The 57,671-nt window shown below is 34.3% G+C and carries 41 protein-coding genes (2 of these 41 cut by a window edge); 14 read left to right on the top strand and 27 right to left on the bottom strand.

Annotated elements, in window-relative coordinates:
- A protein-coding gene (locus Q0893_RS17760; RefSeq protein WP_298904156.1) for a DUF6268 family outer membrane beta-barrel protein crosses the window boundary here: on the top strand, positions 1–412 show its 3' portion. Its footprint begins 410 nt before the window's first position; only the last 412 of its 822 coding nucleotides appear in the window; its start codon lies off the left edge, out of view; the stop codon is at positions 410–412.
- Between the two features lie 3 nt (positions 413–415).
- Positions 416–1,579: a sigma-54 dependent transcriptional regulator gene (locus Q0893_RS17755; RefSeq protein ID WP_298904157.1), complete on the top strand. Its 1,164-nt coding sequence runs from the start codon at positions 416–418 to the stop codon at positions 1,577–1,579.
- Between the two features lie 3 nt (positions 1,580–1,582).
- Here Q0893_RS17755 and Q0893_RS17750 read toward each other — a convergent pair whose 3' ends face one another.
- Complete coding sequence (locus tag Q0893_RS17750; RefSeq protein ID WP_299278229.1) at positions 1,583–2,794, bottom strand: hypothetical protein; 1,212 nt, start codon at positions 2,792–2,794, stop codon at positions 1,583–1,585.
- Between the two features lie 56 nt (positions 2,795–2,850).
- Here Q0893_RS17750 and Q0893_RS17745 point away from each other — a divergent pair, with 56 nt between their 5' ends.
- The 6 genes from Q0893_RS17745 to Q0893_RS17720 all read left to right on the top strand — a co-directional run bounded on the left by Q0893_RS17745 (position 2,851) and on the right by Q0893_RS17720 (position 10,155).
- Positions 2,851–3,729 (top strand): PPK2 family polyphosphate kinase, encoded by an 879-nt coding sequence (locus Q0893_RS17745; protein ID WP_298904160.1) that lies wholly within the window; start codon positions 2,851–2,853, stop codon positions 3,727–3,729.
- 73 nt (positions 3,730–3,802) lie between these two features.
- Entirely contained in the window at positions 3,803–5,206 is a 1,404-nt protein-coding gene (locus tag Q0893_RS17740) for a M20/M25/M40 family metallo-hydrolase (protein WP_299278225.1), read from the top strand.
- Between the two features lie 42 nt (positions 5,207–5,248).
- Positions 5,249–5,833, top strand: a complete 585-nt coding sequence (locus tag Q0893_RS17735) for a hypothetical protein (protein ID WP_299278222.1) — start codon at positions 5,249–5,251, stop codon at positions 5,831–5,833.
- A complete protein-coding gene (locus Q0893_RS17730) occupies positions 5,833–6,219 on the top strand; it encodes a glyoxalase superfamily protein (protein WP_298904167.1) in 387 nt (128 codons plus the stop codon). The genes Q0893_RS17735 and Q0893_RS17730 overlap by 1 nt, the downstream gene beginning before the upstream one ends.
- Positions 6,216–7,751: a carboxypeptidase-like regulatory domain-containing protein gene (locus tag Q0893_RS17725; RefSeq protein ID WP_299278218.1), complete on the top strand. Its 1,536-nt coding sequence runs from the start codon at positions 6,216–6,218 to the stop codon at positions 7,749–7,751. The genes Q0893_RS17730 and Q0893_RS17725 overlap by 4 nt, the downstream gene beginning before the upstream one ends.
- A 4-nt stretch (positions 7,752–7,755) precedes the next feature.
- Positions 7,756–10,155 (top strand): hypothetical protein, encoded by a 2,400-nt coding sequence (locus Q0893_RS17720; RefSeq protein WP_299278215.1) that lies wholly within the window; start codon positions 7,756–7,758, stop codon positions 10,153–10,155.
- Positions 10,156–10,198: 43 nt separating this feature from the next.
- On the opposite strand, the gene lysA is transcribed toward Q0893_RS17720, so the two are convergent.
- A complete protein-coding gene (gene lysA, locus Q0893_RS17715; protein WP_299278212.1) occupies positions 10,199–11,404 on the bottom strand; it encodes a diaminopimelate decarboxylase in 1,206 nt (401 codons plus the stop codon).
- Between the two features lie 119 nt (positions 11,405–11,523).
- On the opposite strand from lysA, the gene Q0893_RS17710 reads away from it, so the two are divergent.
- From Q0893_RS17710 to Q0893_RS17690, 5 genes are all read left to right on the top strand, one after another.
- Complete coding sequence (locus Q0893_RS17710; protein ID WP_299278209.1) at positions 11,524–12,180, top strand: hypothetical protein; 657 nt, start codon at positions 11,524–11,526, stop codon at positions 12,178–12,180.
- A gap of 139 nt (positions 12,181–12,319) precedes the next feature.
- Positions 12,320–13,510, top strand: a complete 1,191-nt coding sequence (gene sucC, locus Q0893_RS17705) for an ADP-forming succinate--CoA ligase subunit beta (RefSeq protein WP_298904176.1) — start codon at positions 12,320–12,322, stop codon at positions 13,508–13,510.
- A gap of 215 nt (positions 13,511–13,725) precedes the next feature.
- Complete coding sequence (locus Q0893_RS17700) at positions 13,726–14,511, top strand: hypothetical protein (protein WP_298904178.1); 786 nt, start codon at positions 13,726–13,728, stop codon at positions 14,509–14,511.
- Positions 14,512–14,646: 135 nt separating this feature from the next.
- Positions 14,647–15,483 (top strand): hypothetical protein, encoded by an 837-nt coding sequence (locus Q0893_RS17695; RefSeq protein WP_299278205.1) that lies wholly within the window; start codon positions 14,647–14,649, stop codon positions 15,481–15,483.
- A 163-nt stretch (positions 15,484–15,646) separates the two neighbouring features.
- Positions 15,647–16,030: a hypothetical protein gene (locus tag Q0893_RS17690; RefSeq protein ID WP_298904181.1), complete on the top strand. Its 384-nt coding sequence runs from the start codon at positions 15,647–15,649 to the stop codon at positions 16,028–16,030.
- A gap of 207 nt (positions 16,031–16,237) precedes the next feature.
- Here the strand turns inward: Q0893_RS17690 and Q0893_RS17685 are convergent, their stop codons facing one another.
- The 4 genes from Q0893_RS17685 to Q0893_RS17670 all read right to left on the bottom strand — a co-directional run bounded on the left by Q0893_RS17685 (position 16,238) and on the right by Q0893_RS17670 (position 18,590).
- On the bottom strand, positions 16,238–16,657 hold the full coding sequence (locus Q0893_RS17685) for a hypothetical protein (protein ID WP_299278201.1): 420 nt from the start codon (positions 16,655–16,657) through the stop codon (positions 16,238–16,240).
- Between the two features lie 90 nt (positions 16,658–16,747).
- Entirely contained in the window at positions 16,748–17,449 is a 702-nt protein-coding gene (locus tag Q0893_RS17680) for a phosphoadenylyl-sulfate reductase (protein ID WP_298904185.1), read from the bottom strand.
- An 81-nt stretch (positions 17,450–17,530) separates the two neighbouring features.
- Positions 17,531–17,773 (bottom strand): DUF1456 family protein, encoded by a 243-nt coding sequence (locus Q0893_RS17675; protein WP_298904187.1) that lies wholly within the window; start codon positions 17,771–17,773, stop codon positions 17,531–17,533.
- A gap of 7 nt (positions 17,774–17,780) precedes the next feature.
- A complete protein-coding gene (locus Q0893_RS17670) occupies positions 17,781–18,590 on the bottom strand; it encodes an alpha/beta hydrolase-fold protein (protein ID WP_299278198.1) in 810 nt (269 codons plus the stop codon).
- Between the two features lie 270 nt (positions 18,591–18,860).
- Here Q0893_RS17670 and Q0893_RS17665 point away from each other — a divergent pair, with 270 nt between their 5' ends.
- Positions 18,861–19,262: a TerB family tellurite resistance protein gene (locus tag Q0893_RS17665; RefSeq protein WP_298904328.1), complete on the top strand. Its 402-nt coding sequence runs from the start codon at positions 18,861–18,863 to the stop codon at positions 19,260–19,262.
- Here Q0893_RS17665 and uvrB read toward each other — a convergent pair.
- From uvrB to Q0893_RS17560, 21 genes are all read right to left on the bottom strand, one after another.
- Positions 19,259–21,265 (bottom strand): excinuclease ABC subunit UvrB, encoded by a 2,007-nt coding sequence (gene uvrB / locus Q0893_RS17660; RefSeq protein WP_298904191.1) that lies wholly within the window; start codon positions 21,263–21,265, stop codon positions 19,259–19,261. The genes Q0893_RS17665 and uvrB overlap by 4 nt on opposite strands.
- Before the next feature lie 79 nt (positions 21,266–21,344).
- The gene (locus tag Q0893_RS17655; RefSeq protein ID WP_299278196.1) at positions 21,345–21,989 is read right to left on the bottom strand and encodes a hypothetical protein; all 645 of its coding nucleotides are present in this window, start codon (positions 21,987–21,989) and stop codon (positions 21,345–21,347) included.
- 7 nt (positions 21,990–21,996) lie between these two features.
- Entirely contained in the window at positions 21,997–23,364 is a 1,368-nt protein-coding gene (locus tag Q0893_RS17650; protein WP_299278192.1) for an amidohydrolase family protein, read from the bottom strand.
- Positions 23,365–23,396: 32 nt separating this feature from the next.
- Positions 23,397–24,740, bottom strand: coding sequence for a serine hydrolase (locus Q0893_RS17645; RefSeq protein ID WP_299278189.1), 1,344 nt, complete (start codon positions 24,738–24,740; stop codon positions 23,397–23,399).
- Between the two features lie 46 nt (positions 24,741–24,786).
- Positions 24,787–26,970, bottom strand: coding sequence for an FG-GAP repeat protein (locus tag Q0893_RS17640; RefSeq protein ID WP_299278187.1), 2,184 nt, complete (start codon positions 26,968–26,970; stop codon positions 24,787–24,789).
- Between the two features lie 6 nt (positions 26,971–26,976).
- Entirely contained in the window at positions 26,977–28,869 is a 1,893-nt protein-coding gene (locus tag Q0893_RS17635; RefSeq protein ID WP_298904200.1) for a tail fiber domain-containing protein, read from the bottom strand.
- 11 nt (positions 28,870–28,880) lie between these two features.
- A complete protein-coding gene (locus Q0893_RS17630; protein ID WP_299278183.1) occupies positions 28,881–29,291 on the bottom strand; it encodes a lipocalin family protein in 411 nt (136 codons plus the stop codon).
- 16 nt (positions 29,292–29,307) lie between these two features.
- Entirely contained in the window at positions 29,308–30,102 is a 795-nt protein-coding gene (locus Q0893_RS17625; protein WP_298904204.1) for a T9SS type A sorting domain-containing protein, read from the bottom strand.
- Between the two features lie 5 nt (positions 30,103–30,107).
- Positions 30,108–31,088, bottom strand: coding sequence for a hemagglutinin protein (locus tag Q0893_RS17620; protein WP_298904206.1), 981 nt, complete (start codon positions 31,086–31,088; stop codon positions 30,108–30,110).
- 32 nt (positions 31,089–31,120) lie between these two features.
- Positions 31,121–32,344, bottom strand: coding sequence for a hypothetical protein (locus Q0893_RS17615; RefSeq protein ID WP_298904208.1), 1,224 nt, complete (start codon positions 32,342–32,344; stop codon positions 31,121–31,123).
- 359 nt (positions 32,345–32,703) lie between these two features.
- Positions 32,704–36,582 (bottom strand): hybrid sensor histidine kinase/response regulator transcription factor, encoded by a 3,879-nt coding sequence (locus tag Q0893_RS17610; protein ID WP_298904210.1) that lies wholly within the window; start codon positions 36,580–36,582, stop codon positions 32,704–32,706.
- Positions 36,583–36,658: 76 nt separating this feature from the next.
- On the bottom strand, positions 36,659–38,986 hold the full coding sequence (locus Q0893_RS17605; protein ID WP_299278177.1) for a choice-of-anchor L domain-containing protein: 2,328 nt from the start codon (positions 38,984–38,986) through the stop codon (positions 36,659–36,661).
- A gap of 73 nt (positions 38,987–39,059) precedes the next feature.
- Positions 39,060–43,901, bottom strand: a complete 4,842-nt coding sequence (locus Q0893_RS17600) for a T9SS type B sorting domain-containing protein (protein WP_299278174.1) — start codon at positions 43,899–43,901, stop codon at positions 39,060–39,062.
- A 187-nt stretch (positions 43,902–44,088) separates the two neighbouring features.
- A complete protein-coding gene (locus Q0893_RS17595; RefSeq protein ID WP_298904216.1) occupies positions 44,089–44,391 on the bottom strand; it encodes a hypothetical protein in 303 nt (100 codons plus the stop codon).
- A gap of 436 nt (positions 44,392–44,827) precedes the next feature.
- Positions 44,828–46,669, bottom strand: coding sequence for a gliding motility-associated C-terminal domain-containing protein (locus Q0893_RS17590; RefSeq protein WP_299278169.1), 1,842 nt, complete (start codon positions 46,667–46,669; stop codon positions 44,828–44,830).
- Between the two features lie 39 nt (positions 46,670–46,708).
- Positions 46,709–49,147, bottom strand: a complete 2,439-nt coding sequence (locus Q0893_RS17585) for a T9SS type B sorting domain-containing protein (RefSeq protein WP_299278166.1) — start codon at positions 49,145–49,147, stop codon at positions 46,709–46,711.
- Between the two features lie 7 nt (positions 49,148–49,154).
- Positions 49,155–51,977 (bottom strand): T9SS type B sorting domain-containing protein, encoded by a 2,823-nt coding sequence (locus Q0893_RS17580; protein WP_299278163.1) that lies wholly within the window; start codon positions 51,975–51,977, stop codon positions 49,155–49,157.
- A 13-nt stretch (positions 51,978–51,990) separates the two neighbouring features.
- Positions 51,991–55,431 carry a T9SS type B sorting domain-containing protein gene (locus Q0893_RS17575; RefSeq protein WP_299278160.1) on the bottom strand — a complete coding sequence of 1,147 codons (3,441 nt, stop codon included), beginning with the start codon at positions 55,429–55,431 and terminating at the stop codon, positions 51,991–51,993.
- A gap of 129 nt (positions 55,432–55,560) precedes the next feature.
- On the bottom strand, positions 55,561–56,385 hold the full coding sequence (locus tag Q0893_RS17570; protein ID WP_298904226.1) for an ABC transporter permease subunit: 825 nt from the start codon (positions 56,383–56,385) through the stop codon (positions 55,561–55,563).
- A 55-nt stretch (positions 56,386–56,440) separates the two neighbouring features.
- Positions 56,441–57,337, bottom strand: a complete 897-nt coding sequence (locus Q0893_RS17565; protein ID WP_299278157.1) for an ABC transporter ATP-binding protein — start codon at positions 57,335–57,337, stop codon at positions 56,441–56,443.
- Between the two features lie 113 nt (positions 57,338–57,450).
- Positions 57,451–57,671, bottom strand: partial view of a HupE/UreJ family protein gene (locus Q0893_RS17560; RefSeq protein WP_298904232.1) — the 3' end only. The gene runs 358 nt beyond the window's last position; only the last 221 of its 579 coding nucleotides appear in the window; its start codon lies off the right edge, out of view — the gene reads right to left on this strand; its stop codon occupies positions 57,451–57,453.

Here is a 57,671-nt window from a genome sequence, read left to right as displayed (position 1 = left end):
ACTAACTTATAATACAACAACTGGAGTTCCATTTCCATTACCTTTTGTAAGTTACTATAGAAGAGTTAATGAAAATTGGTCGTTCTCGGCGGGCGTTCCAAAATCAAATATTAAGTACTTTTTTAATGAAAAAAGTATGCTTCAAACATTTGTGAGTTTAGATGGTTATTTTGCCCATTTACAGCGCCCACTTACAATAAATGGCAGGCAAATTGATAATATCTCTTTGTCTATCGCAGTTGGAGGTATTGGCTATGAGTATTTTTTCACGAAACATCTTGTTGCTTATGCTTATACTGGGTATACTTTTAGATTAAATAATGTATTACGTGATACAAATAGAAATGAAGTTTTTAAATTAGATGACGTAAACGCGTTTTATTTAAGAACCGGAATAAAATTTAAGATATAAAAAATGGCAAAGATTTTAGTAATAGAAGATGAAGCAGCAATTAGAAGAGTACTAGTAAAAATACTCTCGGAAGAAAACGATACCTACGAAGTAGATGAGGCAGAAGATGGCTTAGTAGGTATAGAGAAAATAAAGAAAGATGACTACGATCTTGTACTTTGTGATATTAAAATGCCGAAAATGGATGGGGTAGAAGTGCTGGAGGCCGTTAAGAAAATAAAGCCAGAAACTCCAATGGTTATGATTTCTGGTCATGGAGATCTTGATACAGCGGTAAATACTATGCGTTTAGGTGCATTTGATTATATTTCGAAGCCACCAGATTTAAATAGATTACTAAATACCGTGCGCATTGCTTTAGATAGAAAGGAACTTGTTGTTGAAAATAAAATGCTCAAAAAGAAAGTGAGCAAAAAATATGAAATGATAGGTGACAGTGATGCCATTTCACATATCAAAGAAATGATAGAAAAAGTATCTGCTACAGATGCAAGAGTGCTAATTACAGGACCTAACGGAACAGGTAAAGAACTTGTAGCGCATTGGTTACACCAAAAAAGCGAAAGATCTAAAGGGCCGTTAATTGAAGTTAACTGCGCTGCGATTCCATCAGAATTAATAGAAAGCGAACTTTTTGGTCATGTTAAAGGCGCTTTTACAAGTGCAGTAAAAGATAGGGCAGGAAAGTTTGAAGCAGCTAATGGAGGTACTATTTTCTTAGATGAAATTGGAGATATGAGTTTGTCGGCTCAAGCTAAGGTCTTAAGAGCACTTCAAGAAAATAAAATTCAACGTGTAGGTAACGATAAAGATATTAAAGTAGATGTTCGAGTTGTTGCTGCTACCAATAAAGACCTGAAAACTGAAATTTCCGAAGGTAGATTTAGAGAAGATTTATACCACAGGTTAGCCGTTATTTTAATTAAAGTGCCAGCGCTAAATGATAGACGGGAGGATATTCCGTTGCTCGTTAATCATTTTTCTTCTAAAATTTCCGAAGAACAAGGAACAGCAAAAAAGGAGTTTTCAGATAAGGCTATAAAACGTCTTCAAGAGTACGACTGGACAGGTAATATTCGTGAATTGCGAAATGTTGTAGAACGCTTAATTATTCTAGGAGAGAAAGAAGTAAGCGAAAACGACGTGAAATTATTTGCTAGTAAATAATAGTTATAGCTCGAATATTATATTAATACCGGCTTGAATGTCGGGATTATTATTCACAGTAAGGTCTTGTTGTAAATAAAACGTCATAGATCCTTTCTTTTGAAATGTATACATTAACGTCCAATAGTTGTTGTTTTTATAAAGGTTTTCTGTTCCCATATTCCACGATTTAAATGAGGTGCCGTTTTTTGTAGGTATCAAATAATCAAATTCATCGGTCTTATATAAACTAGTTTGAATGTAAAAATCAAGACCAAATGCATGTCTTGTTTTTCCTTTTGAAAAAAAGTTATACTCAATAATAGTTTCAATGTTGGCTAGATAATCATTTGATGCAAACTCTACATTGCTAGACTTTAAATCAAATAAATTAAGTCTGTTAATACCAAGATTGAAACCAATATTAAAAAGACCTACTTGTTTGTAAGCATATTGCTTCATAGCGTTGATGCCAATACCAAAATCAATAGAACTATTATATTGAGACGTATTTAAGCCAACGTGAGTTGCGATATTAAAATATAAATGGCGCTCTTCATTTTTAAGGAATTCAGGATAAAATAAATGCGTAAACTCAAACCCGTTTAGAAAAACATCTCCACGTTTAATATTGACCTGATTATCGTTTCTGTCTTTAAATAGTAATGATGCTTTATTTTTTGGATATAAACCTCTGTCAAATGGATCGTCTCCTCCAGCAATATTATCGTGAAAATATTCAATAAAATTATCGTTTGTAACTAAGGAAAAAGGTGCTTTTCCACCTGACAATAAAAAAAGACGCATACCAATTTTTAGTTCGCTGGTAGTATTTAATTTGAATCTGATATTAGGCCTAAAACCTTTAATAACACCATCACTAGCAACCTTTAACGATTTGGCGTCTAACGTATCTACATCGACTGCAAATTCTCTTACATGCCAAGGGAATTGACTGATAAAATCTCTATCTGAAGTTTGATTTGGTATATAGGCTACTACAGGAGGAGACCAAACATTTCCGCTTTCAACTGATAAGTTGATTTTTGTCGACTCAGTTGGTGCAAAGTTGAAATTTCCTTGAATTCTAGAAAGGAAAATACCACTTGGATGTGTAGAAACAACACTAGGCTTGAATATATTCGCAGTTTTATGGTATAAAGAGTCATGACCTTGACTAAATACAGTTAAAGTCGAGAAAAAAATAAGCAATATGACAATGAGACGATTATTCAAAATAATTTAAGTACTGTTAAAGTTTATTTTTATATTTAAAACTAAATTTGATTAAAATGAAAAAAATAGTGATAAATGATTTTAAAGTGTCTAAGTCATTGACTTTAAGTCAAATATCGACAAATTTTGATTTAGAAGCCAATAAAAATGAAATTGAAAAGGAATTAGAAGACGTTAGAGAAAATCTTGGTGATTTTCAAAATACAATTTATGCTCATGGTAAATATGCTGTTTTAGTTTGTATTCAAGGCATGGATACAGCAGGAAAGGATAGCATGATTAGAGAGGTGTTTAAAGATTTTAATACACGTGGTATTGTTGTACATAGTTTTAAAGTTCCTACCGAAATAGAGCGTAAACATGATTATTTATGGAGACATTATATCGCTTTACCTGCTCGTGGGAAGTTTGGTGTTTTTAATAGAACACATTACGAAAACGTTCTGGTTACAAGAGTGCATCCAAATTATATTCTAGGAGAATTTTTACCAGATGTAAATTCAATTGAAGATGTAAATGATGCGTTTTGGGACAAGCGATTTAAGCAAATTAATGACTTTGAAAAACACATTGCAGACAACGGAACCATTATTTTTAAGTTTTTCCTTCATATTTCAAAAGAGGAGCAAAAAAACAGGTTGTTGAGACGTTTGCATAAAAAAGAAAAAAACTGGAAATTCTCGCCTGGCGATTTAAAGGAACGAAAACTTTGGGATGACTATCAAGATTGTTATCAAGATGCTATTAATAGAACGTCTAAACCTCATGCACCTTGGTATGTAATACCTTCTGACGACAAGCCAACAGCACGTTATATTGTAGCTAAAATTATGTATGATACACTTATTCAATACAAGGATATCGTAGAGCCAGAACTGGAAGACGAGTTTAAAACTAATCTAGGTTTATACATTAAAGAGCTTGAGAATGAATAGTTTTTTATGATTTCTTTTTTAATCGTCATTGTTTAAAATAGTATATTTAGGCTTCAAAGTAAATTACCATCATATGAAGCGATTTTGTACTATCCTTTTACTTGCTATTACATTTCAAATTTCGGCACAAACCGATGCCGAAAATCTAAAAAAAGTGTACTCTAATTCCTTAACCAATGGCATGAGCTATCAATGGCTAGATCATTTGTCTAATCAAATTGGTGGACGCCTTTCAGGGTCTTTAAATGCAGAGAAAGCAGTTCAATACACGAAAGAAGAACTTGAGAAACTAGGATTAGATAAAGTATGGTTGCAACCAGTAATGGTACCACGTTGGGTAAGAGGCGCACCCGAATTTGCTTATATTGAAACGTCTCCTGGTGTAACTACCAGCGTTAATATTTGTGCTCTTGGAGGCTCAGTAGCAACGCCTACAGGAGGGCTTAAAGCTAAAGTAATTGAAGTTAATACCTATAAAGACTTAGCGGCTTTAGGAGAAAAAAATATTAAAGGAAAAATTGTATTTATCAATAGACCAATGCAGGCAGATCTCATTAATACCTTTGAGGCTTATGGTGGATGTTCTGTTGAACGTTATGCAGGAGCTGCAGAAGCGGCAAAATATGGTGCTGTTGGTACTATAGTACGCTCACTTAATTTAAGATTAGACGATTACCCTCACACAGGTAGTATGAGTTATGGCGATTTGCCTGTTGGACAAAGAATCCCATCGGCCGCAATAAGTACAAACGATGCCGAATTATTAAGTGGTATGTTAGCACTTAATAAGGATATCAATTTCTTTTTTAGTCAGAATTGTAAACAATTGTCTGATGTACAATCTTACAATGTTATTGGAGAAATAACAGGAAGCGAATTTCCAAATGAAATCATTGTAGTTGGTGGTCATTTAGATTCATGGGATTTGGGAGATGGATCGCACGATGATGGTGCTGGTGTTGTACAATCTATGGATGTTTTACGTCTTTTGAAAGAAAGCGGAATTAAACCAAAGCGTACCATTCGGGCTGTGTTGTTTATGAACGAAGAAAACGGATTACGCGGTGGAAAAAAATACGCCGAGGTAGCCAAACAAAAGAATGAAAATCATGTGTTTGCATTAGAAAGCGACTCTGGAGGGTTTACACCAAGAGGATTTAGTTTTCAATGTAGTGAGGCTATGTTGGCAAAAGTACAAAGCTGGAGACCTTTATTTAAACCGTATTTAATTCATTTTTTCGAAGAAGGCTATAGTGGTGCAGATATTGGACCGCTAAAGAACGATGGTATCGTTTTAGCTGGTTTACGCCCTGATTCTCAGCGCTATTTTGATCATCACCATGCCAGTAATGATACGTTTGAACATGTGAATAAACGTGAATTAGAGCTTGGTGCTGCATCAATGACTGCTTTAGTTTATCTTATAGATAAATATGGTACTCAAACGATTTCTAACGAAGAAAAACTAAGAGACTAACATCTCGTATACCAATTTATATTTCAACTAAACCCATTTAAAATGAAAAACACGATTGTCATTATCGCACTTGTTATTAGTGCAATGTGTTACGCACAAGATACTTCAGAAGAAAAACTACCATATTATGAAGTTCCAGAATATTCAAAAGAGTTTACAGCTGGTACCATGGCAGCAAGGATGGTAGATGGATTGGGGTTTAGGTTTTATTGGGCAAGTGAAGGTCTTACCGAAAAGGATTTAAATTATAGACCAAGTAAAGACGTGCGTTCTTCAGAAGACACTATAGATCATATTTTAGATTTATCATATATTATTGTGAATTCTACATTAAAACAACCAAATAGTCGAGTTGATAAATCGAAGATGACTTATGAAGAAAAGCGTAAGCAAGCATTAATGAATTTGAAAACAGCAGCAGATATTTTAAGAGGAAGCGACGATATATCTCAATATAAAATCATTTTCGGTGAGAATGAAATCCCGTTTTGGAATCAAGTTAATGGACCAATTGCTGATGCTATATGGCATTGCGGGCAGTTGGCTTCATTTAGAAGAATCACCGGGAATCCAATCAACCCTAATGTAAATCATTTTACAGGTAAAGTCAAAGAAGCTAAAGATTAATGGAAAAAGCATTTTTAAAACAAATTCATCCAGTTCTGCCTGTAAGGCATGTCATGAATGCTGTTCATTATTATGTGGATGAACTTGGTTTTAAACTTGCGTTTAAAGATGCTGGCGATGATCCTGGGTATGCAGGAATTATAAGAGATGGTGTTGAAATTCATTTACAATGGCATGATGAAAATGACTGGGTAGATGGTATGGATAGTGTGTTGTTGAGAATTTATGTTGAGAATGTAGATGCCCTATTTCAAGAATATAGCACTAAGGCAGTATTTCATGAAAACACAGAACTTAAAGATACCTCATGGGGAACACGTGAGTTTGGGATTTATGATAAAAATGGTAACGGTTTGGTGTTTTATAGAGATTTAAAATCATTATGAGTAATTTAAAAAAGATAATCATATTTGGTAGTTTTATTTTAGGCTCTGTTCAAGTCTTTTCACAAGGTGTTGAAGAGATTTTCTGTAAGCTCATTGAACAGGGAACAAATTATCCGGTACCTTATGCAACCATCCAATTTAAAAATGATGGTAACGGTATTGTAGCTAATGTAGATGGTGATTTTAGAATTCCTTATCGCTACAAAACATCAAGAGATACTTTAATCATCTCATGTTTGGGCTATAAAACAGAGAAAATTGCGGTTACCTCACTTCAGGATAAGAAGGTAAATACAATACATCTTAGTCCAAAAATAGAAGCGCTTAACCAAGTACTTATTAAAGGTAAGAAAACGTCAATTAATGATCTCGATGCCTATACCATAGTTAAAAAAGCTGTGGCTAGTATTTCATTAAATTACCCCAAAACACCATATTCTTCTATCGGTTATTATAGAGATTATCAGGTTGTACGAGGAAATTATTACAATCTAAATGAAGCCATAATTGAATCATTTGATGCAGGCTTTGATACAGATATTATGACCGATGCCTATAATGAAAGCGCCATATTAAGTTATAAAGAAAACAACGAATTCTCAAGAGATTCTACCTTATTAATAGCCTATGATGGGGATTCAAAATATATTAAGAACACAACCTTGTCTGGGCAGGGAGGTAATGAGTTAGGTATTTTGAATGTTCATAACCCTATTCGGAATTTTGAACATATGAGTTTTTCATTTGTATACGTTTTTAAACGCAAATTTTTGGAAAACCATGAGTTCGATCTTTCTCGTAAAGTATATCTTAATGATGATGTTATTTATGAAATTTCATTCAAAGCTAAATCTGGTTTAGTGGGCAGTAGTCACAAGGCTCATGGTAAAATTTTTATAGCCAAGGATGATTTTGCTATTCACAAATTGGAATATGTTGTACTTGAAACGAATAATATAAACCCACTATTTGAAGTCCTAATAGAATACAAACCTAAAGGTGATTTTATGTACCTTAATTATATCACTTTTAATAACAGATTTGTAGTGAGTAATAAATTTGTTTTTGATGTTGAAAGTGTTGATTTTAATGTTTATGAACAAGCCTTTTATCTGAAGTTTAATAATAAACTTGATACTACAACTGTAGATAGGAAGGACTTTAGATTTAAATATCAAAAGCGAAAACTAATGGTGAAGAAAGCCGAAATTATTGATCAACAAACGGTTAAAGTAACCATTGCCGATTGGAGTTTGCCAGAGACCATTGATGAAAATACCAATATGAGCGCATTTGATTATAGAGTGAAAAATATCTATGATGTTACTAATAGAAAAATTTTAAGTGCGCCAAAAATTGAAGCCTATCAATTTAGAGAATTTTTTGCTCAAGATGTTTTTGAAAATAAAGTTAAGCCCAATGATTTGAAGTTTATTTTGAAATATAAACCATTGTCTGAAGCCGCTATAAATCCGTTAGAGTCAAATAGTGATTATTGGATGAATACACCTTTAAAGAAAGCTAACAACTAATAAGATGAAGAACTTAATTATTCTAATATTGCTTGGAATGTGGCCTGTTATTGGTTTTTCCCAGGACACTAGTGACATTATAGATGCTTACGACGATTTTACAGACTTATCTAGAGAACAGGTTTATGTGCATCTTAATAAAAGCACTTATATCTCTGGAGAAATGCTTGGTTTTAATGCTTATGTATTTCTTAGAGATATCAAGCAACTTTCTACGAATACGGCAAATTTGTATTGCCAAATATTAGATAAAGAGAATAAGATAATTACAGAAAAACTGCTCATGATGAATCAAGGGGTGTCTCGTGGCGACTTCATGATTGACAGTACATATACGAGTGGAGAATACAAATTTAAGGCATATACCAATTGGTCTAGAAATTTTAGCAATGAACAAACTTATTTTCTTGAGACGTTTGATGTGATTAATCCAGATGATAAAATTAATGACAAACCAACCGATATTGATAAGTCTATAGATGTACAAGTGCTGCCAGAAAGTGGTCACTTATTGTTAGAAACATCCAATGTAGTTGGTGTAATAGCCAAAGATAAATTGGGTTTGGGTGTTCCTAATTTAAAGGTTGATGTAATTAACAAAGAGGGAGAGGTATTAAGCTCTATAACCTTAGATGATTTTGGGATAGGTAAATTTTTATTACATCCAATCAAAGAACAAGACTATAGTTTAGAATATTTTTATAACGACAAAAAGGTCGTTCAAACATTGGAAAAAGCTGAGCATAGTGGTGTTTTATTATCCATTAAAGAACTATCATCAGATAATAGTATTGGTTTAGTGGTAAAAACTAATGATGATGGTTTTAAGCGCTTTGGAAACAAAAATTTTAAACTTATTATTCATAATGGATCAAGTGCAACGGAAGCTATACTAGGTTTTAATGGAACTAAAGAATCTGTGACGTCAATCCCCTTAAGTGATCTTTATAGTGGGATAAACATATTTACCTTATTTGATGAACAAAATAGACCAATAGCAGAGCGACTGTATTTTAATTTTGAAGGCTTACCAGTGAACACTATTTCAAAGTCATCCCTGAGTCGAAAACCAAATGACAGTTTAGAAATTAAATTAGCATTACCTCATGTAGACCCTAAATTATTGCAAAATTTAAGTGTGTCTGTATTGCCTTCAAAAACAAAAAGCTATGCACATCATCAAAATATCATTTCTGCAGTATATCTGCAACCTTATCTAAAGAATGCAGTAGAACATGCCTCTTATTATTTTACTAATATTAGCAATAAGAAAAAATATGAATTAGATAATCTACTACTTACTCAAGGCTGGAGTAGTTATGATTGGACGACTATTTTTAATGCTGCACCAGAGCCCATTTATGATTTTGAGGTAGGGATTAACTATACCATAAATGCGAATAACAGTAAAGGTAAAAGCCTATTAATCTATCCTAATATTAATACTAAATCTGAAATATTAGTATTGTCAGAGCGTGAGAAAACATTCCAAAAGCGAGGATTTTTTCCGCTTGATGATGAGCAAATAAGAATAGGTGAGGTAAAACGTAATGGAAGTGTGGGGGTTTCTAATGTGGTACTGCAATTTTCACCTTCTCAAATTGCAAGATTTTCTACCACTTATCTTCCTATGACAACACTTAAAGGTAACCAGTACGCCGCATCAAACCCAGAAACTTTTGAGTTTAAAGATGTAGAGTCTCTTGATGAAGTTAAACTCTATGCCAAAAAGAAATATACTAGAATTGAAAAGCTACAAAATAAATCAATTGGTAGAATCGTAGAATTTGGGGAAAAGGAAAGAGATTTTTATAAAACGTTCGCGCAATTTATAAGTGAAAGAGGTTATAGTGTGCAAGAAACTCCCGGGAAAGATCCAGTAACTGGAAGTTATACAATATTTAGAATATCAGGCTTTACCCCTTCTTCATTGAGGCGTGGACCCGACGGTAAAACACCGTTAACTATTCCAATAATTTATCTAGACAATGTACTTTTAACTAATCTAGATATACTTAATAAGTTTAGTATGGAACATGTTGATTATGTCGAAATTAATAAGGGAGGAATCGGTGAAGGTATTAGAGGAGGATCTGGAGTAATCAAGATTTTTACGGATCCAAATAAAAAATTCAAATTTGAGCCAAAAATAACCTTTACGAGCTATGATATACCTCTAACATATTCAACTCCTAAACGATTTTATATACCTAGGTATGGTTCGTATAATTCTAAGTTTTTTGCAGAATATGGAGTAATCGATTGGACTCCTAATGCGAGATTTGATGACAATGGTAATCTCTCAATAAAAATTTTAAATACTAAAACTCCTATTAAATTATTTGTTGAAGGCCTTGTTAATGGTCAAGAATTAATTTCTCAACGTATAGAATTAGACAACTAGAATTTAAAAAGCGCAAGACTATATCTTGCGCTTTTTTGGTTGGTTATAAATTAATAGCGACTTGGTTATGTATGATATCTTCAAAAGTTTCTCTTTTTCTAATCAAATGTGCCTTTTTGTTATGCCATAATACTTCGGCAGGACGATATCTAGAGTTGTAATTGGATGCCATAGAATAGCAATAGGCTCCAGCATTTTTAAAGGCTAATATATCATCTTCGTTAATTTCATTGATACGCCTATTGTTGGCAAAAGTGTCAGTTTCGCAGATATAGCCCACAACCGAATAGAAACGCTCACGACCTTTGGGGTTTGAAATATTTATAATCTCATGTTGCGCTCCATATAACATAGGTCTAATAAGATGGTTAAAGCCAGAATCTACTTGTGCGAAAACTGTTGAAGTTGTCTGCTTTACAACATTAACGCGTGTTAAAAAATAACCAGCTTCGCTTACCAGAAATTTCCCTGGTTCAAAGGCTAATGTAAGTTCCTTGCCGTAGCTTTTACAAAACGCATTGAAACGCTCAGATAATTTGGTTCCTAGTTCTTCTACATTAGTCTCTATATCTCCAGTTTTATATGGCACTTTAAAACCAGATCCGAAATCTATAAAATCTAAATTTTTGAAATGTTTGGCAGTGTCAAATAAGATTTCACTGGCATATAAAAACACGTCAATATCAAGAATATCACTGCCAGTATGCATGTGAATACCGTTAATATTCATTTGTGTGTTTTCAACAATTCTAAGTAAGTGCGGAATTTGATGTATCGAGATTCCAAATTTACTATCAATATGTCCAACAGATATATTTGTGTTCCCACCTGCCATTACATGTGGATTAATACGAATACATACAGGTGTTTTTGGATGTTTTGTTCCAAACTGTTCTAGAACCGATAGATTGTCAATGTTAATTTGAACACCTAATTCGGCTGCCCTTTCAATTTCCGCAAGTGACACACCATTTGGTGTGAAAATTATTTGTTCTGGTTTAAAACCAGCTTTTAGGCCTAATTGAACTTCCTGAATAGAAACAGTATCTAGTCCAGAACCCAACTGATTGAACAACTTTAAAACAGAGATGTTAGACAATGCCTTTACAGCATAATTCAATTTTAAGTGTTTGACCTTACTAAATGCAGAGGTTAAACGTTTATACTGAAACTTAATTTTTTCGGCATCATAAACATAAACAGGACTCCCAAAGTCCTTAGCAACTTGTAATAAAGTATTTGGTTTCATTTGTGGTATTACTTAAATTAAATGTAGTTAAGTTGTCAAAATTAAATGTAATACCGCTTGAAAACATAAAAATGAAAAAATATTGCTAAATTTACACAAAATGTTAAATAGTTAACAAATTGAAGACAATTGCATCTTGCGTACAGGAGATTATTGTGTCAAGCCCATTCTTAGAAGAAGGCTTGTCAAGACAGATTATTAATTTTTCTGCTTTGGCAGAGGACTTAAACAAACCTATTTCTGAGATGCTCAGAAAACCTGTGAAAAATGGAGCAATTATGATGGCTTTACGTCGTTATCAACAGCCACTTCATTTAGAAAAATCAGAACGTCTAAATAGAGTGTTTAAAAACTTAGGAGATATTACTGTACGGTCAAACCTTAGTGACTTTACATTTCAAAATTCAAATACACTCATCCATAGTCATTCTAAGGTATTGTCAAAAATAGGTGTGAATCATCAAATCTTTTATGCGTTCACTCGTGGCGTGTTTGAAAGCAATATTATTATTTCAACGTCTGAGCAAGAAAGTATTTCAAAGGCATTTAAAAATGAAATACAAATTGGATTGCAGGATAAATTATCTGCTATTAGTATTTATTTGCCCAAAGGCAATTCGAAAATCGCAGGATTATATTACCAAATATTTAAGCGTTTGGCTTGGGAAAATATTACGTTGTATGAGGTTGTTTCTACAACCAATGAATTTACAATTGTTGTTGAAGATTACTTAGTTGATAAAGCATTTTCAGTTATTAAGCGTTTAAAGACCTAAGCATTCCGAATACTCAAATTAGAACGCCATAAATCAATATTAAAAACTATTGGTAAAAACTTTTAGTATGATTACTTTTGTGGTCGTAAAAAATGACTTCGGAAACTAATCGAAGACAAACCATAAATTTCAAAACCAAATGAATTTACACGAATATCAAGGAAAAGAATTATTAAGCAGTTTTGGCGTACGTATTCAGCGTGGTATTGTAGCACAAAATGCTGATGAAGCGGTTGAAGCAGCTAAGAAGTTAACTGAAGACACTGGTACAGGTTGGCACGTAATTAAAGCACAAGTTCACGCAGGTGGTCGTGGAAAAGGTGGAGGAGTTAAGTTGGCTAAAAGTTTAGACGACGTTAAGACAATTGCTGGTCAAATTATAGGAATGGACTTAGTAACACCTCAAACTTCAGCAGAAGGAAAACGTGTACATCAGGTATTAGTTGCCGAAGACGTATACTATCCTGGAGATTCTGAACCAGAAGAATATTACATGTCTGTATTACTAAATCGTAGTAATGGACGTAACATGATTATGTATTCTACAGAAGGAGGAATGGATATTGAGACGGTTGCAGAAGAAACACCACACTTAATTTTTACTGAGGAAATAGATCCAGCAACGGGTATTTTACCATTTCAAGCGCGCAAGGTTGCCTTTAACTTAGGATTATCTGGAGCAGCGTTTAAAGACATGACAAAATTTGTTACAGCTTTATATACAGCTTATGTAAAGTCTGATTCGTCTTTATTTGAAATTAATCCGGTTTTAAAAACCAGTGACGATAAAATAATGGCAGTTGATGCTAAAGTATCTTTAGACGATAATGCCTTATTTAGACATAAAGATTTAGCAGCATTGCGTGATTTACGTGAAGAAAACCCAATTGAGGTTGAAGCGGGAGAGAAAGGCTTGAACTATGTTGATTTAGATGGAAACGTAGGATGTATGGTTAATGGCGCAGGATTAGCAATGGCTACCATGGATTTAATTAAGCAAGCAGGAGGAGAGCCAGCTAACTTTTTAGATGTTGGAGGAACAGCAGATGCAGCTCGTGTAGAAGCAGCGTTTCAAATTATTCTTAAAGACCCAGCTGTAAAAGCTATTTTGATTAACATTTTTGGAGGTATTGTTCGCTGTGATCGTGTAGCTCAAGGTGTTATCGATGCTTATAAAAATATGGGAACAATCAATGTTCCAATCATTGTGCGTTTACAAGGAACTAATGCAGACATTGCCAAAGAATTGATTGATAATTCTGGATTAGATGTAATGAGTGCCACTGAATTCCAAGAAGCAGCCGATAAAGTGCAGACAGTTTTAGGCTAGAGTAGTTTAATTTATATATAAAAGGTCTCACAGATACGATTTATTTGTGAGACCTTTTTTTGTATAGAACTGTTTTGCACTGTCTAATTATTATCTTATTTCTATTGCTACTCTAACTCAATATATGTTAAATGTTTAATTTTCAAGGACTAAGACGTTTCGTTTTGATAAATTTTTAATAACTTCATAGGAAACTAATTCAAAATTCAATTATTATGAAAAATCTATGTCTTCTCCTCATGTGTATGTTAGCCGTTAATTTAAGTTCAGGACAGGCCACTACCGCCGTTGAATGTAATCCAGGTGGATTGGCGCCAGGAGGTAGTATTACACCCCGAGATTTAACCAGTTCTACACCTTCTGATATTAAGTTAGAGATTCAAAACTTTAGAGGTTATTTACCTAATCAAACGTTTAATAACTTAAGTCATATACCTCAGGCAACATTTCAGAATGCAAGAATTACAATTAATGCAAATCCAACAATAGTATTGGCACGTTATAACCCTATGACTAATGCTTTGCAAATTAAGAGCAGCGATAAGGTTTATAATATTGTTAAGACCGATAATCTAAAACTAACGTTTTTAGCAACTAATCAAACGTATCAGGCCATTTCGTATGTAGATGATAATGGGAATAGCGTTATTGATTACTTTGTTTTTGATGGTAAGAATGCTGACAGCCAATTGCTTAAAAAAGTTGATTATAAATACACAAAGCCTAGAGTCGCGTCAAATACATATAGTGCAGACAAACCAGCTAAACTTAAAAAACAAGAACGTTTTTATGTGATGAATCAAAATAGAAAACTGGTTAACTTATCTACAAATAAAAAATCTATTAAAAGGGATTTTCCGAAGCAATCAGAATTAATTTTGGCTTTTATTAAAAACAATAAAATAAAAGCGAATAAGGAAAATAGTTTAAAAATGTTAGCTAATTATATTACGACACTCTATACAAATACAAATGACGGCACTTTAGTGGCTGCTAAGTAATCTGTTATATTTAACATCTAAAAAAAAGCGCTCATATTGAGCGCTTTTTTTATGTTTTATTTGCTGTCATTGTAAGGATGTTCTGGCATAAAAATTGTGATGTTATTATACTATTAACATTATAAATTTAAGATTATGAAGAAAATTACAATTTTGGCACTTAGTGTTTTAATGGTAAACATTTGTGCTGCTCAGCTAAGTGGAGGAGGATCAACGTCTTTTAGCGTGAATAATGATAATCCGTTAGCAGGAGCTTATTTAACAGGACAAGGTATTTCGCCTAGTTATAAAAACCTTGGTAGGTTATTTGGGTGGAATACGATTTACAACTGTTATGGTAATCGTGGTTATGGAGGGTCAGATCTTAACCCAGTTATTTACAACTTAGATCGCTCGTTAAACATGCGATGGAGAAGAGCGAAAATATTTATTAATGGTCAGTTTAATCATTTCTCTGCTCGTTATAACCCTATTTCTGATGATATCGAAATTAAGGATAACGATAAAATATTCCAACTTATTAAAAGGAATAATGTTCAAATTACTTTTTTAGATAGCAATGAAACCTATATCGTGAAGCCATACAAAAACAACCTAGGTCAGGAGGTTGCAAGTTACTTCTTAATCGATGAGGATAGTAAGGCATCTGGATTGCTCAAAAAAAGGGTCTATAGCTATGTTAGTACCAAAACATACAAACGTAATCGAAATGCTAGAACCCATAAGCCTATTAAATTCAAAATGGAGGATCACTATTATATTATAAATGATAATAAATTGGTGGCGTTAAGTACAAATAGAAAATCTATAAAACGAGATTTTCCTGAAGATGCTAAATTGATATTGACATTTATTAAAGAACATAAGATTAGAAAAAACACAAGAAACAACTTAAAAGTTCTAGCTACATATATTTCAAGCTTAGAAACAAACACCTATGATAGAACGGCAGTTGCACTCCATACGTTTTAGTTAAACCTAGACTATCAATCTAAAAGAGCTCCCAATATGGGAGCTTTTTTATTTATGTTAAAGAACTATTAATCAATGTTAAACACTGTTAATTCATGTGTCTATTGTGTAACATTCCAAAATATTGGTCGTCATTTAAGTATCAATCATAAAACAATTCATCATGAAAACTTTAAAAATGTTAATACTAGTCGTAGCAGTTACGTTTAGTAGTGCGCTTCAAGCAAGCACAGATCCAATTAAAACTGACCCAGTTAAAACAATCAAGAAAAAGAAAAAAAGAAAATCTGTTGTGCCAAACTCTGTTGAGGCGACAATAGGAGATTTATTGAAAAATCCAACATTTAAATTTTACGAAGGTATGAGTGCCGATGTAGAAATTACGATTAACGAAAAAAATGAAATGGTGGTCTTATCTGTAGATACTCAAAACAAAGCATTTGAAAACTTTATTAAAACGCGTCTGAATTACAAAAAAATATCAAAGGACGCCATAACTTATCAAAGAAGATTTAAGTTTCCGGTAATACTTACTAAGAAAAAGTAACTAAGGGATTTTTGTTTAAAAAAGCGTTCATTATTTGGACGCTTTTTTTAATGCCTTTTAGTTTTTATTAATGTTTCTAAAGTCTTAGTCATTATTAAAGCTAATGTCTTATTCTCTTTAGAAATTAAAGGATGTATTTTTTTATAAATCTCTTGGTTTAATTCATTTTCGGGATGTGAGGCGTCAAAAATAAAGTAGAAAACGTCTTCAATGTCTTTGACTTTTTTTTTTGGCAAGGACTTCGCAAATGGCCTCAGTATCTGTCTCAAAACGTTTGTAGATTTGAAATCCATTTTGTATATAATCGGCACCATAGAAGCCATCTATACACATATCAATGTACTTGTTATAATACTGTTGAGGTGGGACAGAGTTAATTTTGCTAAAAAAACTCACCCAAGGATGAGCTATATATAACATAGGTGGTGGTTCGTTATTCGCTTTGGCTTTATCATGGCTAAGTGTAGCATCGAGATATAAGAGATCTAACATCTTATCAAAAGAGTTAGGCATTGCACAAAAGAATTCACGCTCATAATTTTTCTTGGCATCACCTTCTGAAATTTCTGCCTTTTTCATTAAAGTATTTAATAATTTAATATGAGCTTCGTCAAAGGATAGTTTCAACTTGTCGCAATTTATAGTATGCTCTTGAGCACTTAATAAAATTGGCGTCAGTATACATATTAAAATATAAATCGACTTAAAATTCATTTTTTACAAATGTAATCCACATTCTGTTTTAGGGTTGTTATTCCATCGACCATCACGATCTTCACCTGGTACTGTACAATGTTTGCAACCAATAGAATGATAACCTTTGGCAACTAATGGGTGAAATGGTAAATCATGTGTTTTAATATAGGCATCTCGTTTCTCTTTAGAGATATCGAGTAAAGGATAAAATTTTAAAATCTCTCCACGCAATTCAAAAATATCTAAACTAGAGCGATGGTCACTTTGCCATTCCATTAAACCAGAGACCCAAACTTTATATTTGCTTTTGATAATATCTAGGGGCTTAACCTTGTTAATAGAGCAACAAAAATCTGGATTCTTTGTCCAAGTTTTATCTTTTGTTGTGAATTCATGTTCCTCTTTTAAGGCACTAATTGAAGAGACATTTAGTCCATAGCGTTTTGTCAATTCTTCTTTATACTTTAAGGTGTCATCAAAATGATATCCCGTATCAATAAAAAAGACCTCTTGCTTTTTGTTGACCTCAGAAAAAAGTTTAAGTAAAAAAGCTGATGTTGCTGCAAATGAGCTAGTTAACATAACTTCGGAAATATCAAAATCCTTATATAATTGTTCTATGCGTTCTGTAGCAGATAATGGTTTATACTTTGTGTTGAGTGCCTTTATTTCAGCTTCTGAAATGTTAGGGACTACTTTTTTTAGAGAGGAAATTTCAAACATAAGCGAACTTTAATACCATGCAAGGTAGTATACAATTCTGAAGAATTGACAAACACTATACATTTTTATGAGAATGATAATTTATGACTTCTTTTTTTGCGGTTTTGGCATTGGACCACGCAAATGAATAATTAATCCATTTAAAAAATTTCTTAAAATTTGATCGCCACATTCCATATAATTGGGATGATCTTCTCTTCTAAAAAAGGCGTTTAACTCGCTTTTAGAAACTCTAAAATCGACCAGCTCCAAAATTTTAATAATATCATCATCGCGTAATTTGTGGGCTACTCTTAGTTTTTTAAATATGTCGTTATTAGTCATGTTATTTCTATTTATCTTTAGTTAACCATTGAAATGCCTCAGGAAAATTAGAACTCCAAAGCGCTTCATTGTGCTCACCATCTTTAATTATTTTGTTTACAATACAATCTTGTTTAACCCCTTTCTTTAAAAGCAGTGTTACCATTTTTTCTTGATCGGGTACCATAGTATCACCTTCCTTATCTCCAACTAAAAAGAAAAATCTTGATGTTTTAGGGATTTTGGTAGTAGATGCCAATTCATAAATTTTATCACTTACCCAAAAGGAAGGAGAAAACACGCCTGCATTACCAAAGGTTTTAGGATATTTAACAGTTGCATAGAATGCCATTAAACCCCCTAAGGATGCTCCAAAAATTGTGGTGTTTCTGGCTTCTGATTTAGTTCTGTAGCTTAGATCTATATGAGGTTTTAAGGTATTTATGATGAACTGCATGAAGCTGTCACCTTTACCGCCACCATAAGTCTCATGAGGATACGGTGTTAACTCTTCTAAACGTTTACTATTACCATGTTCAATGCCTACAACGATAACCTCTTTATTGGTAAGCCTATCTAAGTATTCATCAATTTTCCATTCGCCAACATAGGAGGTTTGATCATCGAATAAATTTTGAGCATCAAACATATAAATTACAGGATACGAAAGTTGTGAGGTCGCATAAGACTTTGGTGTATAGACCCAAATCGTTTTAAGTGTATCTAATTGTGGTGCTTCAATTTTAAATGTCGATACATTTTTAGATGCTGTGCTTTGAGCATTACATAAGGTTGTTATACTTAGTAAGCACAATAAAAATAGTGCGGCGTTTTTCATGCAAAAATCAATTAAAACGAATGTACACAAAATTTAAGAAATAGATACTATGCCGTTTATCGATAATAAATTTTGAAAGTCAAAAAATCGATGAACGGCACAATTTTTTTAAATAACTGATAATCAGGTGTTTAAAATTAAAATATGTATGAAAGTAAGAAAATAACGACGAATTGCACTTTATTTTTCGATGACTTACAAATTATAGAGGATTATAACCTAAACAAACCTCTTAAATTTATAAAACTAAAAATCATGAATCCCTCTAATATGATAAATCGTGTTGAAAAGCTTAGCCTTCTATCTGAAATGATAGCCTTTGCGCAGACAGACGAAAATATAAAATCTATTGAATATAAATTTCTTTCGAGTATTGCTAGGCAACTAGAAATATCTAAAGAAGATTTCGATTACTTATTTGAACATCCAGTTACCTATGTACATTTAAAATCACATAGCGAACGTATTGTCCAATTCCATAGATTAGTTTTGTTAATGAACCTAGATCATCAAATCTCTAATAAAGAATTGGTGAAACTCCATAATTTCGGATTACGAATGGGACTAAGCCATGAATCTATTAATCGTGTTTTAGATTTAATGGAGAGCTTTCCGAATAAAATTGTACCACCAGACTTTTTAATTGATATCTTTAAAGTTCAGTATAACTAAGAAACTTTTAGCTTCTCTAACTTTGTTTGATAGGTTTTAATTTCATCACGCAATTGTGCAGCAATAATAAAATCCAGTGCCTTAGCTGCTTGTTCCATTAACTTTCGTTTCTCACGGATTTTTTTTTCTAACTGACTTTTTGTTAAGTATTCACTTTCTGGTTCTGCTGCTCTCGCTGCTTCCAATTCATAACTATACGTACTTACCGAGTTTTTAGACAACGCATTATCTAAACTCTTATTTAGGGCTTTAGGTGTAATATTATGTTTAGTATTGTAAGCAATTTGTTTTTCGCGTCTGTATTCAGTTTCGTCTATTGTTTTTTGCATGCTTTTCGTAATTTTATCAGCATACATAATAGCCTTTCCGTTAAGGTTTCTTGCGGCTCTACCTACAGTTTGCGTTAATGAACGCGTAGAACGTAAAAAACCTTCCTTATCGGCATCTAAAATCGCTACAAGAGACACTTCTGGTAAATCTAAGCCTTCACGAAGTAAGTTAACACCAACCAATACATCAAATAGTCCTTTTCGCAAATCTTGCATTATTTCAACACGCTCAAGGGTATCAACATCACTATGAATATAGCGGCATCTAATTTGGATACGATCAAGATATTTCGTTAACTCTTCAGCCATACGTTTGGTTAATGTGGTCACCAAGGTGCGTTCGTCTTTCTCAACACGTTGTTGTATCTCTTCTATAAGATCATCGATCTGATTTAAACTTGGGCGAACCTCAATGACAGGATCTAGTAATCCTGTAGGTCTAATCACTTGCTCTACATAAATACCGTCTGTCTTCTGAAGTTCATAATCTGCAGGCGTAGCACTTACATAAATCACCTGATTTTGCAAGGCTTCAAATTCTTCAAACTTTAAGGGTCTATTATCCATGGCAGCGGGTAAGCGAAATCCGTATTCTACCAAGTTTTCTTTTCTACTTCGGTCGCCGCCATACATGGCGTGAACTTGAGAAATTGTAACATGACTTTCATCAACAACCATCAAATAATCATCTGGAAAATAATCTAGTAAGCAAAATGGTCTTGTACCAGGTTGACGTCCATCCAAATATCTAGAGTAGTTTTCAATTCCAGAGCAATACCCTAATTCGCGAATCATTTCCAAATCAAATTCGGTACGCTCTTTTAGGCGTTTTGCTTCGAGGTGTTTTCCAATGTCTTTGAAATAATCATGCTGTTTTACCAAATCATCCTGAATGTCTTTAATCGCATTTTGTAAGATATCTGGTGATGTTACAAACATATTTGCAGGATAAATATTTAAACGATCATAATGTTCAATAACCTCATTGGTTTGAATATTAAACTGTTCAATGTCTTCAATTTCATCGCCAAAGAAATGGATACGAAAGGCATCGTCGGCATAGCTTGGAAATACATCTACAGTATCTCCTTTTATTCTGAAATTTCCATGGTTGAAATCGGCTTCTGTTCTAGAGTATAAACTCTGTACAAGCTTGTGGAGTAAGTCGGTTCTCGAAATTTCTTGATCAATTTCCAGTGAAATTACATTCTTCTGAAATTCTACAGGATTTCCAATACCATATAAACATGACACTGAAGCGACAACAATGACATCGCGACGTCCAGATAATAGGGAAGAGGTTGTACTTAAACGCATCTTCTCAATTTCCTCATTGATGGATAAATCTTTTTCTATATAAACACCCGAAACAGGAATATAGGCTTCAGGTTGGTAATAATCATAATAGGACACAAAATACTCGACGGCATTATCTGGGAAAAATTGCTTAAACTCAGAATACAGCTGGGCTGCAAGTGTTTTATTATGGGCTAAAACCAAAGTTGGTCGCTGTACTTCTTGAATCACATTGGCGACGGTAAACGTTTTACCAGAACCAGTTACACCTAATAAGGTTTGATAGGTTTCATTGGTCTCAATACCCTCTACTAATTGTTTAATGGCTTGAGGCTGATCTCCTGTGGGTTTGAATTCGGATTGTACTTTAAAACGCATCCTACAAAGTTACGATAAAGATTAACGGAAATCAATGGTCATTGAATTCTAAAAAAGAACTATTTTATTTCATAAGAAACTAAAGTAATTTTTCAATCTTTTTTTCTACATAAAAAGCACTAATAAGCGCAATTAGCATTGGAATTGCTACCGAAAACTCTAAATCTATAAAATCAAATTTAACAGCAATTCTTAGTACAGCCATTACTGCAAAACCAAATGCAAGTATCATTCTAAACGCATGGCGTTTTATAAAAAATAGATGGTTTTTATCGTTAGATTTTAAACGTTTAAAATCTCTAAAAACCATCAAAGCAAAGGTAAATGAAAATAGAAGTCTAGCTAATGTCCCTAAACTAATTTTAGGTAAAATCAATATCAATTGAAATGTAGCAAAGGCAAATAATATAATTGGAAAAATAATAAGAATAGTATCTATTAATTTGGAGTATTTACTTTTATGACGTAATGCTGAAATTGAAGTCAGCATACAATAAATTGTTGCCACACTTAGCAAAATAGCTAAAGGTCTAAATTCTTCAATCATAAATTTAACAATAGACAATGAAGCATAGAGCATTCCAAAAAAGAAAACACGCCCTCCAATGATGTGAAACCTAGAACCTTTTTTTGTGACAAGCGCTATGATACCACCTAGAAAGGCAATGCTTCCTATTATTGTATGTGACCATTGCGTGAAATCTATTACCATGAGAATTTTCATAATATTATTATTTTGATTTAGCCATGTTATAATGTAGTTCTATTTCAGACTCAGATAGCCCTAAAAACGTTGCGGCATTGTTGTAATAAATGTCTCTTTTTTGTTTCTCAGTAAGCCAATCTAAATTATAAACGATTTCAATATTTTTACGAATTGTGCCTACATAATCAGAACCAAACATTAAACGATTTCCTAGACCTTCATCAAAAAGTTGTTTGACACGAGGTTCCCATATGGACTTTGGTGCAAACATACTCACTGCTGTTATTTCGCAATAGACGCGCGGGTGCTTTTTCATAACTTCTAAACATTCTTTAAAATAGCTTCCAGGATAATGCATTAAATAAATTTTGAGATTTGGGTATTTTTCAAGGATGGGGAGTAATAAAAGCGGATTTCCATAGGCTTCATTCCAATTTGGAGTCTCTTTCATATTTCTTTTAAACGGTCCTTTGTCTGCATGAAAACCGATTGGTATTTGATATTTTTCTGCTAGAGCCCAATAGGGATCAAAGCGTGAGTCGGCAGGATGGATGCCCATACTATGGAATGCCGTTTCTCCTAAGTATTTAAAGGTGCCGTTTTTAAACATGTCTTCTAATTTTATAATATCTGGTAATTCATTGTCACATGGTTCGTCTTGTTCTGCTAATGGATTGCAGGGTAATCGTGTGCCACTCCAATGACGTTTGTCTTTTTCTTGCCATAGTTTTGCATATTTTATTGGACCGCCACCTAAAGCCAAAACAATATTGTTTTTATCAAATCGTTGACTCATCCATTCCAATTTTGCTAAATCTATATCTGGATTCATTTTATTATAATCTTCATTGTCCGCATAGCCTTTGGTAATGTGGATATGTACATCTATTATTGGTTGGTTTTTTAAGAAATCATCAATTTCTTTTTGTGAAGCTTCCTTTATTATGGGCACTTCTTTGACTGTAGAATGAAGATGACTAATTTTCCATTTGCCTTTAGTTTTCCTCCATATTTTTGTAACATACTCTTGTATTTTGGTACCCTCGTCGAGCGGATATTCGAGTGTTTTTATGGTGTAACCCGATTCATTGGTTAGTGGGTAAATATCAAGTGTAGATACCGTTGGTGTCTTAAAAGGCCTTGGGATTGACTTGCAAAACTTCTCAATAATGGTTTTAGAAGGAATCTTTTTACCATTAGCTAGGAACGAAATATCGTCTTCCATAGCTTCTAACACGCGATCGCATTGTCCTTTTTTAAAGGCCTCTTGCTCTTTGAATTCTGAAAGTTCTATTTCAGTTTTGATAATTTTTAGGTTTAAGTTTTGAGCATTTAGAGAGTTAACAAAGTTGAAAATGAGGCTTAGCGTAATAATGGTTTTTAGTGTTTTCATTATAGAAATTTTGATGTTTTAACTTATAGCGTTTAATCTTCTTTTATGCCTTCGAAACGGTCTGCTCCTCGCGATAATATGATACCCATTTCACCACTGTCATTTTCAGAAGGCAAAAACTCTGCTTTAGCTGGGAAATCTTTCACCATAAATACGGTTTGTGATTCTGGAAATAATTTGTCTGGTTTTCCATCACTAACAATAATGAATAACTGCAAGCCTTCTCTGAACACTTTAGCTCCAAATCCCTCTTTCATTCTGTAATTACCAACGTAAGAGTCTAAAGTTCCAGCGGTTAGTTTTGGTGTGTTCTTTTTATAGATATTAGCCGCAATATCAAAGATGATGTTATTGGTATTAATCACATTTATATCACTAATGTTTGATGCCACTAATATGAGCAAATCATCTTCTGGGAAATACATATCTGATGTGGAGTAGCCAAATATAAAACCGTTATGAAAAATGGCTGTTTTATTGAATTTTTCTCCACTATAAAAACCATAGCCATACACTTCGCTCATGCCATTGTTTAGAACAAATGGAGACCATGCTTTTCGTAAAGTTGTTCTTGAAACGACTTTTGAATTCATTAAACCCTCGTACCATTTTGCTAAATCTTGAACTGTGGTGTGGATAGAACTTGAACCTCTAGTTTGATTCAATGAATGGTACCTTGCGTAGACAATTTTGTTATCCTTTAATTCATAGCCTGTAGATAAGTTTGGAATCACTTGACCTTCATTTGGAATGTATGAATCAGTCATGTCTAGTGGTTTAAATATATGCTCTTCAACGTACTCTGAATATGACATTCCAGATGTTTGTTCAATGATGTAGGCTAATACATTAAAGTTAAGATTACAGTAATCATGTCTCTCTCCCGGTTCAAATTTTATAACGTCTTTTTTAAAATAATTGAGAACATTCTCCATAGATTCAAAATAACGTCTGCCATCTGTATTTGCCCAAATAGTATCTGTATGACTTTTAAGACCAGAGGTATGAGACAACAAGTGTTTAATCTTTATCTTATCTCCATTTTTGGAATAGTTAGGAAGGTACTTGTTGAGATTATCTTCAAGAGATAGCTTTCCTTTCTCCATGAGTTGTAAAATACTCATGGCTGTAAATTCTTTACTTATACTCGCAATATTAAATGTGTTTTTGGTTTTCATATCAACATTGAGTTCGATATTAGATTTACCAAACGCTTTTTCATAAAGCACTTTGCCTTTTTGCTTTACATAAACAATTGCTCCGGGGCCATTTGTTTTTACGACATTGTTTATAATACGATCTATTTCAGCAGAATTAACTTGAGCTAAACTTATTGAGCTACATAAAATGAAGAAAATTGAAGTGATTATTTTCATAGTCTTTAGTTTTAGGAGCATATTAAATGCAAATCTTACATGAAGATTAATACTCAAAAACATATATTCTGTCATCAGAACCTAAAGTATAAATCGTGTTGTCAACAATATCATAACTTGTTATTTCAGCTGTGCCATTAATTATTGAAGATGTATTTCTAAAAAAATTGGTTTCATCTCTTTCGGCAGTGGTTAAGAAATCCAATTTATCTTCATCTATTGCTATATTTTTATAAACCAGTTTGTCATGACCACTATATGAATAACCGTTAGAATAATAACCACTTACATTTCCTGATAATGTTTCTTTTAACACCCAAAAACCGTCTTCAATTAGGTATGCATCAATACCGCCAACTCCACCAATATAAAGGTAATTTGGGCCCTCTAATCTAACTCCTCCATAAAATCCATTTTCTATTGGAGTTTCATTAAAAAACGTATTATTAGTTGACCAATTTCCACTAAATTTATTAAATATTGTTGCAGAACCAGCATTAGAAATACTGCCAAAACTATCTCCTGGTGCTCCGACAATTGCTCTATTTAAAGAAATATCTACAGAGGTTCCAAATCTATCTCCTAAAGTTGCACCTGGACCACTTAATGTCGCATTCAAAATATCATTTCCATCATATATATAGGCTTTTCCTGGTCCAGTTGTTACTGGCGTAAAGACATTTACTGAATATGCAGGTGCTCCAATTATCGTTTCATTTCCAAACATGGCAACAGAATGGCCAAAGCTATCGTCTATACTAGAATCAGGCGATTGAAAAACATGCCCATTCGACCAAAATCCAGATTGATAATTATACTCTTCTACACGATTATCATCGGGATCACCAATTAAAAGTCTATTTTCTGAAAGTGCTATACTCTGCGCATATGAATTGCGTGTTGACCCTAATGTACTATGAGATAATGATAATACATTTGACCAATTAGAGTCTGTACCTTCTTTATAGACATTCACATGTATAACATCGGTGATAATTGTTAGTGGAGGGATAAAAGTTGGATCAATAGTAGTAATTGTTTCTCTACTTTTAATAGCTATAAAATTTTGAGAAGCATACATGGCAGATGCGGATCCCGGGATACTCAGATAAAAGCTTGAATTTGGAAAATTAAATGTGCCTTGAACGCCATAAGGACTCGACGCGCCTCCAAGATTGATCCATTTAGTACCATCATAACCTTCAAAACTCTTATCAGTAGAATTATATCTTATGGTGCCTTCGCTAGGTGCTTTTTCGTCATCTCCAATTTTTAGTTTTCCGTTAATATGAACTTTTTGACTTGGGTTTGTTGTTCCAAAACCAGTATCTCCACCAGATTCTATTGTCATGTGTGACTCATCAGCAACACCCAAATGTAAATGGTTGGTCGAATAGAGTCTTGTTATACCAGCTCCACCACCACCAGTAGCGACGCCAAAACGCACATTATGAGTGCTATTTCCTATTCTCAGGTCGCCTGGATTTCCAGCATCGAGATTCCAATCTCCTCCCTTAACATCTAATCTTGCCTCTGGATCAGAAATACCAATCCCAACATCACCAGACATGCTTATTCGCATTTGTTCAGTAAAATCTAAAGTATTATCATCAAAAGTAGCGAATAGAAAATTGTGCTCTGGAGCCCAAGACATGGATGGATCTGGAAATTGTTCGCTTCCACTAAAGAACCTAACATAACGTGATTTGTCATTGTTGGAAAGGTTAAATCCAGATGCTTCAGTTTGGGATGTAGATCTTACATCTAAGGTATGTTCTGGATTATCAGTTTTGATTCCTATATCATCATTTAACGTATGAACGCCATTTTCATTTTTAGTCCATGGATGATCTCCACTACTTAGAGCATAAGGAACTGCCATAAATTGTGTGGTTCCTAAATCTATAAGACCACTACCAATATCTACTTGTACATTTAAGTAATGTTCGTCATTGCTCCATCTAACAGTACTAAAATCATCACTAGTTGTACCTTCACCTATATTTGTAATAATGAATCCATTGATATCTGTATTAACGGTATGGTTTTCTTGATATACATTATTAGAAAGTGCATCACCTTCATAAATAATAAATTGCACAGTTACAGGTTGAGATGCAATGACGTTACCGTTATTGTCTTTAATAAGGGCTTTATAATTTATTCCATTTTGTGCAAACCCTAAAACGGTACATAGTAAAAAGGAAATAAGCGTGTATGTTGTTTTCATAATGAACTAATTTGATTGGTTGTTTTCTAATTTTTCAATACGTGATAAGAGCGTTTTTAAAGTGTCATTAATGCCACTGAGTTCTGCAGTTTGCTTTAAGTTTTCGTCTCTTTGAGTTGTGATTATCTTTTGTTGTTCTTGAATGGCTTTAATAAGTATAGGGACCAAATCGGAATAGTACACACCTAAGCGTTTCAATTCTTTTTTAGTTAATTCACCAGATAGTTCATCTTTTTCCCAAGTATAACTTTTCACAACCTCAGGAACGAGTTCTAGTAAATCTTGCGCAATTAAACCGAGTTTGGTGTCTTGGTCTCTTCTATTTTTCCATTTGAAACTTACAGGGTTCATTTGTAATATTTCGTTCAACCCATAGTTTAAAACTTTAATATTTTTCTTTTCACGTCTATCTGACGTGTTTATTGTTCCATCTGTTGCCCAAACGCCAATCCATCTGTTGTCACTATTACCTAATCGGAAAGCATTATTCGTATTGGGAATTAAACTTGCATCGACGGACAATTGATTGGACCCTGTATCTTCTATGGTTTCGTTACCAATTTGTAATCGTCCATCAATATCCAGATCACCAAATTCATTAATGCTAACAACATTAGTGCCTGCGTCGTTTTGTATTCTAAAAGTTCCCGATTCACTACTATCGAAATCCAGTTGCACAACAACATCATCGTAACTTTGAAGAATCATATCACTACTGGTTCTAATTGGATTTGTAGAAATGATTCCGTCATCGTTTAAAATGTCTGGACCGATACTGCCTAATATGATATCTGGAATGTCACCTTGAGTCGCTACTGATCCTCCACTAGCATATATTCCAGCATTATCTCCGGAAATACGAGCTCCTTGATCATTTGCAAATATGACTAGCCCATCATCAATTGCACCATTTACTACAATACCATCATTACCAGCCGAAGTTATTATAAGCCCATCTCCACCTGAACCTACAATCTCAATTCCGTAGTCATTTGAATCATCTCCCGTTCTTATATTAAGTCCGTAATTGTTACTCCTTAGAGCTTGAGCCCCACTTTTAAATACTGTTAATGCGTTACTTCTGTTTGATGCTGATGATCCATTACCTATTTCAAATAAAGGATCATTATCATTCCAAACTGTAGCATTTCCACCGCCTAAATTATAACGTCCAATTGCCGTAGAATATATGGCATTTGCATTTGTACTTCGTCCCATTGCGGTTGCATATAGTCCTGAAGCTTGGGTAAGAAACCCCATTGTTGTCGTATAATTTTCTGAAGCTATTGTGCCATGCCCCAAAGCCGTTGAATAGTCTCCAAAAGCGACAGTATTTCTGCCAGTTGCAAACGAGCCTGTTCCTGTTGCTCCATAAGGATATATTAAATTCAATCCATTGGCATTAGAGACACTTAAATCGGTTGCATTATTTCCGATGCTACCATAACCTTCATCACCATCTGTAACAACACCTTCAAGACGCCAACCTGTTCCAGCTCCTTCGTTTATAGAGATTAAGCCTTCTTTGTTTAAGACTTCTATGGCATATGGCACCAGATTAAACCCGCTATTACCAAAGTCTACCAAACCATCTCCAAAATCTATTTGGACATTGAGATCCAAATTTCCAATGTCCCATGTTATTGTATCAAAAACACCTGTTATTGAAGAACCCTCACCAATAGTAGCTATGGCAATGCCATTATTGTCGGTAACTATTTGTTGTAATTCGCTATATAAGGTGTTACCTTCATACTGTATGCTAAACACCATATCTATACCTTGGGTATTTAGAATATTTCCGTTAGTATCTTTAATAAGCGCTTTGTAATTGATACCGTTTTGTGCTATAGAAGCTAACGCAACAAAAAAAGCTATAATTGTGAGTTTTGTTTTCATACTAAATGGGTTTATCCTTGAGTTTTATCAAATACTATCGTATCTCCAACATCATCTGTAACGTTTAATGTTGTTTCAGAAATACTATTTATAGTAGCAGTTATTGTTTCGCCACCTATGACAATATTTAAAGTATTTCCACTTAATGAATAGGTTGCGCTAACAACACCTTCAGATTCGCAAGGACCAGAAGCATCATCATAAGAATCAACATCCACTGTATTATTAGTGTTAAACTTAAATGAGGAGTTTTTTTCACAGTCAGTGAAATCGCCTGGTGTTTTAGATTCTAAGTACCATGTTCCAGACCTTAATAATTGAGCTGTTGTTTGTGTGTCTCCAGATGATGAGTCGTCATCACTACTACAATTAAAAGTTAAGAGTAGGATTAAAAGGAGACCAAATAAATTGTGTGTTTTCATGATTATATGTTTTAAATTATTTAATAATGATTTGTTTTGTTGAATCACCGATTGGAGTTTGAATTTTAAGGATATAGCTGCCCGATTCTAAATGGGCTACGCTTAGATTATTCGTGTTTTTTAGTGCAAGTATTTCTTTACCAAGAATATCATAGAGTGTGAGTTTTTCTATAGCTAACTCTGATGATACATGCAGTAGATCTGTGACTGGATTTGGATACACCGAAATGGTATAATTTTCTAGTTCAATATCTTCTGTGCTTAAAGTTTCAAACATAAAATTTTCTTGACCAGATGCTATGCCGCCATAATAATTTTGAGTGGTGGTCTCGTCAATATTGGCGTTGTAAAAACTATCAACAACACCTCCAAGTCCGATAGCAATGGGATCGGCATTGGTTAGGATTTCTATAGCACCTGATGTAGGTGAATTGCTTACATCAAAAGACACTAACACAATTGGGTTATTAGTGGTATGTGAGACTATTGATTGTCCAGGTGGTAAGTTTAGCACAAATGCGTCTCGCGTGCCGTCACCTAATCCAAAACCGCTTAATTGAGTTGCTGTTACTTCATTGAGTGTCCAATTTCGTCCATTAAATTGAGAGCTATTGATAATGTCTGCATTTCCAGCTGGAAGCATGATTGCAAAACCAACATCTGAGATATCGGTGTCGGTTCCATCAAAATCAGGAATTGCAACTATTGAGAAACTGTAATTATCATTGTTTACAATACCAAATTGGTAGCTCTGAGACGTACCAGAAATGGTTATTACAAAAGCAAAAAGAAATGTGTAAAGATTTTTCATGATGTTTATTGTTTTGGTGGAACTGTTGTATTTATTGTAAATGTTGGTAGGTTTAAGAAGTTGCCGGGATGATTGAGTATATTGTCTTTAATAACATTACTGTCGTTTAAAGCGCCTGAAAACTTGGCTAAACCATCTAAGTCAATATCCTGAAAAAGATATCCTACAGAGGCATATGTAATAAAGCTTAAGATGTTATTGGGGTCGGCCAATATGAAATCCTTAATTGGGTTAACGTCATTATTTCCTCCAGAAAATATAATGCTGTCATCACCATTAGTATCTCCAGACCAAAGTGCTGTATCTCCAGAATTCAAAATGACCTGAGCATTGTTTCCAAAAGTTGAAAAACTATTGTCTGTAAAATCAACAGTAGTCGTACTGAGATCTGATAAATTAATGGCTGCCGAACTCATAACGCCAAGATGATTTCTGTGTTTTACAACAACAAAATAATTGGTCGGTGCGGCTTGCATAATAACAGAGGATACGCCATCTACATCCACAATATCACCATCACGCTGTACTAGGGCAGAACGACCGTTAATGAGACGTTGATTGTTATTTTCTGATCGCAACTCTAACCAAACCCAGTCTACTATAGCGTTGTTTCCTGTTACGTTAAATATAGAAGCGTTGCATGAGGCATTATCTTCGTATGGACTCGTAGTGGGTATACTGCCGTTTTCACGCAGGGCGTCATTCATTAAACCGTTTGTTGTTGGTATAAGTGATGGCCCCTGCAAAAACACAGTTGGATTAATTAAAATTCTAAATGCCGCGTTGATGAAACCTTCTGAAATAGAAACACTGGGTGTATTTATTTCTTGAACATTAACTTCGCCTAAGGTATAGGTGATTTGAATGTTTCCTGTTGTTGTAGAACGTCCTCCTGAATCAATACTAAACTTTTCTATAGTTTGAGCATTTAAATTCACTGAGGTTAAAAGAAAGAGTAGACCTATGTTGTATATGTTATGTATCATGAGTTTGATTATTTTTATTAGTAAATATCGATCTAGCAAATAGTAACAAAAATGACAACGAAATCACCGCCAGCAACACCATCATCATCGCCATCAATGGTGAGATTATTTGCATCAAGAAGTTGATTGATGCCATCCCCTTTTAGAATTATTGGTACACCACTAAAACAATCTGCAGAAAGATCAAAATAGCTTTGATCTGTAGTAATGGTTAATCGTGTATCTCCATTAGACCAATTCATAGTTCCAGTGCCAGTACCATCATCTCCAATAAGTATTGAACTACCAATTACTGCAGAAGATATATTCATAGGAGCACTAAAGTCAATAGAAAATGAGATGCGACTACCAGAGATAAATGTGAAATCAGTATAGTTTTGAGTATCATTATCTGGTGCAGTAATTGTGGTTACATTAAATGAAGGGTTGTTATTAAGTATAACCCAATTATTACCATCATAACCCTCAAAATTTTTAGTAACGCTGTTGTAGCGCATTGTGCCCTCTGTTGGAGTGGTGTTATCGTCTGCGATTTTTATTTTACCGTTAACATCTAGTTTTTGTTCAGGTTCGGCATTAACAATTCCAATACGACCATTACCTCTTATAGACATGATGTCTCCATAGTTGGAGTTATAAATATTGAACCTGCTAGCTACAGGATCGTCATAAACAGATGCAGCTACAGCCCAAATAGAAGCACTATTACTACCTCCAAAATTTAATCGGGCAAAGTCTAATTGATCTTCATAAAGGAATAATTGAGGAGAGAAAATAGTACTGTTATGAAGAATTCTTGTTTTGGCATTTGTTGGTGTATTACTACCAATAGAAATGTTTCCTGAAACTCTATAAATATCAGCTCCAGATTTACTCCAAGATGCATCGGCCGAACTCAGGGCATAGGGCACTGTTTTAAATTGTGATGTTCCGGCATCTACAAGACCATCACCAGTATCGATTTCAACTTTTAGAAAGTGTGGATTGCTTCCCCAATCTATAGTTGCGAAATCGCCCAATGAAGAGGCACCTTCACCGATGCCAACTATTAGAATTCCATTGTCGTCGGTACTTTCAACATGCGTTTCTTGATATACATTTGTAGCGTTCTCACTTATGGTGAGTTGAAGTGTCACAGACTGATTGGCTATTACATTGCCGTTGTCGTCTTTAATAACGGCTTTGTAATTAATACCGTTTTGAGCATATCCTATGAGGATACATAATAAGAAAAATAGTGTGAGTTTCGTTTTCATAATGTGAATTTTAAAAGAAAAGGAAGCAACGCTAACTCCACGTTTTTTGTTACTCCCTTTACTCAACTGATTAATAGCTTCTTTACTATCGTTTGATAAATTTTATCGTCTTAATAATTTCATTTTTCAATAGAATATTGAGTTTGTATTTACCCGTTTTAAGATGGTCAATACTCAGGTATATCTTTTCATCTGTCTCTTTTGGATCCTTATTGTCCATCCTAAAAATGTGCTATTGAATTCTTGATTGATGTAAAATTATAGAGAAGGTATAGTTATGGATAGAAGATATGTTTCAAAGCATAGAACATATGTTACATGTATTGAAAATTAATTTTAAAAATCTGTAAATCAGTATGTTAGATTTTTGATATGTATTCGCTAGGTGTACAGTTGTATGCGTCCTTGAAGCATTTAATAAAATAAGAAGGAGTATTAAATCCAACCTGATAAGCTATTTCAGAAACTGTAGCATCAGATTTTTTAAGCAAGCCAATAGCTAATTTCAAACGTTGTGCTCGTATAAATTCAGAAGCACTCATGTTAACAATAGCTTTTAGTTTTCTATGGAGTTGTGTTCTGCTCATAAACATCGCCTCAGAAAACGCTTCACTGGTAAAATCAACGTTTGTGATTTTTTCGTCTAGAACCGTTTTTAATCGTTTTAAAAACTCAGCTTCAGTAGACGTAATAGACAACTCTGGATTAATTGTAAAATCTTTACTGAAATGTTTTTGAAGTTGTTGTCTGTTTTCAATAAGTTTTTTAACTCTTAATTTGAGTTTATCACTATTAAAAGGCTTCGTAACATAAGCATCGGCTCCAGTTTTTAAACCTTCGATCTCGTTGTCATCACCAACCTTAGCTGTTAAGAGGATAATTGGAATGTGACTTGTTAATTCGTTATATTTTAGATGATTACATAGTTCAATACCGTCTTGAATTGGCATCATCACATCACTAATAATAACATCAGGAATATATTGTATGGCCATATCAATACCAACTTGGCCATTTTCGGCTTCAATAATGTTGTAGGTATTATTAAATATTGACGACACAAAGGTTCTAATGTCTTTATCATCTTCAACAACGAGTAAGAGTGGAGCATCAGCATTTTTATTCACTTCAAGATCCAAAGTCTCTAAGGTTGTTATGATTTTCGATTCATTTTTCATTTCCGAAACCTCAAATGCATTTTTATGAATTGGTAAGGTAACCGTAAATTGTACTTTGTTTTGATCTACAGTATTAGCTGTTATGCTTCCTTTAGATAAATTTACCAGTTCTTTTACCAATGCGAGTCCAACACCAACGCCATCGGACGCTTCATCATCTTGATAAAACCGTTGGAATAGTTTTTCAAAGTCTTTTTTAGAAATGGTCTTATTTATGTTAATTACGGATAAAACGAGATTGTTTTCCAACGCATTAGCATCTATAATAATTGTACTTTGCTCTGGGGCATATTTAATAGCATTTGATAGAAGGTTGGAGGCAATTTTTTCTATAAGATCGGTGTCGTACCACACATTCTTTAGGTTTTCAATATTGCTATCGATTTTAATATGTTTTTCATTGGCTTTATACTGAAATGCTGCTACGATTTGTTTAAGAAGAATATTAAGATTTCCTTCCTCTACTTGTAAACGCAATTGTCCTGAATCGATGAGTGATAAATCCAGCATTTGATTCACCAGATTAAGTAATCTGTTAGCATTTTGTTTTACTAGGTTGAGTTCTTCACGATCTGAAGGTTCAAGCGTTTCTCTAGAAAGTTGATGATCAATAGGTCCAGAAATGAGTGTTAATGGCGTTCTAAATTCGTGAGAAATGTTAGTATATAACTTTGTTTTGAATTCATCTATTTGTTTTAGCCGCTCCGTTTCTGCGTGCTCTAAACGTACTTGTGTTTCTAGCTTCCACTTGAATTTAAAATAGCTAAATATTGCAAATATGACTAAGGCCAGTAAGAGTCCGTAAATGGTATAGGCCAAATTGGTTTTATACCATGGTTTCAATATGACAAAAGAGTATCTCGCTGGCTCTTTATTCCAAATACCTTCATAGTTACTTGAAGTCACTAAAAAAGTATATTTATCGGCAGGTAAATTGGTATAATGAGCAGCATTATTATAATCGGGTTTTGACCAATTGTCATCATGATTAAGTAGTTTGTAACGAAACCAGTTTCTTGATGGCTCTGAAAAATGCAAACTAGCGAAAGTAAAGGTTATTGTATTTTGGTCATGACGAAATGTAGTCATTGGCACCATTTCTTGCTCTTCATTGAAAATTTCGAATTTAGAGATTACGGTCTTAGGTTGTACCGTATTGGTCGAGAGACTGCTAGGAGAAAACCAATTAATGCCTTCTAATCCTCCAAAGAAAAGTGTACCATCGTTACTTTTGAAATAGGCACCAGTATTGAATTCAAACGATTGTAAACCGCTATGTTCTGTATAGTTTTCTACATAAAACTTTTGTTTGTCTAAAGGATTAAATCTGGTAATACCTTTATTTGAGCTTAACCATAAATTGCCCTTTTCATCAGGTAAAATAGCATAAATTACATTGTTGGATAGACCAAATTCCATGGTGTACGATTTGATGCTTTTGTTTATCGGATGATATCTTATCAAACCGTTTCCATTTGTTCCTACATACAAGTATCTGTTATCGTAGTATAAGGATTTTATTTTATCAGGAATCGAGGTTATAGGATTAATCGTTTTTGATTTAGTATCAAAAATGAAAAGCCCATTATTTTCACTACCAATCCAAATGATGTTATCTGTTCCCTTTTCTAAGGTTCTTATATTATTAGAAGTTAAGCCAGAATTATCGGAGGTAAATTGTTCCAAAACCCCTTTATCCTTATCAAATAATATAATACCGCTATCTCGTGTGCACATCCAAAATTGATTGGAATTGTGTTTTAAAATTTTCCAAATCGTTTCTCCTTTTAATGCTGATATTGTTTCAAACTTACCAGAAGAATCTAAGTATTGTAGACCTTCACCTTGATGACCAATCCAAAGATTGTTACCATCAGACAACAAACTCATTATCCTACCACTTGCCAGATTTGAGTTTTGTGTGGTATAGGTTTTATAAATATTTTGGTCTAAATTAATTGAGGTTAAACCTTTTCCGGAAGTACCAAGCCACATTGTCTTGTTTGCGTCATATGTAATAGCTCTTATAACATCAACTACTACGTTTTTCGGTGTTTGGCTATTAGTAATCACATTAAACTTAGTAAGGTGTTCGTCATAATAGCTCAAGCCAGCACCATCTGTTCCTAGCCATACTGTGCCAGTGTAATCTTGATACAAGCAAAGAACGTCATTATAATGCAGAGCATAAGCGTTGTCTTTGTTTTCTGTAAAATGTTCAATCTGATTTGTTTTCTGATTTAAAATATATAAGCCATCACCATATGTTGCGATCCATAGGTTATTGTTATTGTCTATTAATAAATCTTGGATGTTTAAAGTAGGAGGTAAGTTTGGGTGTTTAAATTGTTTGAAACCTTCAGAATCTATAGGTTTGTAAAACAGTCCATGACTAAAACTACCCAACCATACCGTATTATTTTTGCAAACTGAAAGTGCACTGAAATTAGTAAGATTGCCTTCAACGTTAATTTTCTCAATAGTATTTTCTTTTATTAAAAACACATTTGAAGACGTCGCGATATAGTTATCTGAGTTCAACTCAATAATATCGTAAGTATTTAAACTGTTAATCTCGTTTTTAAATACACTTACAGTATCTTTTGATTTAGCATCTATTTTGTGCAAACCATTACCAAAGGTGCCAATATAATAATCATCTTTTGTATTTTGAAAAATAACACTGGTATTGGTTATGCCGTTAATTGTTTTAAATTCTTGACTTTTGGTATTAAATTTTTCTAAGATACCAGAGTTGCTTATAATCCATAAATTACTATCTCTATCAACATATATTTTACCAAGTTTACTATAAGTTGGCCTTGTAACGTCTTCAAATTGTTTATTAAAAAAAGTGAATTGCCTGCCATCGTATTTGTTGAGTCCATCCTGAGTTGCAAACCACATATAGCCTGTAGAATCTTGAGCAATAGAAACCACACTATTTTGAGATAAACCTTGAGCTACTGTTAATTCACGAAAAGATTTTTGTTTTGAATCCTGGGAAAAGCAACTAAGGCCTACCAAAAAAAGAAGAACAACGTAAAGGATTCGATTCATTAAGAACTCATATTTTGTACTTAAAGTTAAGTAATAATAATAAATATGAGTTTTTTGAGTGATGCTTTTTAACGTATTAGCGTCTCAATGCAAAGTGGCCGGTAAAAGTTCTGCCATCAATTAAGGTTACAGTAAACCAGTAGTCATCACTTGGTAAGGCTTGGCCATTTAGGGTGCCATCCCATCCCACACTTTCGTTATCAAACTGTGTGAGTAGCTTTCCGTAGCGATTAAAAATCTTGATATCTGTCCCTTGATTAAACTCCGAATTAACTCCATATACTTGCCAGCGTTCATTATAAGGATCGCCGTTTGGTGTAAAGAATTTTGGAAACCCGAGCACAGAAATTACTTTTTCGGTAATCCCACAACCGTTAATATCACGAATAAACACGGTATGAAAACCTGGTGCAACATTAGTAAATATCGATGACTCTTGATATGTTCCATCCGGATTGTCTAAAGCAAATTCATAGTCACCCTCACCTGAGACCTCAATACTCACCGTATTATTGTTTGAGCCTTCGGTTACCACAATATTGTCTATAGTCGCTACATTAGAAGGTAAAACAGTTATAGTTCTGCTTGATGAACAGCCATTAGGATCAGTCACTATAACCGTATAGGTTCCAGGTTCGTTAATATCATTAAATGTAGTATTTACAGACGTGGTCCCTCCGTTAAATAACCATTCGTAATAATAATTATTGGGCAAATCATTTAATACGCCACCAATTAGTGTAATGGTTTCAGGAAAGGTATTGAGGCAATAGATGACTGTTTCATCTTCCATTAATATTGGTGTGTAAAGTACAATAAGGTCTGCAGTGGAGATAGCATAGCATTGATTATTACTCTCAACTTTTACAAATATTGTTTGTATGTCCTGTGTTGTATTTTGGAATGTATTTGCTAGGGCATTGGTGTTTAAAAAGGCGTCTTCTTCAGCTTCATAAAAACTTACGGTTGCATCCACTGGAATTTGAGGCGCTATTGCTGTTCTTATATCGTTCAAGTTAAACGTTGTAAATCCATCAATCATATCATCGTCGCAGACTTCTAGAGGCGCAATATTGATGATGTTGTTTGAAATTTGGAGCTCTACTTCGGCAACACTATAACAATTGGCTTGGTTGACAACTCTTGCATATACCGTTTGGAATGGTATTGTATTTTGAAAAATATTGGCACCTACTATGGCATTGATATTTTGCTCGGCATCATTTTCGTTTAAGAAAAAATCACTAATAAAAACAGAAGAATCATTATTGGTTACGGCTCCTTCGATATCAAATAGATTATACTGCGTTAAACCATCCTGATTTTGATCACATTCTATTAATACCGAATCAAAGACTATTGGGTTTTCGGCGTATTCAATAATGACTTCACCAAATAAAAGGCAAGTACCTTTGGTAACCTCTACACTATACAAACCTGCATCATCAACCTCTAAGGATGCATTGGTTTCTCCAATAATTTCAACATCATCTTTAAACCATCTGTAGGTATTTGTTGCACCAGGTTCGTTAGTTTGAACTACAAAGGTATCGTCACCGCATATTGCCGTTCCGTTGGCAATTAAGCGATCTGGACCTAAATCTGTTGAAAGTCTAAAACTACCAGCTTCAAGAAATACAGCAGAGTCAAACCGAAAATTTTGTTCATCAGCAATAACCAACTTCACATGATAGGTTTGATTAGGTATAACATCGGCTGTTGCCGTTAGTATGGTCGTTTGTCCATTAAAATTTATAGGAGATACAGCACCATTAAAACCTTCAAAATAGGCTTCGTTTTCTGCATCACAGCCTGGAAGATCTGGGTGTACAGTGGTGACCTTAACAGGTGTTTGTGTTCCAGGTACTAAAGCTATGTTAGTGTATTGTTGATCTCCTGCAGGTCGTATCAAAAAACCGAAGAGATCGGAAAATTCACAGGTATTTGGATTGCCGTCTTGATATTCTTCCGAAGCAAAAATATATCTAAAACTAATTTGAGTAGCCACAGAAGTAAAGTCGAACTCTAAGATTGTGGCATTCGTAGTGCCTGTTTCATTAAGAATAGTTTCCAAATCGTTGTCACCATTCCAATTTGCAGCGGTATCATCACTCAAACTCGTATTTGGTCCAGGAACATTAGAAAGTCTCCCAGTGCTCATTACGATTCCGGTTTCGAATGGAAATGATGTTCCAGTAGCATCAAAAAAGCCATAACTTTGATCTGAGTTGTCAAAATTTCCACCTACAACATTAGTTACAATCACGTTATCAATACATTCACTGTCAATGAGTATATCTTCTATGAGTTGTTGTGGTGTAAATGATTGCGCATCTACGGTAATGTTTTGCCCAAAAACAGAGAGCGAAAACAGGCATAATATAACTTTAAAAATGGATTTCATTTGCAATTTTTCCGATTGCAAAGATACACATTGAATGCCTAGTTATGCTTTAAAAAATGTTAAGATTAATAGATTATAAACGTAAAGAAAAGTGACCTTTAACCTGAAAAGATATATTGTCTTTTTTAACATTGGCTACAAACCAATAGTCATTTGCAGGCATTAAATGTCCGTTGTATTGACCATCCCAACCTCTTGAATTTGAGTCTAGGGTCTTGAGTAATTTTCCGTAACGATCATAGATGTATACAATTGTTCCAGTTAAAGTTTCTACGCCAGTGATGTGCCAAGTGTCAAAGTAACCATCGTTATTTGGTGTAAAGAATTTTGGAGCATCGATGACAACAATTTCTTTAGTCACTTCAGAACAACCATTTAAATCGATAATTGTTATTGTGTGATATCCTAGGCTCACATTTTCAAAAAAGCCAGTTTCTTGAGGAGGATCGTTGTCCAGTTGATAGAGATAGTTACCTATACCACTAATGGTTACAGTGATGTTATTTGGATCCGAAAAATCAACAGTCTCTGTAATTTCGATAGTTGCTGCTTCAGATTCTGATACAGAGAATATACGTGTTGTTTCACAACCATTAGGAGTTGTTACGGTTACAGAATATGTTCCAATTTGAGTAATTTCTATTTCTGGTGTCGTTTCATTTGTAGACCATAAATAGGTGTCTCCTGCATTATTAGTGTTTGCGCTTACTATTAGTGGTAAATTTTCTAAACAGATGACCTGGTCATCAATATCTACAACTGGTTTATCAAAAACAACAGTCATAAATTGAGTGGTGCTATGGCATCCAGTTATATTATGTTCAACACGAACGAATATTGTTTCACCATTAATCGCTTCGTAAGTTGTTCCTAAATCGGCAGTGCCATTGTTGGCAGATATAGCATCGTTATGATATGTGACTGTAAACGTGTTTGGATTTTGTCCTCCTAGTATTTGAGCATTTTGTTGTGTTAAATCAAAGGCAAAGAAACCATCAAAGTCATCATCACAGGCCTCTAAACTGTCAGGTTGATTTGCAACAGGCAAAGGATTCACTTGTAAGTTGAACTCATAAATAGTAAAACAATGTGTCGTAGAAAACTCTACTCTTGCAAATAAAGCATCGTTATTCGTTTGATAGTTATAATTGCTGTCTAAAGCATTTTCTTGATTACGCGCGTCCATTTCCGAGGCATAATAACTTACCAATACATTGGCAGTTTGATCGAGTAGTGTGGCGTCTATTTCAGATAAATCGAATTGGTTATTTTCATTGTCACAAATTTGATACACACCAAAGTCGTTAATAGCAGGAGGTAAGTTAACGTCTAACTCTAAAGGTACGGCTACAAAACAATCAGATATTGTGTTAGTAACTCTAATAAAAACCGTTTGAGGATTGGTGAGATTTGTATAACTACTAGGATTTTGAATGGCATTGGTATTTGCTTCTAAATCATCTATAGTTTCAAAATAGGTTACTGTAATATCATCTTGTCTCACATCCAGAATGTCAAATTCGGCTTGTGTGATATCAAAGGTTACAATACCATCATAATCTTCATCGCACATTGTAATTTGTCCTGCAGGATTTACTTCTGGCGATTGAATAATGTTTAATTCAAAACTTGTAATTGAATTACAAATCGTACCATTATCTATAACCACAAAAATACGTTGTGGATTTACAGTATTTGTAAACTGTAGCGGTAAGGCATCAATACCATTTTCGGCATTAGATAATGATGTGTAGAATGTAACATCTAGCGTATCGTTAATACCTTCTGAAATCTCTTGAACTCGCGTGCTTAGGTCAAAAGTTTCAATCCCATCATTAGATATATCATCACAGACGAACCAGTCTGTTGGTTCATTGTATACAGGATTTGTTCCAACTTCTATTATAAAAGATGAGGTTCCGTAGCAATCAATATCTGTTATGTTTTGAACACGAACAAAAATAGTTTGAGGGTTAGATACGTTTTGATAGGCTACCGTTTTATCAATAGCATTTGTGTTGTTATCTGCATCCGACTGATTTAAAAAGTAACGTGTTTCTTTTCCTGCTTGACCGTTTAAAATTTCGGCATCCTTTGTTGAAAATATAAAATCTCCAATCCCGTCACTTTCATCTTCGCAAACTTTGTAATTTGAAATAGCCTCAAAAACAGGAAGCGTGTTCACAATAACTTGAAAGTTTTCTGTAGAATAACAACCCGTGATTGTGTTTTCGATCCTTGCAAAAATTGTTTCTGTACTGGCAGAGTAGGATGATGCTGAACCAATAACGTTTGTATTTAAGTCTGCATCAATTTGCGTATTATAAAAAGTAATATCCCTGTCGGCAGTATCTGCTACTAATTCTGAAATTTTAGAATTCAAATCAATTATAGACATACCATCTTGATCATCATCACAGATAACAATATCCATAGGTTGATTTGATAAAGGTGCAGGCAGTACTTCAATTTCAAAAGAATTTATATCTGTACAAAATGTATCGTTAGACGTAATTCTTGTGAAAAAAGTTTGCGGATTAGATATGTTAGTATAAATAGTAGGTAAGGGGTTAGTATTGTTATCTGCATCATTTTGAGAGGCAAAGTAAGTTACTGTAAAATTAGGCAAACCATTGGTTACTAAAAGATCATAAGCACTTAAGTCTATTGGAGTAAAGCCATCCTGATCTGTGTCACACTCTGTTTGATTTTCAATAGGAGCAAACTCTACTATAGGGTTTATGAGTAATTCAATTTGAGATATTTCTTGACATACAGGACTGGTAAGCGTAATGTATAAAATTTGTGGATTCGTAGTAGGTATAAACGGAACCGAAGTATCAATTGGGTTAACTTGGTTGTCTCTGTCTTCTTCAGTAAGATAATATGCAATATCAACATCATATTCCATCACGTCTTCAACATCAAAGATGATAATTTCGGTAATATTATTTAAATCGAATTCTTGAATGCCATCATTGTTTTCATCACAGTGATTAAAATCTCTTATATCTGTTGCTGTCAATAATAAATTGGTATGAATCTCAATAGGTGTTGTAGAGGCGCAACCTGTATTAGAGTCTTCAACTCTAATAAATACAGTCTGTTCATCACTGTTTATGTTGGCATAATTAGAATCGTCTGCAATAGGGTTTATACCTAGATCTGCATCCTCTTGAGTTTCATGAAAGGTAACTGTTACACCAGTCAAACCTTCTAAGACATTATTAATTATTGATGTTAAGTCGAAATTTGCAAAACCATCATGGTCTATGTCACAAGCTTCTATATAATGATTATCTGTATTTATGACAGGGTTGTTTAATACTTCAATATCTAAAGTTGTTGTTGTTGAACAGCCTGTATTTACATTCGTAACATTTACAAAAAGTGTTTCATTAGGGTTGGTGTTAACATAAGGCATTGGAATAGCGTTAACGCCATTATTTGCATCATCTTGCGTCAAATGGTACGTCACAGAGAGATCAAAGTTGCCATTAGTAATTTCATCGTCTTTTTGAGATAGGTCAATTGTGGTAAACCCATCGGCAGTGCTATCATCACAAGTCGTTAAAATTGTAGGTTGTGAAACAACAGGCAAAGGATTAACAACCAAGTCAAAATTTTGAAAAGCCAAACAACCATTTGTTGTGTCTTCAATTCTTATGAAGATGGTTTGAGGGTTAGATGTATTTTGAAATGTGCCAGATATGGCATTTGTGGCATTTTGAGCATCATTAGATGAGAGATGGTAGGTTACAGCGTAACTTGAAGCAGGAACTGCCGCAATGACCTCTGTATCTTTTGAAGATAAATCAAAAAGTTCCATTTCATCTGCACTAGGATCATCACACAATTCATAGTCTGATATAGGTTCAGCAGATTGCGTTGAACTTAATGTAACATTAACGTCATCTTCAATAAGACAGGTTGAACCTGCTAATGGTATAGAAATCTCTACACGGTAATTACCAGTTTGTGAGACATTAAGCGTTGGTTGCGATTCTCCTGACATAAGAACATTATCTTGAAACCAAGCATAGGTTGCTTGTGTGTTTTCGATATCACTATTTAGAGTAACTTGATCAGCACATGTCTGGATATCTGCACCTAGGTCAACAGTAGAGTTGAAACTGTTCCCTTCTATGAATACTGCCGAATCATAATTTTTATCTGTTTGATCGGCTATAATTAGTTTGATATGATACTGAACATTTGGTTGTATGCTTGCAGTAGCAGTCATTACAGTTGTACGACCATTATAATTGGTGTCGCCAAGGTTGTAACCTTCAAAAAATTGGTCGTTTGAAGCATCACAAAAGCCAACAATTTCGTCGTGGATTGTATTTGTATTTACTGGTGTTGAAGTTCCAGGTATAACAGCGATATTTACATATGGATCGTTAGTTCCAGCTTGTTTAATAAGAAAAGCAAAACCGTCTGAGTACTCACAAGGAAAATTACTGAAGTACTCTTCCGAGGCTAAGATGTAATTAAACTGAATTTGGTTCGCTACCGAAATAAAATCGAATTCTATAGACGTAGCATTTAAAGTTCCCGTAATACCTAAAGTGGCCTCTAAATCTGGATCTGTAGTCCAATTGGGTTGCCCTTCATTTAATACAGCAGTATTAACAGTATTCCCTCCAGATGCTGCATTTCCAGTTGATAGCATAATACCGTTTTCAAAAGGAAAGTTAGAACCAGCGCGCTCAAAATATGCAAAACTATTGAAGCCATTAATTTGACCATTAAACTGAGATTGAATATTTGATGTTTCTACACAACCTTGAATAAGGTTGTTTTCAATAAGATTTTGTTCTGAAATTGAATTATCTATACTAATCTGCTGTGCACCAATTGTGAAGCATAAAAGACATGCGATAATGTTGAGGGATTGTTTCAAAAATGTCATTTGTAAGCGGTTAAGTTATGATATTATAATCTTTTAGTTTGGGACTTGAATGATTATACATATGCTGTTCGCTCGAAAAGTAATTGTAATTTAGACGAAATACAAAAAAAGACGACGAAATGCGTTAAACTTTAACATTAATAGCATTCTGACCTATGATTTTTTTAAAATTGAACGCTATTTTTATTTAATTATTAATTTGAATCATTTCTAAGTTTATAAATTCGTCGGCATTTTCATCATACTTTTGAAAATGAACGGCTTTAATTTTTTTAGAATAATTTACTTTCAAGAATGTCACGAATTTCGTTTTCAAATGGGATGGAATCTTAAAATCTTCATCGACGCAAAAGCAAAAGCCAGAAAAAGCACTTCCACCTAAAGAGACGTTATTGTCAATAGCAAAATCTATAAACTCATTGATATAGTTTTCATTAAGTTGATTTGTAATCGTTTCTAATAATTCTAGCTTAAAACAGAGTTCTCTCATATAGTGAAATTCTAAACGTTTAACATATTTATGGTAAATTAATAAAAAACGCAAAACGACGAAACATTTGGGGCTTATGTTCCGTCGTTTAAATTAATAGCCAATTTTTGTGTTTTACACAGGAATTTGGACTACAACGGTATCATATTCTCAATTGACTAACGTTAAGATTTGGAGCTGTTACTCCCGAGAAAAATACGTCGTTGTAGTACCAAGGTAGGTTCCTGCTAGCTTGTTATAAGTCGGTGATATGACTTACTAATTTATAATAGATTGGTTGAACCATTTCATATATATTCGGTTGATCGATGCACATGCAATTTGAAAATTATAGAGGGAAAGACGGCGAACATCGCGTTCAATTCTTAAAGGAAATTAAGTTATAATATGTTAAAACACAAAAAAATAAGATGAATGACTTTAAATTTTAACATTTCTAGTAATTTACGTACACCCAGCCTACAAGTGGACGATAATTTGCATCATTGAGGTTTAGTACATAAAAATAAGTACCTACAGGAACAAGTTTACCATGATTGTTTAAACCTCTATTTATTAAACCATACCATTTTTTATTATTGTCACCTTCAAAAATTAAAGTACCATAACGATTGAAAATTTTTAGTTCATGATTTTCAAAAATGTCATACAAACCTTGGATGTTAAACCAGTCATTTTTGCCATCATCATTTGGAGAAAATCCTTGAGGGACATATGGCGGACAGTTTTCTACAGACAAATCCATCTGGTAGGCATCATAACAAGGAGGATTGTCAACCTTAATGAATACTGTCATGGGGTTGCTTATGTTTGAATAGGCTTGCGGATTTATAATTTGATTTTGATTAGACTCTAAATCATCAATTGTTTCATAAAACTCTGGTTCAATAGCCGAAGTGACTGACGCTTGGAAAAGTGCGACTAAATTAAACGTAGCACTGCTGAAGCCTTCATTACAAGCAATCTCATTTGGTAATGTTTGAATTGGAGGAACAACCAACAGTTCAATAAGTTCATCATCAATATTGTTATTTTCGTTTATTTCTATAATTATTCCATTGCCAGTACCATCATCGTCTACAACTAGTGTTAATAAAAATACATCTCCTATATTATCGGGTAGGACAAGGGTGATTGTGCCTGTTTCTGAACCGTCTATTGCAATATCATTTTGGGTTTGAGCCTGCCCTATAAGAATACCATCTGCATAAAAGGCAATTGGCGTGTTAACAGGCAAAGGATCTGTGCTATTGGTATTAAATACAGTATAATCTACCATTAAACTTCGATCACCACAATTGATTATATAATCGTCTATCGCAATTGTAGCATCGGGTAATTGGCTATTTAATACGGTTACTATGTTATTTATAATGATTAGGTCTGCTCGAAAAACACCAAATTCATCAAAAGCTCCTGTTGTCATTTTTATGGTAGCACTTGTATCTCCAATATTAATATTGTCCTGAATGCTGTAAACATCGAGGTCGGCATTATAAAATGTATTAGAGTTAGTAAAGCTATTGGTGCCATTAAAAGCATTATCACTTAAATTAAGAGGCGGATTTGATAATACATTATCATTAATTGATAAGGTCTCACCGAAATTTAAGTTATTATCTCCTTCCCAAGCCAAAAAACCAATTTTAGCGCCTTCATTATCAATAACGTTAAGGTTGTCTATGGTAATTGTTTTTTCTTGATTGTTTCTATTAATAATTTCTAAACCTTGATATAAGTTAAGTTGATTTAGTGGAAGTGTGCTATCTTCATAGATGATATAAATACTCCAGCCTGCAAAATTGGTTCTATTATTGCAAAAGCCAGGTGTGTTGGTCAAGGTATCTGTTAAATCTAGGTCAGACAATTCGTAAATAGTATTTCCTTCGGAAAGTATAATATCAGTAATTTCCGCATAACAAGAAAAATAAGTAAGCGTATCTGTAAAAGGTTCGGAATAGTCTACTGTGTAAGTGTCTTCAGCATCTATCGAAATTCCGTTAAGCATGACGTTGGTATCACCAGTTCCAGATCCAGCCCAGTATAAATACGCTGCAACAACAGTTCCAGAAGAAGTTAAATTTAATGTAGCACTAGAAGACTCTAAAGGAAAACAAAAGCTGTCGTCTAAATTATTTTCAAACGGATTGAGTGTGTTACCAATAGCTGTATAATCATATCTGCCATTAAATTGTTGGAATAATTCAATGTCTTGCGCAAATGAGGGAATTGTAAAAACAAAGGCTATGATTACTGTTATGTATGTTCTAAACCTCATTTGACATATATTATAAAAACCAATTTACACAAAATTTAGTTAGCGTTTTAGAGCAAAATGGCCTTTTAACGTTCTTCCATCTTGCAAATTAATCACAAACCAATAATCGCTTGCAGGCATATTAAAACCTTCAAAGGTCCCATCCCAACCAACACTTAAAGGGTCTAATTCTTTAAGTAACTTTCCAAAGCGATCAAAGATGAGTATTTGTGAATTGGGTTGAAAGTCTGCCGAAATGCCTTTAACCTGCCAATGCTGATTATAGGTGTCACCATTAGGTGTAAAAAACTTAGGAAACCCAATAACAGAGACAATCTCTTCAACAATTCCACAATCATTTTCAATATCGCGAACATAAACAGTATGGAATCCAAAACTCACATTCTCGAAGATATTACTTTCTTGGTATGGCCCATTAATATCATCAAGTGCATATTCATAAATGCCATCACCAGAAACAAAAACAGAAATGGAGTTGTTGTTAGTTGCATCTGTCACTTCAATACTTGTAAATGTAGCAGTGTCTGAAGGTAATACTGTAATGGTTCTATCTTTAAAACAGCCATCTGTAGAGGTAACTCTTACGGTGTACGTTCCTGGTTCATTTACTTCAATTTCAAATTCATCTTCTCCAGTAGACCAGTCGTAATAATAGTTGTTAGGAATATCGTCAATAAGACCTCCTGTTAAGGTAATGGTCTCAGGGAAATTATTGAGACAGTAAAAGACTTCTTCTTGAATAACAATGTTTGGCAACTCGAAAACCGTGAGTTGAATGTCACTAATACCAAAACAAGCATTCATATTCTCAACACGCGCATAAATGATTTGGCTACCTGGTATTGTATTGACAAAGTTATTACCTAGAGGATTGTCTTCAATTAATGCCTCTTCATAGGTTTCATAAAAGATCACATCTAAATCGGCAGGTAATCCAAACAGAATATCGTCTAAGGCATTAGACAAATTGAAGTTATAAAAGCCATCTTCAGTACCATCATCATCACAAACTTCTAAAATGGCATTGTTAGAAGACGTAGAACTCGTCTCTAAAGTGAGCTCGGCAATATTGGTGCAGCCCGCAACTGTGTCTGTAACCAGAGCATAAATGGTTTGCGGATTGAAATAATTTTCAAAAGCATCGGCATTAAGTTCATCTTCGTTGTTTTCTAAATCGGCAAGCGATACATAGAAATTGATGGTTCTATCGGTTGCACCACCAGTTATATCGTCAAAGGCTTCGTTAAGGTCAAAAATGGTAAAGCCCTCAGGAATCCCATCTTCATCACATTGAATAAGCGTAGAGTCATTAGCTTCAGGAATAGGGTTAACCGTTAAATTTAGAGGAAAAACACCAATACAATCATTCGCAATTTCTTCTATTCTAACAAAAACCTCCTGATTATCAGCCATAGTATTTTCGAACATTGCCGCAATCGGATTGGTGTCATTTTCGGCATCGTTCTCTGTTGCGTGAAATGTGACCGTAAAATTATCAGGGTTTTGACCATTTAAAATTTCAGGAACGGTAGCTTCCAAATCAAACTCGGCTATCCCATTAGCAATGTCTCCATCACTATCATTATCGCAAATGCTTAAATCATTTGGCGGATTGGCATTTATGCTTCTTACATTAAGATCAAATTGAGTTGTGACAAAACATTGTGAAATTGTATTTTCGATTCTGGCGTAAATAATCTCAGCACTATTTGTATTGGTATATGGACTTGCAATAGGGTTGTTACCGAGAATGGCATCACCTTCTGTGGTATGATACGTCACTACAGTATTGGTTTGTGCTCCAACAATAGCAGGAGTGTTTTCGTCTAAATTAAATGAAGCGATACCATCATCAAAAGGCGCTTCATTATCACACATATCAAAAGAAAGTGAGGCATCATTAGTTGGGACTTGTGGCTCTGGTGATACAGGGAATTGAGCAGTTCCAGTCCATTCTAAACTAAAAGGACTATTACCAACAGGTCTATCGATTACTATATAATAGGTCTCTCCAGCTTGGACGGTAATCCAACTTACAAAACTATTTCCATCTGCTCCAGGACCTTCTGAAACGTCCGTCTCTGGATCACTCATCCCAGTTAAATTATTACCTTGATTCGCAGCAGCCGGATTTGTGGTAGAACACCTAATGGCTTGACCAAGGTTTGCACAAGAATTTGTAGGGCCAAAAACAGAAAAATCGTAATCTTCATTGATGCTGGTGCTATTTGGTGTTAATACAAAACCTAAAGTTCCACCTTGTTCAAAAGTAAGTCTAAACCAGATAGTGTTGTTTTCTACCATACCACAGGCATTGGAGAATGTATCAACATTTCCAGTACCGCTCACATCTAAATCTACATTAGAATTTCCGCAGATTTGAATAGCATCTACACAATCATTTGGGGTTTGTGCATAGAATTGATTAACAAGTAAAGAGACAATGATTAATACTAATAATTTGGGGGTTCTGTTCATATAGGTTTTAGCGCTTTAAAGTGAAATGTCCTTTTAATACTCGACCATCTTCTAATGTAATGACATACCAATAATCATTTGTTGGCATATCGAAACCATTAAAAGTACCGTCCCAACCTGAACTTAAAGGATCTAGTTCGATGAGAAGTTTACCGTAACGGTCAAAAATTAAAATTTGGGTATTGGGTTGAAAATCTGTTGAAATGCCTTTGACATTCCAAAATATATTATGTGTATCTCCATTTGGTGTAAAGAATTTAGGAATCCCAATAACGGATACTAATTCTTCTACTGTTCCGCAGTCGTTTTTTGTATCTCTAACATAAACAGTATGAAATCCGAAAGCTACATTTTCAAACAGACTACTGTCTTGATAAGGTCCAATAGGGTTATCTAATGCATATTCATAAGTGCCTTCTCCTGTGACTTCGACAAGAATAGAGTTGTTGGATGTAGCGTCTGTAACGAGTATATCTGTAATCGTTGCAATGTTAGAAGGAAGAACATTAACTGTTCTATCAACAAAACAACCATTTGTATTACTAACTCTTACAGTGTAGGTTCCAGGTTCATTTACTTCAATTTCAGATGTAGTCGCACTAGTAGACCATTCATAATAATAGTTGTTTGGTAAGTCGTCAATAACACCTCCAGTAAGCACAATAGTTTCGGGAGATGTATTAAGACAATAATACAATGTTTCGTTTGTCTCAACATTTGGAAGTTCGTAAACGCTTAACTGTAATTCGCTAATGCCATAACAAGCATTTTCGTTTTCAACTCTTGCATATACTGTTTGTGAATAAGGAGTCGTATTAGAAAAACTAGTGTCTAGAGGAAAGCTCTCTACTAAAGCATTCTCATAGGTTGAATAATAGGTAACGGTTAATCCATCAGGCAAACCAGCCAAGATACTGTCGTTTGCATCGGTGAGATTAAACGTTGTTAATCCATCATTGTCTCCCATGTCGCAATCTTCCAAGGTGGCGTTATTAGCATTCGTGCTACTCACTTCTAAGGTGACTTCGGAAATATTAATACAACCATTTTCGGTATTTTTTACAACCGCATAGATAATTTGCGGATTTGAAGTATTCGTATAGTTTACGGGAATTGGAGCGACTTCGTTTTCTGCATTAGCGAACGTTTCATAAAATCGAACTTGAACGCCTTGAGCATCATTAGAGACGTCCTGAATAATTTCACTTAAATTAAATGTAGTGATATTATCAGTGTCATCGTCACATTGAAATATAGTCGCATCATTGGCAACGGGAATATCCTCTGTAGATAGTAAAACTGTTGCACTCCCTTCAATTGGGCAACCACCATCATTTGGTTCAATAAACACTTCATAAAAGCCTGGACTATTAACCTCTAAAATAAAACCGGTTTCATCATTTAATACAACACTATCTTTAAGCCAAGTATAAGTTGCACCATCAATATTATTGGCGGTTAAGTTTTTGCTCTGTCCGCCACATAAAAAGACTTCACATTTACTTAATCCGTTGTTTACAATATCGATTCGTCTATTAAACCATTGTCTATTAATTTGAGGTAAAGTGGTTCGTACTGTATTTTGAAGATCCTCGTTGATGTCAATTAAAAAACTAAATTCAATATAGTTTATGTTGTCTAAATTATTAACATCCGGATTACTAACGACACTCATGTAACGCAAGTAATCTTCATTATCACTATCAAAGGTTAGATTGGTTCTGTAAATTTTATTGTCGTTACCAAGCTGTAAGGCATCTGCTGTGGCTATACCTTGTTCTTCCAGTATTTCCATAGAATCAGCAATGCTATCTGCATTTAAATCCCATCTTAAAAACCGCTTCGGAACATCAAAATCTATCGAATTTCCTTCTGAAGTAATTGCATAAAGCCAGTCGCTCAAAGCAGAAAACTCTAGAGTGACCGGATAATCATTACCATTTTGACCAAAAAAGACATCCTTGCGATTGTCAATGATCCCTGTATTATTATCAAAATCATAGAGATGGATACTTCCTGGATCTGCAAATTGCGTATCAGAAATAAACGCACCATGCGCAATGGCTATTTTTGTTCCATCGGGAGATGACTTAAGTTGCCCATGTCCATGATAATAAGGCTCTCCAGTTGAATTAAAAACCCCTATTTCTTGTAAAGGCGCAACCGTAGAAATTATCGGATTTGGATTAACACCATTCTCATCCATTTTAAAAGCGTAGAAATTTGATAAGAAATGTGTAATAATCCAATACGAGTTGCAGTCGGAGCCTCTAACAGCCGTTAACATCCAACTTGTTTTTACAATGGCTTCATTAGTTGACAATGGGTTATAGGTAATCAACTCTATATTTTTTTGCGACGGAATAACATCTCCCAAGCCATTGTCTAATGACATGTCGATTTCAGAATAATTTAAACCGCTATTTTCACCATCATCAAAAAGATTGTTTGGGCCTTTAAAATCTATTGTAAAAATAAAGTATCTACCAGGATTATTAGGTTTTGGTAAGATTATAGAGTTTTTAAATCCTTTTAAATCGGTGCCATTAAGTAAGCTGGCATTAGGAAATTGTGTGTGATTTTTATTCCATATGGTTCTACTATCTGAATAAAATAATAGATTGCCATATTTATCTGAAATCGCCGATGGAAAATGTTCAAAGCCAGTTTCATCACTTATGACCATTCCGTTGGTATCTGTTACTACATTATTGTCGCAAAAATTGAAATTAACACCAGCATTTTGATTAAAAAACCAATACGACCCTTCACTTTGGCTAAAACTAACAAAGCCAATTAAGAGGATAATATATTGGATTTTATATTTCATATTTTTTTAAATGTTACCGTTTTAAGGCGAAATGACTTTTAAATATACGACCATCTTCTAGGGTTACTACAAACCAATAATCGCTAGACGGCATATTAAAACCATTAAAAGTTCCGTCCCATCCAGGACCAAGCGGATCTAATTCTTTAAGTAACTTTCCAAAGCGATCAAAGATGAGTATTTGTGAATTGGGTTGAAAATCTGCCGAAATGCCTTTAACCTGCCAATGCTGATTATAGGTGTCACCATTAGGTGTAAAAAACTTAGGGAATCCAATAACAGAGACAATCTCTTCAACAATTCCACAATCGTTTTCAATATCGCGAACATAAACAGTATGGAATCCAAAACTCACATTCTCGAAGATATTACTTTCTTGGTATGGCCCATTAATATCATCAAGTGCATATTCATAAATGCCGTCACCAGAAACAAAAACAGAAATGGAGTTGTTATTGGTTGCATCTGTCACTTCAATATTAGTAAACGTTGCAACGTCTGAAGGCGATACTGTAATGGTTCTATCTTTAAAACAGCCATCTGTAGAGGTAACTCTTACGGTATACGTTCCTGGTTCATTTACTTCAATTTCAAATTCATCTTCTCCAGTAGACCAGTCGTAGTAATAATTATTTGGAGTATCGTCAATAAGACCTCCTGTTAAGGTAATGGTCTCAGGGAAATTATTGAGACAGTAAAAGACTTCTTCTTGAATAACAATGTTTGGCAATTCGAAAACCGTGAGTTGAATGTCACTAATACCAAAACAAGCATTCATATTCTCAACACGCGCATAAATGATTTGGCTACCTGGTATTGTATTGACAAAGTTATTACCTAGAGGATTGTCTTCAATTAATGCCTCTTCATAGGTTTCATAAAAGGTCACATCTAAATCGGCAGGTAATCCAAACAGAATATCGTCTAAGGCATTAGACAAATTGAAGTTATAAAAGCCATCTTCAGTACCATCATCATCACAAACTTCTAAAATGGCATTGTTAGAAGACGTAGAACTCGTCTCTAAAGTGAGCTCTGCAATATTAATACAGCCTGTTGTTGTATCTGTAACCAGAGCATAAATGGTTTGCGGATTGAAATAATTTTCAAAAGCATCGGCATTAAGTTCATCTTCGTTGTTTTCTAAATCGGCAAGCGATACATAGAAATTGATGGCTCTATTTGTTGCACCACCAGTTATATCGTCAAAGGCTTCGTTGAGGTCAAAAATGGTAAAGCCTTCGGGAATCCCATCTTCATCACACTGAATAAGTGTTGTGTCAATAGCATCAGGCGAATTGTTCACGGTAAGAATAAACGAATCTGTGCTATAACAATCTGGATTAGCATTATTTTCGATACGCACAAAAACCTCTTCTAGATTAGGCGTTGTATTGGTATAAACATTTGGAAACGCGCTGGTATTGTTGTCGGCATCTTCCTGCGTTGGATGATACGAAATGGTATAAAGTGCCTCATCTTGCGGACCTAAAATACCAGCATTTAAATCTTGTAAATCGGTATTGGTAAATCCGTCCATATTGTTCCCATTAAAGTCGTTGTCACAAACTGTGATATCATCTAATGTGAGAATCACAGGGCTTATAAATACGCTTAAGCTAAATGAAGTCGTGGCAAAACAATTTTGATTATCGTTGTTGTCTACACGTGCATAGATGATTTGAGGGGTTTCGGTATTTTCAAAGGCGCCAATAATTTCATTTTCGTTAGTATCTGCATCTTCCTGTGAGGTATAATAATGTACGGTATATTGATTAGGATCTTGCATGCCTAAAATATCAGTGTCTTGAACAGTAAGGTTAAAAGTGGATGTTTCAGACGCATCACAAACAACAATATCTTGAGGTTGCGTGGCAGTAGGAATATCAAAAACGCCAACAACGGCTTCGCCTTCAATAGGACATTCTCCGTTATTTGGTTCGATAAAAACTTCATAAAAACCTGGGCTATCAATTAAAAGCTCAAAAGTACTCTCTGGTACAATGACATCATCTTTCATCCAAGTATATGTCGCACCAGGCACATTTTCTGCAATTAATGTGTAGCTATCTCCTGTACATAATTTTAACTCAGTAGTGCTAATACCATTTTGTATGATATCAATTTGCGAATTAAATAAGGATTGGATAAAAGGAGGAAGGCCAATGCGGCTTGCGTTTTGAAACCCACCATTAACATCTAATAAAATGCCCGTTTCATCATAGTTCGTTGCAGCTCCAGTGGCTTCAGGATTGTTGATAATACCGATATAATCGCCAGAAGAATTAAAATTTGCAAAGCTAATCTGTGCTCGATATATACGTTTGTCCAGTCCTAATTGTAAAGCACCAGCACTTAATGAAAACGAATTGTGAATTAAATTAATTGAATTGGGGATATCAGCACTTTCTAAATCCCATTGATAAATACTACTTGCTCCATTACCTTGTTCGCCTGCACCAACTGTAGCATATACTTTTCTGTTTTCTGAAGAGAATTCAACGCCATAAGGGCTGTCACCATTTTCTGGACCATATAATTCAATAGAGTTTGAAACGATACCTGTATCATTATCAAAATCAAATAAATAAACACCTCCAGGAGCATTACCTGCTGTTATGGTAGCAAAGCCAAAATGAGCAACGGCCAGTTTCGTGCCGTCAGGAGATGCCTTAATATAACCCAGTGAATTTCTGCGATAACCAGATATGGGAACTGAAGGGCCAACAGTTGAAATAACTGGCGTGGTATCTACGCCATTTATGTCTACTTTAAAGGCATAAAATTTATCTGTAAAATGAGTAATTACCCAAAATGAAGAGCAGTCATCTGCTTTTACGGCAGTGATTTTTTCTGAACATTTATAGGCAACTTCTTGAGGGTTAGTAACATCATAAGTTATTAGAGGTACATTTTTTTCGGTATCTACCACATCGCCTAGACCTCCATTTAGTGTGATGTCAACTAGTGAATAATTGAATCCATTATTAAATCCGTCATCGGCATTAGGGACCGAACCACCACTGTCGTAATTACCAGTAAACTGATTAGGGCTCACACTTGCATTATCATGATGAGGTTCATCAACTGTGAAAATGTAATATTGAGTTGGATCTTGAGGTTTAGGAACGATTAGGCCAGACGAGGTGCTAGACGGGTCTCCTAAAAGACCAGTGCCTCCAAAGTAATCACCATTTGGCATTATTTCATGATTTTGATTCCAAACCGTTTGGCCATCAGTATAAAATAATAAGTTTCCGTTAGGGTCAGAAATCGAAGTACACCCTTCAAGTGTATTAATTTGACCGTCAGTAATGGCACTAACTGAACCAGTTCCTGCATCAAATTGGAGGCCGGCGTTTCTGCCAAAATACCAAAACGATGCTTCTTGTTGAGCAAATGTGAGGGCAACAGAAAGTAGCGTTATAAGGATTAAAACGGATCTCTTTTTCATGTAATATTTGCAATTAGCCTAGAAGTGTCAGTTATTAAACAGTTTCAGCGTTGGAAGTCCTACTTTTTTCTTCGGAAAATTAACAACATTAAAACATGCAAACAATAGACACCTAAGCCAATAAAGATATTACAAATCTCGCTTTTTTAATAATCTATACGATAAAAAGATAAATAAGGCAGTCCAAGCCATTACAATTGCGATCTCATGCCAATGTACGCCAAAGTCATACAAGAACTCTTGACCGTTAGGTGCTTTTGAAATAGCAATTCTTTGAAACGGTTGATCGATGAGCTTGTACATTGATTTTAATGGGAAAAAGTTTTGAATTTTTTCAGCAAGATCAACATCTGCTCTCCACGTTATGAGTCCGAAAATAATCCACTCCAAAATATAGAGTACGAATAAAAATGCTAAGGCAAATGCCGAGCGTTTTACGAGCATTCCTAAGAATAGACATAAACTAAAGAATCCTACAAGTTTCAAGAAATAGGCGAATAGAAATTCGGTTTCTCTAAAAATAAGATGCGCCTCATTAATGCTCGAATAATAGAGACCTATACAAAGGCAAATTATGAATATTAAAATAGTAGCAACTGCCGAGAAAAATACAATCGTATAGAATTTAGACAGTATAAATTCCTTTTTACTCAAGCCGTCGATGAGGTTCTGTTTGAGCGTTTTATTGCTATATTCGTTACCAATCATACTTACGACGACGATGGCAAAAAAGAACTTAAATTGCGAGGCAAAAAACGTCGTGATATGCCATACTATAGGAAAGTTGAAAAGCCCATAATCTCCTAGTTCTAAGACGAAAAACCCAAAGAAGTTAATTTTAAGAGATGACAGAATAATTACAAAAAAGGGTAGAATGAATGATATAAAAATAAGAACCTTACTCGCTCTATTGAGGAGTAATTTTTGAAGTTCTAACTGTAATAATCTAAACATGGTGGTTGGTTTTTTATAAGATCTGAAATGATTTCAGACCGGTTTTGATTGATGATTAATTGTTGTCTGTTAATTGTAAGAATTGTTCTTCCAAACTTTCTTTACGTTTAACAAGATGAGATAGGACAATGTTCTTTTCAAACATTAAGATATTGAATGTTTGTGCATCCATAGGTTCATTTAAAAACGCCGTGATTAAGCCGTCTTCAACCTTTATATTTCCAAATGATTTGTGATTTTCAAGTAAGCCTATTAAATCATCGTGTTTTTCGGATTTAAGCTCAAAAAAGCCATGACTAGAAATCATCTCATCAACACGACCAGAATACAGCTTTTCTCCTTTTCTAAGTACAACAACATGAGAACATACCTTTTCAACTTCATCCAGAAGGTGAGATGCTAAAAGTATAGTGGTTCCTGAGTTGGCAATATCTTTTATAATTTGACGTATTTGATGAATTCCTTGAGGATCTAGACCGTTTGTAGGTTCGTCAAGTATTAAAATTTCAGGATCATTAAGTAAAGCCGAAGCAATTGCTAAACGCTGTTTCATACCTAATGAATAGGTTTTGAACTTATGATCTTTTCGGTCTAAAAGCCCTACGACTTCTAGTTTTTCGTGAATTTTACTTTGATCTACACCTTTTATTCTACAGACGAGCTTTAAATTTTGTTCGGCTGTCATGTAAGGATAAAAATTTGGTCGTTCTATAATAGCACCTACTTTTTTAAGCGCATCATGCGTTGTAACGTTGCCATCAAACCAGTGAAAGTCACCAGATGTTTCGTTGACCACATTTAAAACGATTCCAAGTGTTGTTGATTTACCACTTCCGTTTGGTCCTAAAATGCCATATACATTGCCCTTATTAATAGTAAACGACAAATCTTTAACAGCAGTGAGGTACCCAAATTTCTTGGTAAGATTTTTAATGGTTAAAATTGATTCCAAAATTTGATTGATTTTTCTGTAGGGTTTTTGCCTACAGTGGTTGATTATTTAAGTAAGACGACTAGAAATTAGATTTGTTACAAAAAAGGTATTGACCACATTTTGTGATGAACTTAATCTAGAAATAATAGTTTCAATACGAATATCGTAATTATTAAGTTTACACCAAGTCTTACCCATTTTGTATGCTTTTTTGCAACGATAGCAACAATAGAAATTAGGGATAAGAATCCAGCGACAATAAGTAATTGAGCAAGTTCAATACCAACATTAAAACCTAAGAGCGGTAAAACAATAGACTCATCGTCAAAAATTAATCTTTTAATGTAATTGG

The organism is uncultured Psychroserpens sp. (assembly GCF_947494225.1).
Lineage (GTDB): Bacteria > Bacteroidota > Bacteroidia > Flavobacteriales > Flavobacteriaceae > Psychroserpens.
The sequence above is the reverse complement of the archived record's forward strand: the minus strand, read 5'-3'. Positions and strand labels throughout refer to the sequence as shown.

Coding starts and splice junctions, on each gene's coding strand:
- Q0893_RS17755 (WP_298904157.1), top strand. CDS start 416: ATGGCAAAGATTTTAGTAATAGAAGATGAAGCAGCAATTAGAAGAGTA.
- Q0893_RS17745 (WP_298904160.1), top strand. CDS start 2,851: ATGAAAAAAATAGTGATAAATGATTTTAAAGTGTCTAAGTCATTGACT.
- Q0893_RS17740 (WP_299278225.1), top strand. CDS start 3,803: ATGAAGCGATTTTGTACTATCCTTTTACTTGCTATTACATTTCAAATT.
- Q0893_RS17735 (WP_299278222.1), top strand. CDS start 5,249: ATGAAAAACACGATTGTCATTATCGCACTTGTTATTAGTGCAATGTGT.
- Q0893_RS17730 (WP_298904167.1), top strand. CDS start 5,833: ATGGAAAAAGCATTTTTAAAACAAATTCATCCAGTTCTGCCTGTAAGG.
- Q0893_RS17725 (WP_299278218.1), top strand. CDS start 6,216: ATGAGTAATTTAAAAAAGATAATCATATTTGGTAGTTTTATTTTAGGC.
- Q0893_RS17720 (WP_299278215.1), top strand. CDS start 7,756: ATGAAGAACTTAATTATTCTAATATTGCTTGGAATGTGGCCTGTTATT.
- lysA (WP_299278212.1), bottom strand. CDS start 11,404: ATGAAACCAAATACTTTATTACAAGTTGCTAAGGACTTTGGGAGTCCT.
- sucC (WP_298904176.1), top strand. CDS start 12,320: ATGAATTTACACGAATATCAAGGAAAAGAATTATTAAGCAGTTTTGGC.
- Q0893_RS17700 (WP_298904178.1), top strand. CDS start 13,726: ATGAAAAATCTATGTCTTCTCCTCATGTGTATGTTAGCCGTTAATTTA.
- Q0893_RS17695 (WP_299278205.1), top strand. CDS start 14,647: ATGAAGAAAATTACAATTTTGGCACTTAGTGTTTTAATGGTAAACATT.
- Q0893_RS17690 (WP_298904181.1), top strand. CDS start 15,647: ATGAAAACTTTAAAAATGTTAATACTAGTCGTAGCAGTTACGTTTAGT.
- Q0893_RS17680 (WP_298904185.1), bottom strand. CDS start 17,449: ATGTTTGAAATTTCCTCTCTAAAAAAAGTAGTCCCTAACATTTCAGAA.
- Q0893_RS17675 (WP_298904187.1), bottom strand. CDS start 17,773: ATGACTAATAACGACATATTTAAAAAACTAAGAGTAGCCCACAAATTA.
- Q0893_RS17670 (WP_299278198.1), bottom strand. CDS start 18,590: ATGAAAAACGCCGCACTATTTTTATTGTGCTTACTAAGTATAACAACC.
- Q0893_RS17665 (WP_298904328.1), top strand. CDS start 18,861: ATGATAAATCGTGTTGAAAAGCTTAGCCTTCTATCTGAAATGATAGCC.
- uvrB (WP_298904191.1), bottom strand. CDS start 21,265: ATGCGTTTTAAAGTACAATCCGAATTCAAACCCACAGGAGATCAGCCT.
- Q0893_RS17655 (WP_299278196.1), bottom strand. CDS start 21,989: ATGAAAATTCTCATGGTAATAGATTTCACGCAATGGTCACATACAATA.
- Q0893_RS17650 (WP_299278192.1), bottom strand. CDS start 23,364: ATGAAAACACTAAAAACCATTATTACGCTAAGCCTCATTTTCAACTTT.
- Q0893_RS17645 (WP_299278189.1), bottom strand. CDS start 24,740: ATGAAAATAATCACTTCAATTTTCTTCATTTTATGTAGCTCAATAAGT.
- Q0893_RS17640 (WP_299278187.1), bottom strand. CDS start 26,970: ATGAAAACAACATACACGCTTATTTCCTTTTTACTATGTACCGTTTTA.
- Q0893_RS17635 (WP_298904200.1), bottom strand. CDS start 28,869: ATGAAAACAAAACTCACAATTATAGCTTTTTTTGTTGCGTTAGCTTCT.
- Q0893_RS17630 (WP_299278183.1), bottom strand. CDS start 29,291: ATGAAAACACACAATTTATTTGGTCTCCTTTTAATCCTACTCTTAACT.
- Q0893_RS17625 (WP_298904204.1), bottom strand. CDS start 30,102: ATGAAAAATCTTTACACATTTCTTTTTGCTTTTGTAATAACCATTTCT.
- Q0893_RS17620 (WP_298904206.1), bottom strand. CDS start 31,088: ATGATACATAACATATACAACATAGGTCTACTCTTTCTTTTAACCTCA.
- Q0893_RS17615 (WP_298904208.1), bottom strand. CDS start 32,344: ATGAAAACGAAACTCACACTATTTTTCTTATTATGTATCCTCATAGGA.
- Q0893_RS17610 (WP_298904210.1), bottom strand. CDS start 36,582: ATGAATCGAATCCTTTACGTTGTTCTTCTTTTTTTGGTAGGCCTTAGT.
- Q0893_RS17605 (WP_299278177.1), bottom strand. CDS start 38,986: ATGAAATCCATTTTTAAAGTTATATTATGCCTGTTTTCGCTCTCTGTT.
- Q0893_RS17600 (WP_299278174.1), bottom strand. CDS start 43,901: ATGACATTTTTGAAACAATCCCTCAACATTATCGCATGTCTTTTATGC.
- Q0893_RS17595 (WP_298904216.1), bottom strand. CDS start 44,391: ATGAGAGAACTCTGTTTTAAGCTAGAATTATTAGAAACGATTACAAAT.
- Q0893_RS17590 (WP_299278169.1), bottom strand. CDS start 46,669: ATGAGGTTTAGAACATACATAACAGTAATCATAGCCTTTGTTTTTACA.
- Q0893_RS17585 (WP_299278166.1), bottom strand. CDS start 49,147: ATGAACAGAACCCCCAAATTATTAGTATTAATCATTGTCTCTTTACTT.
- Q0893_RS17580 (WP_299278163.1), bottom strand. CDS start 51,977: ATGAAATATAAAATCCAATATATTATCCTCTTAATTGGCTTTGTTAGT.
- Q0893_RS17575 (WP_299278160.1), bottom strand. CDS start 55,431: ATGAAAAAGAGATCCGTTTTAATCCTTATAACGCTACTTTCTGTTGCC.
- Q0893_RS17570 (WP_298904226.1), bottom strand. CDS start 56,385: ATGTTTAGATTATTACAGTTAGAACTTCAAAAATTACTCCTCAATAGA.